At 61.8% G+C, this 56,056-nt stretch carries 55 protein-coding genes and 2 tRNA genes (2 of these 57 only partly in view); 24 read left to right on the plus strand and 33 right to left on the minus strand.

Translation table 11 applies throughout. From position 1 onward, the window contains the following. The 4 genes from BDK88_RS14720 to BDK88_RS14735 form a co-directional block, all read left to right on the plus strand. Window positions 1-94: the 3' portion of a chemotaxis protein CheC gene (locus BDK88_RS14720; RefSeq protein ID WP_130501098.1), read on the plus strand. 1,175 nt of this gene lie to the left of the window's left edge; the window shows 94 of its 1,269 coding nt (coding positions 1,176-1,269); the start codon falls outside the window, past its left edge; the stop codon is at window positions 92-94. After that, complete coding sequence (locus tag BDK88_RS14725) at window positions 91-606, plus strand: chemotaxis protein CheD (protein WP_130501099.1); 516 nt, start codon at window positions 91-93, stop codon at window positions 604-606. The genes BDK88_RS14720 and BDK88_RS14725 overlap by 4 nt, the downstream gene beginning before the upstream one ends. Continuing rightward, entirely contained in the window at window positions 603-1,493 is an 891-nt protein-coding gene (locus tag BDK88_RS14730) for a CheR family methyltransferase (RefSeq protein ID WP_130501100.1), read from the plus strand. The genes BDK88_RS14725 and BDK88_RS14730 overlap by 4 nt, the downstream gene beginning before the upstream one ends. A gap of 77 nt (window positions 1,494-1,570) precedes the next feature. After that, the gene (locus tag BDK88_RS14735) at window positions 1,571-2,824 is read left to right on the plus strand and encodes a hypothetical protein (protein ID WP_130501101.1); all 1,254 of its coding nucleotides are present in this window, start codon (window positions 1,571-1,573) and stop codon (window positions 2,822-2,824) included. A gap of 19 nt (window positions 2,825-2,843) precedes the next feature. Here the strand turns inward: BDK88_RS14735 and BDK88_RS14740 are convergent, their stop codons facing one another. The 9 genes from BDK88_RS14740 to BDK88_RS14780 all read right to left on the minus strand — a co-directional run bounded on the left by BDK88_RS14740 (window position 2,844) and on the right by BDK88_RS14780 (window position 13,075). Continuing rightward, a complete protein-coding gene (locus tag BDK88_RS14740) occupies window positions 2,844-3,671 on the minus strand; it encodes a type IV pilus modification PilV family protein (protein WP_130501102.1) in 828 nt (275 codons plus the stop codon). Continuing rightward, entirely contained in the window at window positions 3,671-4,162 is a 492-nt protein-coding gene (locus BDK88_RS14745; protein ID WP_130501103.1) for a DUF7266 family protein, read from the minus strand. Before BDK88_RS14745 ends, BDK88_RS14740 begins: the two co-directional genes overlap by 1 nt. Further along, window positions 4,159-4,995: a DUF7261 family protein gene (locus tag BDK88_RS14750; protein WP_130501104.1), complete on the minus strand. Its 837-nt coding sequence runs from the start codon at window positions 4,993-4,995 to the stop codon at window positions 4,159-4,161. Before BDK88_RS14750 ends, BDK88_RS14745 begins: the two co-directional genes overlap by 4 nt. After that, on the minus strand, window positions 4,989-5,615 hold the full coding sequence (locus tag BDK88_RS14755; RefSeq protein WP_130501105.1) for a DUF7288 family protein: 627 nt from the start codon (window positions 5,613-5,615) through the stop codon (window positions 4,989-4,991). Before BDK88_RS14755 ends, BDK88_RS14750 begins: the two co-directional genes overlap by 7 nt. Before the next feature lie 4 nt (window positions 5,616-5,619). After that, entirely contained in the window at window positions 5,620-6,141 is a 522-nt protein-coding gene (locus BDK88_RS14760; protein ID WP_130501106.1) for a DUF7287 family protein, read from the minus strand. A gap of 1 nt (window position 6,142) precedes the next feature. Then, complete coding sequence (locus BDK88_RS14765; RefSeq protein ID WP_130501107.1) at window positions 6,143-8,212, minus strand: type II secretion system F family protein; 2,070 nt, start codon at window positions 8,210-8,212, stop codon at window positions 6,143-6,145. Then, on the minus strand, window positions 8,209-12,111 hold the full coding sequence (locus BDK88_RS14770; RefSeq protein WP_130501108.1) for an ATPase, T2SS/T4P/T4SS family: 3,903 nt from the start codon (window positions 12,109-12,111) through the stop codon (window positions 8,209-8,211). Before BDK88_RS14770 ends, BDK88_RS14765 begins: the two co-directional genes overlap by 4 nt. Before the next feature lie 578 nt (window positions 12,112-12,689). After that, window positions 12,690-12,762 (minus strand) — tRNA-Arg (locus BDK88_RS14775). A gap of 16 nt (window positions 12,763-12,778) precedes the next feature. Further along, window positions 12,779-13,075 (minus strand): Sec-independent protein translocase subunit TatA/TatB, encoded by a 297-nt coding sequence (locus tag BDK88_RS14780; protein ID WP_092932967.1) that lies wholly within the window; start codon window positions 13,073-13,075, stop codon window positions 12,779-12,781. A 216-nt stretch (window positions 13,076-13,291) separates the two neighbouring features. On the opposite strand from BDK88_RS14780, the gene BDK88_RS14785 reads away from it, so the two are divergent. The 3 genes from BDK88_RS14785 to BDK88_RS14795 all read left to right on the plus strand — a co-directional run bounded on the left by BDK88_RS14785 (window position 13,292) and on the right by BDK88_RS14795 (window position 14,908). Continuing rightward, window positions 13,292-13,771: a redoxin domain-containing protein gene (locus tag BDK88_RS14785; RefSeq protein WP_130501109.1), complete on the plus strand. Its 480-nt coding sequence runs from the start codon at window positions 13,292-13,294 to the stop codon at window positions 13,769-13,771. Between the two features lie 66 nt (window positions 13,772-13,837). Continuing rightward, the gene (locus BDK88_RS14790) at window positions 13,838-14,650 is read left to right on the plus strand and encodes an HD domain-containing protein (RefSeq protein WP_130501110.1); all 813 of its coding nucleotides are present in this window, start codon (window positions 13,838-13,840) and stop codon (window positions 14,648-14,650) included. A 63-nt stretch (window positions 14,651-14,713) separates the two neighbouring features. Continuing rightward, on the plus strand, window positions 14,714-14,908 hold the full coding sequence (locus tag BDK88_RS14795; protein WP_130501111.1) for a XapX domain-containing protein: 195 nt from the start codon (window positions 14,714-14,716) through the stop codon (window positions 14,906-14,908). A 17-nt stretch (window positions 14,909-14,925) separates the two neighbouring features. Here BDK88_RS14795 and BDK88_RS14800 read toward each other — a convergent pair whose 3' ends face one another. The 6 genes from BDK88_RS14800 to BDK88_RS14825 form a co-directional block, all read right to left on the minus strand. Further along, complete coding sequence (locus BDK88_RS14800) at window positions 14,926-15,117, minus strand: hypothetical protein (RefSeq protein ID WP_092932975.1); 192 nt, start codon at window positions 15,115-15,117, stop codon at window positions 14,926-14,928. Window positions 15,118-15,199: 82 nt separating this feature from the next. Continuing rightward, window positions 15,200-17,038 (minus strand): FAD-binding protein, encoded by a 1,839-nt coding sequence (locus tag BDK88_RS14805; RefSeq protein WP_130501112.1) that lies wholly within the window; start codon window positions 17,036-17,038, stop codon window positions 15,200-15,202. Between the two features lie 2 nt (window positions 17,039-17,040). After that, complete coding sequence (locus tag BDK88_RS14810) at window positions 17,041-17,913, minus strand: succinate dehydrogenase/fumarate reductase iron-sulfur subunit (RefSeq protein WP_130501113.1); 873 nt, start codon at window positions 17,911-17,913, stop codon at window positions 17,041-17,043. 1 nt (window position 17,914) lies between these two features. Further along, on the minus strand, window positions 17,915-18,280 hold the full coding sequence (locus tag BDK88_RS14815; protein WP_130501114.1) for a succinate dehydrogenase hydrophobic membrane anchor subunit: 366 nt from the start codon (window positions 18,278-18,280) through the stop codon (window positions 17,915-17,917). Next, window positions 18,280-18,705: a succinate dehydrogenase, cytochrome b556 subunit gene (sdhC, locus tag BDK88_RS14820; RefSeq protein ID WP_130501115.1), complete on the minus strand. Its 426-nt coding sequence runs from the start codon at window positions 18,703-18,705 to the stop codon at window positions 18,280-18,282. Before sdhC ends, BDK88_RS14815 begins: the two co-directional genes overlap by 1 nt. Before the next feature lie 273 nt (window positions 18,706-18,978). Further along, entirely contained in the window at window positions 18,979-20,061 is a 1,083-nt protein-coding gene (locus BDK88_RS14825) for a succinylglutamate desuccinylase/aspartoacylase family protein (protein WP_130501116.1), read from the minus strand. Between the two features lie 207 nt (window positions 20,062-20,268). Here BDK88_RS14825 and BDK88_RS14830 point away from each other — a divergent pair, with 207 nt between their 5' ends. The 5 genes from BDK88_RS14830 to BDK88_RS14850 all read left to right on the plus strand — a co-directional run bounded on the left by BDK88_RS14830 (window position 20,269) and on the right by BDK88_RS14850 (window position 27,546). Further along, window positions 20,269-21,021: a GNAT family N-acetyltransferase gene (locus BDK88_RS14830; RefSeq protein WP_130501117.1), complete on the plus strand. Its 753-nt coding sequence runs from the start codon at window positions 20,269-20,271 to the stop codon at window positions 21,019-21,021. A gap of 326 nt (window positions 21,022-21,347) precedes the next feature. Continuing rightward, on the plus strand, window positions 21,348-22,817 hold the full coding sequence (locus BDK88_RS14835) for a flippase (RefSeq protein WP_130501118.1): 1,470 nt from the start codon (window positions 21,348-21,350) through the stop codon (window positions 22,815-22,817). An 86-nt stretch (window positions 22,818-22,903) separates the two neighbouring features. Further along, window positions 22,904-24,247 carry a RimK family alpha-L-glutamate ligase gene (locus tag BDK88_RS14840; RefSeq protein ID WP_130501119.1) on the plus strand — a complete coding sequence of 448 codons (1,344 nt, stop codon included), beginning with the start codon at window positions 22,904-22,906 and terminating at the stop codon, window positions 24,245-24,247. Between the two features lie 431 nt (window positions 24,248-24,678). Continuing rightward, a complete protein-coding gene (gene katG, locus BDK88_RS14845; RefSeq protein ID WP_130501120.1) occupies window positions 24,679-26,820 on the plus strand; it encodes a catalase/peroxidase HPI in 2,142 nt (713 codons plus the stop codon). Between the two features lie 132 nt (window positions 26,821-26,952). Next, window positions 26,953-27,546, plus strand: coding sequence for a DNA-3-methyladenine glycosylase family protein (locus BDK88_RS14850; RefSeq protein ID WP_130501121.1), 594 nt, complete (start codon window positions 26,953-26,955; stop codon window positions 27,544-27,546). Window positions 27,547-27,575: 29 nt separating this feature from the next. On the opposite strand, the gene BDK88_RS14855 is transcribed toward BDK88_RS14850, so the two are convergent. Continuing rightward, window positions 27,576-29,441 carry an L-aspartate oxidase gene (locus tag BDK88_RS14855; RefSeq protein ID WP_130501122.1) on the minus strand — a complete coding sequence of 622 codons (1,866 nt, stop codon included), beginning with the start codon at window positions 29,439-29,441 and terminating at the stop codon, window positions 27,576-27,578. A gap of 178 nt (window positions 29,442-29,619) precedes the next feature. Next, window positions 29,620-32,178, minus strand: a complete 2,559-nt coding sequence (locus BDK88_RS14860; RefSeq protein ID WP_130501123.1) for a heavy metal translocating P-type ATPase — start codon at window positions 32,176-32,178, stop codon at window positions 29,620-29,622. 146 nt (window positions 32,179-32,324) lie between these two features. Here BDK88_RS14860 and BDK88_RS14865 point away from each other — a divergent pair, with 146 nt between their 5' ends. Continuing rightward, entirely contained in the window at window positions 32,325-32,696 is a 372-nt protein-coding gene (locus BDK88_RS14865) for a hypothetical protein (RefSeq protein WP_130501124.1), read from the plus strand. Window positions 32,697-32,748: 52 nt separating this feature from the next. On the opposite strand, the gene BDK88_RS14870 is transcribed toward BDK88_RS14865, so the two are convergent. Then, complete coding sequence (locus BDK88_RS14870; RefSeq protein WP_130501125.1) at window positions 32,749-33,501, minus strand: helix-turn-helix domain-containing protein; 753 nt, start codon at window positions 33,499-33,501, stop codon at window positions 32,749-32,751. A gap of 120 nt (window positions 33,502-33,621) precedes the next feature. Continuing rightward, window positions 33,622-34,764: an acyl-CoA dehydrogenase family protein gene (locus BDK88_RS14875; protein ID WP_130501126.1), complete on the minus strand. Its 1,143-nt coding sequence runs from the start codon at window positions 34,762-34,764 to the stop codon at window positions 33,622-33,624. 115 nt (window positions 34,765-34,879) lie between these two features. Here BDK88_RS14875 and BDK88_RS14880 point away from each other — a divergent pair, with 115 nt between their 5' ends. Together BDK88_RS14880 and BDK88_RS14885 are read left to right on the plus strand one after the other, a co-directional pair. Further along, window positions 34,880-36,868, plus strand: coding sequence for a 3-hydroxyacyl-CoA dehydrogenase/enoyl-CoA hydratase family protein (locus BDK88_RS14880; RefSeq protein WP_130501127.1), 1,989 nt, complete (start codon window positions 34,880-34,882; stop codon window positions 36,866-36,868). A gap of 183 nt (window positions 36,869-37,051) precedes the next feature. Next, on the plus strand, window positions 37,052-37,624 hold the full coding sequence (locus BDK88_RS14885) for a HalX domain-containing protein (protein ID WP_130501128.1): 573 nt from the start codon (window positions 37,052-37,054) through the stop codon (window positions 37,622-37,624). Window positions 37,625-37,759: 135 nt separating this feature from the next. Here BDK88_RS14885 and BDK88_RS14890 read toward each other — a convergent pair whose 3' ends face one another. From BDK88_RS14890 to BDK88_RS14905, 4 genes are all read right to left on the minus strand, one after another. Beyond that, window positions 37,760-38,911, minus strand: a complete 1,152-nt coding sequence (locus BDK88_RS14890) for an acyl-CoA dehydrogenase family protein (RefSeq protein WP_130501129.1) — start codon at window positions 38,909-38,911, stop codon at window positions 37,760-37,762. A gap of 75 nt (window positions 38,912-38,986) precedes the next feature. Then, window positions 38,987-39,364, minus strand: a complete 378-nt coding sequence (locus tag BDK88_RS14895) for a cupin domain-containing protein (protein WP_092933011.1) — start codon at window positions 39,362-39,364, stop codon at window positions 38,987-38,989. 131 nt (window positions 39,365-39,495) lie between these two features. After that, complete coding sequence (nikR, locus tag BDK88_RS14900) at window positions 39,496-39,921, minus strand: nickel-responsive transcriptional regulator NikR (protein ID WP_130501130.1); 426 nt, start codon at window positions 39,919-39,921, stop codon at window positions 39,496-39,498. A 62-nt stretch (window positions 39,922-39,983) separates the two neighbouring features. Continuing rightward, the gene (locus BDK88_RS14905; protein WP_130501131.1) at window positions 39,984-40,754 is read right to left on the minus strand and encodes a creatininase family protein; all 771 of its coding nucleotides are present in this window, start codon (window positions 40,752-40,754) and stop codon (window positions 39,984-39,986) included. A 294-nt stretch (window positions 40,755-41,048) separates the two neighbouring features. On the opposite strand from BDK88_RS14905, the gene BDK88_RS14910 reads away from it, so the two are divergent. Beyond that, complete coding sequence (locus BDK88_RS14910) at window positions 41,049-41,498, plus strand: hypothetical protein (RefSeq protein ID WP_130501382.1); 450 nt, start codon at window positions 41,049-41,051, stop codon at window positions 41,496-41,498. Here BDK88_RS14910 and BDK88_RS14915 read toward each other — a convergent pair. Beyond that, complete coding sequence (locus BDK88_RS14915) at window positions 41,483-42,151, minus strand: O-methyltransferase (protein ID WP_130501132.1); 669 nt, start codon at window positions 42,149-42,151, stop codon at window positions 41,483-41,485. The genes BDK88_RS14910 and BDK88_RS14915 overlap by 16 nt on opposite strands. Window positions 42,152-42,315: 164 nt before the next feature. On the opposite strand from BDK88_RS14915, the gene BDK88_RS14920 reads away from it, so the two are divergent. Together BDK88_RS14920 and BDK88_RS14925 are read left to right on the plus strand one after the other, a co-directional pair. After that, window positions 42,316-42,756 carry a dCTP deaminase/dUTPase family protein gene (locus tag BDK88_RS14920; protein WP_130501133.1) on the plus strand — a complete coding sequence of 147 codons (441 nt, stop codon included), beginning with the start codon at window positions 42,316-42,318 and terminating at the stop codon, window positions 42,754-42,756. A 61-nt stretch (window positions 42,757-42,817) separates the two neighbouring features. Next, on the plus strand, window positions 42,818-43,435 hold the full coding sequence (locus tag BDK88_RS14925; protein ID WP_130501134.1) for a universal stress protein: 618 nt from the start codon (window positions 42,818-42,820) through the stop codon (window positions 43,433-43,435). 37 nt (window positions 43,436-43,472) lie between these two features. Here BDK88_RS14925 and BDK88_RS14930 read toward each other — a convergent pair whose 3' ends face one another. Next, window positions 43,473-45,038: an HTTM domain-containing protein gene (locus BDK88_RS14930; RefSeq protein ID WP_130501135.1), complete on the minus strand. Its 1,566-nt coding sequence runs from the start codon at window positions 45,036-45,038 to the stop codon at window positions 43,473-43,475. Window positions 45,039-45,187: 149 nt separating this feature from the next. Between BDK88_RS14930 and BDK88_RS14935 the strand changes: the two genes are divergently transcribed. Beyond that, window positions 45,188-45,601, plus strand: a complete 414-nt coding sequence (locus BDK88_RS14935) for a thiol-disulfide oxidoreductase DCC family protein (protein WP_130501136.1) — start codon at window positions 45,188-45,190, stop codon at window positions 45,599-45,601. A gap of 78 nt (window positions 45,602-45,679) precedes the next feature. On the opposite strand, the gene BDK88_RS14940 is transcribed toward BDK88_RS14935, so the two are convergent. The 6 genes from BDK88_RS14940 to BDK88_RS14965 form a co-directional block, all read right to left on the minus strand. Then, window positions 45,680-45,753 (minus strand) — tRNA-Thr (locus BDK88_RS14940). Window positions 45,754-45,765: 12 nt separating this feature from the next. Then, window positions 45,766-46,281 (minus strand): GNAT family N-acetyltransferase, encoded by a 516-nt coding sequence (locus BDK88_RS14945; protein WP_130501137.1) that lies wholly within the window; start codon window positions 46,279-46,281, stop codon window positions 45,766-45,768. After that, window positions 46,250-47,473 carry a phosphoglycerate kinase gene (locus BDK88_RS14950; protein WP_130501138.1) on the minus strand — a complete coding sequence of 408 codons (1,224 nt, stop codon included), beginning with the start codon at window positions 47,471-47,473 and terminating at the stop codon, window positions 46,250-46,252. The genes BDK88_RS14945 and BDK88_RS14950 overlap by 32 nt, the downstream gene beginning before the upstream one ends. A 101-nt stretch (window positions 47,474-47,574) precedes the next feature. Further along, window positions 47,575-48,183: a CBS domain-containing protein gene (locus BDK88_RS14955; protein ID WP_130501139.1), complete on the minus strand. Its 609-nt coding sequence runs from the start codon at window positions 48,181-48,183 to the stop codon at window positions 47,575-47,577. 84 nt (window positions 48,184-48,267) lie between these two features. Continuing rightward, window positions 48,268-49,038, minus strand: a complete 771-nt coding sequence (locus tag BDK88_RS14960) for a GTP cyclohydrolase III (protein ID WP_130501140.1) — start codon at window positions 49,036-49,038, stop codon at window positions 48,268-48,270. Between the two features lie 75 nt (window positions 49,039-49,113). Beyond that, the gene (locus BDK88_RS14965) at window positions 49,114-49,446 is read right to left on the minus strand and encodes a DUF5785 family protein (protein ID WP_130501141.1); all 333 of its coding nucleotides are present in this window, start codon (window positions 49,444-49,446) and stop codon (window positions 49,114-49,116) included. Between the two features lie 421 nt (window positions 49,447-49,867). On the opposite strand from BDK88_RS14965, the gene BDK88_RS21275 reads away from it, so the two are divergent. Then, on the plus strand, window positions 49,868-50,032 hold the full coding sequence (locus BDK88_RS21275; protein WP_165396975.1) for a hypothetical protein: 165 nt from the start codon (window positions 49,868-49,870) through the stop codon (window positions 50,030-50,032). Window positions 50,033-50,254: 222 nt separating this feature from the next. Here the strand turns inward: BDK88_RS21275 and BDK88_RS21820 are convergent, their stop codons facing one another. Beyond that, window positions 50,255-50,665, minus strand: a complete 411-nt coding sequence (locus BDK88_RS21820; RefSeq protein WP_130501142.1) for a DUF7475 family protein — start codon at window positions 50,663-50,665, stop codon at window positions 50,255-50,257. A 327-nt stretch (window positions 50,666-50,992) separates the two neighbouring features. After that, on the minus strand, window positions 50,993-52,168 hold the full coding sequence (mct, locus tag BDK88_RS14975) for a succinyl-CoA:mesaconate CoA-transferase (protein ID WP_130501143.1): 1,176 nt from the start codon (window positions 52,166-52,168) through the stop codon (window positions 50,993-50,995). 163 nt (window positions 52,169-52,331) lie between these two features. On the opposite strand from mct, the gene glmS reads away from it, so the two are divergent. The 4 genes in view from glmS to mch are tightly spaced (at most 8 nt apart) and all read left to right on the plus strand, a layout consistent with a single transcriptional unit that may run on beyond the window. Continuing rightward, a complete protein-coding gene (glmS, locus tag BDK88_RS14980; RefSeq protein ID WP_092933039.1) occupies window positions 52,332-52,787 on the plus strand; it encodes a methylaspartate mutase subunit S in 456 nt (151 codons plus the stop codon). An 8-nt stretch (window positions 52,788-52,795) separates the two neighbouring features. Next, entirely contained in the window at window positions 52,796-54,229 is a 1,434-nt protein-coding gene (locus BDK88_RS14985; protein WP_130501144.1) for a methylaspartate mutase subunit E, read from the plus strand. Between the two features lie 2 nt (window positions 54,230-54,231). Beyond that, entirely contained in the window at window positions 54,232-55,506 is a 1,275-nt protein-coding gene (locus BDK88_RS14990; protein ID WP_130501145.1) for a methylaspartate ammonia-lyase, read from the plus strand. Beyond that, a protein-coding gene (gene mch, locus BDK88_RS14995) for a 2-methylfumaryl-CoA hydratase (protein ID WP_130501146.1) crosses the window boundary here: on the plus strand, window positions 55,499-56,056 show its 5' portion. It continues 507 nt past the right edge of the window; only the first 558 of its 1,065 coding nucleotides appear in the window; it begins with the start codon at window positions 55,499-55,501; its stop codon lies off the right edge, out of view. Before BDK88_RS14990 ends, mch begins: the two co-directional genes overlap by 8 nt.

Raw genomic sequence — 56,056 nt, forward strand, 5'->3', positions numbered from 1 at the left:
GTCGGACTTAGAGCGGGCACTGAACAACCTCGAGGTCGATCGGATCGAGGAGACGCCGACGACGGCGGAGTTTCAGGAAGTCGATAACACATGAAAACCTACGGCACCGAACCAGGGGCACCGACACCGGTTCAGGTCGGCATCTCCGAACTGGCCATCAGCGACGGCGACGACACGCTCAAATCCTACGGACTGGGATCGTGTCTGGCTATCGCGCTTTACGATCCGAAAACCGGAATCGGTGGCTTAGCCCACGCCATGTTACCCGACGGGGATGCCGCCGAAAACAGCGACCGCAAACCCGGCAAATACGCCGACACGGCGATCCGCGCGCTGCTCCGCCGAATGGTCGAGCAGGGTGCCCACTACACCGACGTCGAGGCGAAGATCGCCGGCGGCAGCGACATGTTCGAGTTCGAGAGCTTCGGCGAGGGCGTCGGCCAGCGAAACGTCGCGGCCGCGAAAGCCGAACTCGAGAAACTCGGCGTCCCGCTCGAGGCCGAAGACGTCGGCGGCGACTACGGCCGAACCGTCGAGTTTACACCCGGGACCGGGACGCTCATCGTCACGTCCTCGAACAGTGACAACGGAGTGACGAAGCTGTGATCGACGGCACAGAAGAGACCGGCTTCGACTCCGATAGCGTCGGTGACGACGGCGCGTTCGATGACGTCCTCACGTTCGTCGAGAACGAACTGGCCTTCGCGACGAGCCACTACAACGACAGTTATCTCGATCGGCGGGTCTCTTCGCGGATGCGTCGCACGCAGTCTGAGACCTACGAAGCGTACTTCGAGAAACTGCGAACCGATCCGAACGAACAGGAGGCACTGCTCGAGGCACTCAGCATCAACGTCACAGGTTTCTTTCGCAACCCTGACGTCTGGTCTGGGCTCCGGACGATCCTCCGGCGGCTCTCCGATCGGACCGACACCGTCCGGGTCTGGAGTGCCGCCTGTGCCGACGGTCGGGAACCGTACTCGCTGTCGATGCTCGCCCACGACGATCCCGAGATCGACGAGTCGTCAGTCGCAATTCTCGGAACCGACATCAGCGAGCCGGCCCTCGAGACGGCTCGGACGGGCGTCTACGAGGAATCTCGAACCGTCGACTTAGATGACCAGCTTTCTTTTCTCGACGACTACGATCGCTACGTCGATGTCGACGGCCGGACCTTCCAGATCAGCGACGCCGTGAAACGAAACGTCCGCTTCCGGCGTCACGACCTGATCAACGACGATCCGAAGTCGGGGTTCGACCTCGTCGTCTGTCGCAACCTGTTTATCTACATCGATAACGCGTACAAGGAGTCGATGCTCGAGACCATCGCGCGCTCGCTGCGACCCGACGGCTATCTCGTCATCGGGAAAGCCGAGACGATTCCTCCGACACTCAAGTCGGCGTTTACCGTCTGTGAGGCCCGATTGCGCATTTATCAGCGAGACGATAAGCCTGACCACGCCGGCTGGCCCGACCATCGCTCGAACTCCTGACGACCCCTGGTGCGGTTTGTTCGGAAACTGGAATCCAACCGACCATTACATGTCTGCTCACGAACTAGGTCCTCCGAATGCCTTCCTTCGACCTTGGCTCGTTCGTTGCCCGCGCCGCGACGCTGGTCGATTCCTCGCCGCCGGCAACCAAACAGGAAACCCGCCGCTGGCTCGTCGAACCGTTTCTCGAGACGCTTGGCTGGACCGTCCGTGCCGACTCGTGTCTGCCCGATCGGGTCGTCGACGAGACGCACCTCGAGTACGTGCTGGCTGTCGAGTCGGTTCCGGCCCTGTTCGTCGCTGTCGAGTCCGCCACTGAGTCGTTGGATGGCACACGAGCGAATGCGATCCAGTCAGCGATGACGTGGTCCGGCGTCGACCGGGCGATCTACACGAACGGCCGCGACTATCTCCTGCTGGCCGGCTCGAGCGAGCTCGACTACTGTGCGCTCGACCTCGCCGAACTCGAGGCCAACGAGTCGGTGATCGCCACCTACTCGCGGGCAGCACTCGGCCAACAGCTCGGGCGACACACACGGGCGCACGTCGCCCGGCAACTCGCCGTCGAACGACCAGCTCTGACTGACGAGATCACCGATCGCCTCACAGACGCCGTCGGTCAGGGCGAGGTCTACGCCGACGAGTTCGCGTCCGCGACCGATCGATTCCTCGAGCAACTGCTCGTCACCTTCGCTGAATACGAGTCGAGCCGCCTCAACGCCGATGGAGACACCGCTGCGGACGTGTCGGTCCAGTTCAGCGAATCGGCGATCACGGACGACAGCCAGTCACCACCGTCCGGATCGGTATCGTCCGCTCGGTCCGACTCGAGCGATCCCGAACAGGACGACGGTGTCGCCGGTGGCAACGCTGAACCAGAGACGCCGACGGACACAAATGCCACCGACACGGACGCCACCGTTTCGGACCACGCGACCGACCACAGCGACACCGACGCGACCGAGACCGACAGCACTGCCGCGACCGACGACGGCGAATACGTTGTCCGCTTTTTCAACGAGCGCGGCTCGATCGGCGCGGTCGGCCACTCGAGCGCGGCCGGTGCGCTCGTCGAAGCCGCCGAGTATCTGCTCGAGCGCGGCCTCGCCGGCGTCGAGGTCCCATGGGCACCGGACGACGCCGGAAAAACGGTGCTGAACGACGCCCCTGTCCGCGCCGACGGATCGCCGATGGACGACCCGACGCCGCTCTCGCGGGGGCTCTACCTCGAGACTGCAGGGGATATTGATGAGCAGGCAGCTCGCGTCGAAGCCTTGACCGAGCGTGCCGGATTACGTGCGATGGTGACTGGCGACTGGGGGCCGAAATAGGTGCAGGACGAGTCACCGATCAGTACTCGATGTCGACCTCGACGAGTGTGACGACGACTTTCCCATTATCTGATTCGAAGTCACATGTTCCCTTGATGCCGTCCTTACGTTCCCAATTGCCATGTCCAAGCGTTCGGTTCCATGCACGCTCATTTGGAGAACCTTGAACGTCTATGGAAACGTCGTCCACGTCAGTGTAGACATTACTGGTTCGACCGGGATTGTCTACCTCGGATATTGTAAATCCGACCTGACCACTGCTTTGTATCGACTGATTGTCCGCTGAGATCGTGACAAGAGAGATTACTGCTGTCTCAGTTGTCTTATTATCACACCGAAGCTGTGGCCGCTTGAGAAAGACGCTGCCGGATTCGTCGCCCCGCACGACCCCGCCGCCTTCGTATGCAATCCGGTCGTTATCGACGGTATACGTGAACGCACCTATGTTTATAGTATTCTCTGTCACGTTTCCGTACTCGGAAAAGTGACTCCCAGATGGAATTACGATCTGGGAACTATCATCTTTGGTCATCGTGATGTTTATTTTCGTCCCACTGTCGCTCGTCGTAACCGTTCCCTCTTGAAGTGACAGTTCGCCACGCCGTGTGTCGATTCCATCGTATCGCATGACGTCGTTGGCGTTCTCCGCGAATGCCTCCATCGCCCGCTCCGCGTTTCGGAGCTGTTCTCCCTCTTGATAATCTTGCATCGCCTGAAAGCCAGTCATCGACAGCAGTGTAACCGACCCGAGAATGATCGCGAAGACGAGAATAAATCCGAGGACTTCCGACACCCCACGGTCGTTGGTTCGCCCATCCGTCCGGAGTGAATCAGTCGTTCGTCTCATTAGTCAGCCCTCTCGATCGTGATCGTTCCGCTTTCTTTGGAAATCTCGAGTGAACCGCCGGAGACTGGTGGCTGCCCATGCTCGAGGTTGTCGATTGCGACTGGAACGTATACTTCCACATCGGCGTTTGATGCTGTCAGGTGGAGGCAGTCGTTCTCAGTCGAATTATCCAGCAACTCTGCATCCCGGCATTTGTCTTTATCCAACAACTCAATACTGTATCTCGAGTTCGCGACCGTCCGCGGATGATCGGCAGTGACGGTTACGGACGCACTGTCTGCTGCCATTCTGTCGACGCTCTCGATTTCGCCGGCGAGGCGTTCACCGATCGTCTCGAGTGACGACTCGGCGGACCGTTCTGTTTCGTTCTCGAGGAGGGTCCCGGCGTTAATTAGCAGAACGGCGATCAACAGCGTGGTGATTCCGATCGTCAGAACATGTGTGATCGTGATCGATGTCCCGCGATCGGTGCGCTGTGAGTTGATTTTCATTTGCTATCACCATAGACCTTAATCGTGGAATTACGTTCATACGAAACCTGATTTGATTCATATGTGATTGTAGTATCGAACTCCCGAACGACCGTGTGTGAATTTGGATCAGTAATCTTTTTTTGTACAACGATATCATATTTCCCGTCTTTGTCACCGCTTTCAAAAACGACCCCAGAATATGACTCGTCACGATCAATAATCGAAAGTTCACTCTCACATGATCCGCTCACATTTGTAGTTCCATCAATAAGATTGAAACGGACTATTTCATGTTTGATATTACCACAGTCGCTATTTTCGTCTTCAACCTCAAATCCATCTCCAGAACTACTGATTTTAACCCAATCACTTTCTGATTGTGGGCTTATGTTAATCTTATCAGTTTTACTTGCATCAAGATAAAGAATTAAATGTTCGATTTTGTTTTTGTTTGATTTAAAGGTGATATTTCCTTCAGTCTCATTTCCAAAGACAGCATACCCATATTCATCCTTACTAATACTCATATTCACGATCGCTGGCCGACTATTCGATGTCGTAGTCCGATACTGCTCAGTGAATCCCTGGTTCGTTATGCTCTCTGCAAAATCTTTCTCAGTCCAGTTCCCGTTTACATTACCTCGATGGGCTGTTTCAACGAGGTTATGTTCAAGCCCATCCATCGTCACGTCCGCGTTTGCTGTACTCTGGCTTGTCGAACTCGAAGAAATCGTCTCTGTGTAGAGGACGCCGTTGAAGACGACGACGATGCCAAGCAGAATGAACGCCAGCGTAATCGCGCCAATGAGGATCACTTGGCCCCGATTGCGGCGAGCGTTTGGAGTTACCATACGATCACCCGCACCTCCACGATGTTGTAGACGAGTTCAGTATCAGTTTCTTGAGGTATTGGATAGTCATCAGCTTCAGAATCAGTGAGTGCGATCTGTTCATTCTTGTATGCTGTCAAAATATTGTTCTCGTATAATGTAACGACATAGCTCGCGGTCACGGCATCTGGCGATGGAGCGCCTTGGTAAACCAAATATGTGGTATTAAATTCACCATCATTTTCGTATATGAGCTCGACGTTGTAACTATAGCCGTTGTCTGCGAACCGCTGTTCCAGTATCCCCCCGAGTCGCGATTGATCCGCGAATGCTGTCGTATTGTAGGTAGAGTTTCCGTCAGGTCCGGGAACGGACGCCTTGTGGAACTTATTGTCGCTGGTGTTCCAGTTGCGAATCGTCTCCGAAAGATTGCCGTCTCGATCACCGACCATGAGCGCATCTTGGGCTTCTTGTTGTAGTTGTGCCTGTACAGAGCGATCGGACAGTCCGCCCGACGTTGGCGTGATCACGACCGACTGCAGCGCGAACAGCACGGCCATCAACACGACCATCGCACTGACGAACCCCTCGAGGGTGTAGGCCTGCCCACGATCATCGTTCGGCGAGTTTTTATCAGACATCGTATCACCAGACCTTCACGATTAGTCTGCAGGCAGGGTCACATTGGTCGCTGCCCTCGATTGTGACGATCCGTGCTGAACTGGCTGCTGACTGATTATTGTAACTGTCACCCGCGGACAGCACATTCTCTTTACTACTGATATTCTTTACAGTCACATTTACCTGATCGATTGCATTATCGTTGCTTGATCGAAGTCCGAGCTCTTCGACCAATCCGCTTTGATATTTGGTGTTGAAGTCACCTTTATCGAGCTCGTTCGGCGTCCCCGTCGACGTATCGTTCACAATCCGATCCGCGATCCGATCGGCCTGTGCCGTCTCAGCGCCGCCGACCGAGGAGTCATACGGCGTCACGAGCGCCGGGAAAAACGAGAAGACGAAGGCGATCGCCAGCAGGAAGACGCCGATCCCCACGACGAAGTCCTGGGTGGTCTGGCCTCGCTCGAGCCACGCCGTCGAAATCGTTCGTGGCCGGCGGGCTCGAGTGCGGTCCTGGTCACGTTGTGATGCCTGTTTCCCACTCATATTAGGCCACCAGCGTCCAGCCAATGAGTGCGACCGACGACAGTCCGATGACGTATTTCAGGCCACTCAGCAGGTCGGCATCCCGCATGTAGCCACAGATAAAGCCCGACATGATCGCCTGAAGCGTCACTGCGTGGAAGAACAACACCGACAGCATATCGACGTCGATGTTCTCGCTCAGGTTCGCCCCGCTCATCGCGCCACCACCGGCACCGCCGGCACTGCTCGCTCCGGAGCCACTCCCCGCACTCAGCCCGGCCATCGTGTCGATGAACTGTGTCTTGAGGATCGCGATCACCGCAAGCACCGTCATGAAGGTCATGATGATGATCACGATCTGCATGCGCGTGCGTGATTTGCGCTCGCGTTCGATGTCGTCGTGGTTCTCGCTTGCGCGGGCGGCCGTCCGGAGCACTGCCGAAATCTGGTTTGACGCCTCCTGTGCTTCGGTAATCAGGCGTGTCGTCCGGGCGAGTCGCGGAATGTGGTATTTGTTGTTGAACTCGATGAGTGCCTCTTTCAGACTCATCCCGAAGTTGACCTTCGTGTGCATCATCTCGAATTCGCGGGCTAACTTGCCGCTCGTGGTGTCGGAGACTGCCTTGAGCGACTCGAGAAGCGTGAGCCCGGTGTCGTTCGAACTCGAGAGTTTGCGAAGGTCCTCGGAGAGTTGATTGAGGACGGCGTTTCTGTGGCGGACGTTCCACTCGCGGAAGATCGCAAGCGGGATAGTGGTGATATACAGCGGCAAGTAGAGGTAGATAACCGTCCCCCAGATCGGCTTTGCCAAGAGCTGTCCCCACGACGTGGGTGCCGACCCGGTTACGATCGCCGTCACGACGATAAGCAAGGCGATCGGAAGGGTCACGACGAGCGTCATCAGCGGATGATCCCGGAAGAAGAGATGGGGGTTTCGCAGCACTTCGATCGTCTCGTGGGTCCCTTCGCGGTTTTTGATCCGATCGAATACGCTGTATTCGCCGGTAAACTGCTCGACGAGGCCGAGACTCAACAGCCCGTCGTTTTGCCCGGTTTCGGTTCGCTGCTCGGTCGATCCCATCGAGAGGTAGCCGTCGCCGGGCTCGTCGTGTTTGACCGTCGAGACGAGGACGAGAAAGCCAGCGCCGATCATCGGAATCAGTGCATAGACGACCATATAGAGCATCTGATCAGTCACGCTGGCGTTTGGAATCATCTTCATCACGACCATGATGATGATGAGCAACAGCGGGAACAGCGACAGCGTCATGTACATCTCGCCGAACAACTCGAGCGTCTCGAGGGTGAGTTCCTGTTCCTGCTTTGCCGTGCGCATGTGCTTTTCTTTCTTGTCCTCGAGGAAGCTCTGCATGTCACCGCCGCTGTTGACGATCGAGAGCATGTCGGTCAGAAACTGTGAGAGATCGTCGCTTGGCGTCTCGAGGGCCTGCTTGCGGATCGCCGTCCGGTAGTCGATATCGAAGTACTCGGTCTCTTTGACGATGCTCTGGAACTCCTTTGCGACCTCGCCGTAGGTGTCGTCTGCCTGGGCCATCGCCTCGATGATCTCGAGTTGGTTCAGGCCGCCGACAGACAGCGCGTACATAAACGAGACGGAGTCGGTCAGCAGCATGTTGATCTCGCGTTTGCGCGATGAGGCACGCGAGTAGGGGATCGCGACCATCGAGCCGAACCCGACCGCGAAGCCGATCGAGCCAAAGAGCAGTCCGCTGAAGAAGACGATGGCCGGCATGCGAAGCATCTCGATGATCGTCAGCACCAGGCCGTTGCCGACCGGCATCCCGATGATTGGCTCGTTCGAGAGGATGCCGATCGCGAAGAGGCCGTATCCAAGAAGCAGCCCGATCAGCCAGAGGCTCAACCCACTGATTGCGCCGATGCCAAGCGACCGCGAGAGGTAGAGTTCGACTGTATCGGTCATCCGCGCCTGGGCGAGTTTCGTCTCCACGTCAGCGACGAACTCGCTGTCGTCGCCGAACAGTCGATCGTACAGCGGATAGAAGCGATCGCCCAGTGCGTCGGAACTGGCCGACATCCCCGAGCCGCCACTGCTGTCGGTTTTCAGGCTCATGCGTCTCCGTCCTCGTCGTTGTCGTCGTCCTCGTTCGTCTCGATCTCGGCCTCGAAGATGCCGGTATTGCTGTCGGCCAGCGCATCACCACTGTCGGTGCTGTCGTCTTTGAAGATCGATCCGTCAGCGCTCGGCTCACTGCTCGAGAGCAGTGAGCCGTCGTCATCGTCATCGCCGGGCGTGTCCGCTCCGTCGTCGCTGAAGACCGAATCATCGTCGTCGTCGAATATCGACGCGTCAGCGTCGGTAGTGTCGTCCGTGTCGATAGCAGTATCAACGGACGCCGGCGCGTCGGCTGACCGATCAGTCTCATCTGCTGCCGTCGATTCGGTCGCGTCGTCCGGGTCATCCGGCGGCTCCGACGTGTCGCCACCGAGATCGATCGTCGGGGGCTCCGGCTTGCCCTCATCGCCTGTCTCGTCTTCTTCCGTCGTTGATCCGCTGTCGATCTCGATCGTCGGCGGCTCCGGTTCAGACTCGTCGCTCGTCTCACTTGCGGTATCCGTTGCTGTCGTCTCGGTGGCAGGCGCCTGTTCACTGGCCGGCGCTGCATCCGCGGCCGATTCGCCGTCGCGTTGTGCGCCGGTGTCACTACTTGAACTGCCGGACGATTCCGGATCGAAGATCGAATCGAGGTCGTCGTCCGGGAACATCGAATCGAATCCGGAATCGTTCTGTTGACCGGCCGCCCCCTCGCTGTCGGTCGCCGGATCGGTGCTCGGCTCGTCGAGTTCGTCGATCGTCTCGCCCATGTCATCGAACAGTCCAACTAGATCCTCGTCGTCTGCGTCGTCAGTGTCGTTGCCGGCACCGTCGCTTTCGGCCGCCCCGTCGTCCGATTCCGCGGACTGACCCGAGTCACTTGAGGCGTCGACTGTCGCCGCTCGGCTCTCGTCTGTCGGCGATTCGGTCCCGGCGTCACGGGCGCTGTCGGTCGACGCGCCATCTGTCTCCGACGATATGGGTAACTCGCTGCTGGAGTCGACAGCGGTATCGGCCGCGTCAGCCGCGTCGGCTGTAGGGGCCGGCTCGAGTGCGCTCGGACTCTCGTCGGCATCGGCTCCAGTATCGACACCGGTCGTCGCAGCGCCAGATTCCGCCTCGGCTGCCGCTGTCTCTTCGTCGGACTCGATGTCGAATCCGGCATCGTTGCTGAGCCACGCCGGCTCGTCGCCGATGTCGTCCCCGGTGGCAAACGCCGTCGAGTCGTCGCCGAGTTCCCACTCGCCTTCGTCGATGTCCTCGTCGACGGCACCGGCGAAGTCGAACTCGTCGGTGTCAGCACGGTCGACATCGATCGGATCCTCCGCTTCGACATCACCGAGTGCGCTTGCGAGGCCACTCGGGACCTGTCCGCGGTACTCCTCGAACACCGACTCCTCGGCCCGCTCTAGGATGTCCATCGAGAGGTTGTACGTCTCGTTTGTCGCCTCGGGCCGTGGCACAAGTTCTTCTTTCTCCTGATCGACGTCGATCAGGACGCTCTCCATCTCACGGAGGTCCTCGAGACTGTCCTCGAGTTGGCCGTTTGCGATCAGTGTGAGGATGGTATCGGGATCGTTGATAAAGGCCTGCACCGTCGCAGCGACCTGTGCGTACGTGTTCAGGCCGTTCTTGATGAGATAGGCGAGGATGACCTCGCGTTTGAACAGCTCCTCCTCGAGTTTCTCTTTGCTCCAGCCGCGGTCGAACTGGATCTCTTCTAAGGTGTTCGAGTCCCCCATCTTGAGGAACTCGTCGGTTTCGGCCTGCCACTGGTAGACGTCCTGAACGTTGATCTCGTCGTGTTCGGCGTCGTAGTGGTTGATCTCGGTCAGCGACTTATTCCGGCGGACCTTCCGGCCTTGCACTCGCGTCTGGGTCTGAATCGAGACCAGATCCAGCGCGGTGAACATCGTCTTCGAGACGTTAATCGGGTCCGTGGTGAACCGTTTGAGGACCTCGTCGACGGAGTCAGCGTGGAACGTCGTATAGGTGGTGTGACCCGTCGACATGACCTGGAACAGCGTCCGGCCTTCCTCACCACGGATCTCACCCATGACGATGTAGTCGGGACGCTGTCGCAGTGCGGCTTCCAGCAGGTCGAACTCGTCGACGTCACCCTGCTCGTCGTCGGCAAACGACGGCCGGGTGACGCTTGCGATCCAGTTGCGCTGGGGGAGTTCGACCTCGCGGGTGTCCTCGATCGAGACGATCTTCGCGCTCGAGGGGATAAACAGCGAGACTGCGTTCAGCGAAGTCGTCTTCCCGGACGCAGTACCACCGGCGAAGATCAGGCTCTTGTGGTTCTCGATGGCGAGCCAGAGAAACGCCATCTCGTCCAAGCTGAAGGTGTTCCAGTTGATGAGGTCGATCGGCGTGAAGGGGACGTCCTTGAACTGCCGGATGGTGTAGTTGGTCCCGTGGTCGGAGACTTCCTTGCCGAGCGTGAGCTGGGCACGCGAGCCGTCCGGCAGGGTCGCGTCGACCTGCGGGAGCCGTTTGCTGATCCCCTTGCCCGACCGCTGGGCGAGTTTGACGACGAAATCGTCGAGTTCGTCCTCGCCGTGATAGATGTTCGAGATGATCTGTTCGTACTCGGAATGGTAGACGAACACCGGCGAGTTGTAGCCGTCACAGGAGATGTCCTCGACGTTGATGTCGTGTTTGATGCCGTCGATGCGCTCGTAGCCGATGAAGTCGCGTTTGAGCAAGTAAAGTAACTTCTCGACCTGATACTCGCTTAGCGTATCCGGATCGTCGTCGAGGACCGCCGGCTCGGGGCGGACCTCCATGCCCTCGAGTTGACTCGGGCCGTCATCGTCGCCGTCGGCCTCGCTGTCCTCGTCGTCGAGGAGTCCCTGGAGCGTCTCGAGAACCCCTTTCGACGTGTCGTCTGCAGTCGCCTCGAAGAGATCGTACCGCTTGAGGAGCCGCCGGGCCTCGTCCTCGATGACTGTCCGACGGCCGTCCTCTGTGGCCTTCTCCTTGATCCCCTCTTCGGCGTACTTGATGGCCGTCCGGAGCTTGCCCGAGAGGAACTCCTGGAGTTCCGCCTCGATCTCGTTCTGGTACGGCTCGATCATGTAGTACTTCTTTTCGTTTTCCTTCTCCGAATGGAAGATGATGACGAAGGCGTAGGGTTTGTTCACCCAGTATCGCTCGACCTCGCGGAAGTGGGTCTTCTTCTCCAGCGAGACGGCCTTCTCGAGGTCGTAGCGGTTGGTGACGGTGGTGTTGCCCGCGGCCGTCGAGAAGAACTCGTCTTCCTCGAGGTCCTCTTGGACGTTGACGGTCCGCTCCTCGACGACGTCGTCGAGTTCCAGCGCGACGTCGTTTGCGGCTGCAAGTCGTTGTTCGATCGTGTCTGGATCGAACCCGAGAGCTCCTTCCGTATCGTGGGGGACGATCTCGCCGTTGCTATCGCGTGGCCGACTGCCGTCATCTTCGTAGTAATATTCCCACTTGTAGTGTTCCCAGGACCAGGTGTCTTTGACGACCGGCGTCGTCTCGGGGTCGACGTACTCGAGGAAGCGTTCCTGAAGCGTCCCCGCGTTGTCGCCGGCGACCGGCACCAGCTGCTCCTCGAGATCGTCGGGATGATAGCCCAGATACGCTTCGGGATCGAACTCGACCTGATCCCAGTCGTCCCCGCTGGGAACGGTCGTCCCGGCACCCGCATCCGTATCGAGGCCGAGTTGTTCGTCCCCGCCGGTGGGGTCGTCCGGATAGAGGTCGGATACCTCGTTGCCGTACCCATACTCGGTCATAAACTCCTCCCACGTGTACTCCCCAACACGGACAGCCGAGTTCGTGCTCGGCTCTGATTCGTGGGATTGCGCTTCTTCCGACGCAGACTCGGACGCCTCCCCCTCAGAAAAGCCCCCGGCATCCGGCTGGTCGGCTTCGTCAATAGCCATTACATTCATACTGAAAGTCATCCCTCAAAAAATTCATCCGCCCATTACCAGTTCTGATAATTTTCTTCGGCCGTTTTCGACTGATCACCACCCACTTGCTGGCGATCTGTTCAATTCATACAGTTGATGTTTCGACACATCACGGGATCGATGCTCGCGGCTGACGGCTGGATGGGACAGTCGCTCACCCAGCCACTCACTACTCGACCAACGGCTCACGAACTAGCGTGGTGCCAACAGTGGAACAGCCCAGTTGGGAGTCGCCCACGTTGGAACGATCGTCTAGCGACAGGGTTCGCTTCGAACCGACGGAATCGAGATGGGTCACAGCTCGAGAAGCAACTGTGATAGTAAGGTTGCTGAGAAAATTCCGGCGTGGCGGGATTCGAACCACGCCCACTTCGCTCACTTCGTTCGGTCATGGTCTATCTCGAATCCCGTTCCGGTTCGTTCGACGGTTCGCGATACTCCCCGCCTCACTGCACGGGCGTGGCGGGATTCGAACCACGGTCGCAGCGAAGCTGCTCCCTGATTCGAACCCCGTGCCCGTTCGCTCCTCGCGTCCGCTCGTCGCAGAACGGGCGTGGCGGGATTCGAACCCACGATCAGAAGGTTAGGAACCTCCTGCCCTCTCCGCTAGGCCACACGCCCCGGCGTGAAAAGAACGTTAGTTGGTTTCCGTTTCGACGTCCGTCTCGTCTTCGTTGGTAACTGGCTCCGTGTCGACGAACTCGTCGTCACCGCCAGCACTGTCGTCGTAGTCCCCGGATTCGCGCATTTCCTCGAGCTCCGATTCGACCTTTTCGCGCCCCTTCTGGAACTCACCCATGGCTTCGCCGGTCGACCGTGCCAGCTTCGGAATCTTGTTGGCCCCGAAGAGCAAGATGGCAAGGAGCAGGATGACGCCTAGCTCCATCGGTCCGAATCCGCCGGGGATGAACAGCGGTGTTAGTTCGGCTTGCATTTCTACGCACAGCTTGTCCACTGGCAATTATAACCTTTTTGGACCACTCAGGTAATCAAGCGGCCACGACAGTCCGTCTACGAACGAGATTCGCCGAAAAATGAAGCGACACAGTTCGACTAACGCTCGTCCCTTCTCTGTTTCCGTCGACTGCCATCCGTCGAAACCCTTCCGCGAACGAAACTGTCTTTCCCGCGTGGACGCAACGGACTGACGATGGTAACGACCGGAGACGCCGCACCCGATTTCACCGCACCGCTTGCGAACGGCGACATCGAGGAATTCACCCTCTCGGAACGGCTGGAAGAGGACGAACCGATCGTTCTGGCCTTCTTCCCCGGCGCGTTCACGAGCGTCTGTACGACTGAAATGTGTACGTTCCAGGACCGACTGGCCACGTTCAACGACCTCGATGCCACCGTCTACGGTGTCAGCCGGGACTCGCCGTTTACGCTCAACGAATTCCGCGCGCAGAACGACCTCGAGTTCGGCCTGCTCAGCGACTACAACAAAGAGCTCATCGACGACTACGACATCGAGATGGATTTCGCCGATCTGGGCGTCTACGGTGTCGCCAAGCGGTCGGTGTTCGTCATCGACGGTGACGGCGACGTTGCCTACTCGTGGGTCAGCGACGACCCCGGTGTCGAACCCGACTACGACGAGGTCGAGGCCGCAGTCGAGGACCTCTCCTAACGACTCCCTGCAGACCAGCCCGACAACCGTCGCAGAATTTTTTTAGTCTGCAGCCGATGGGTCAGTATGAGCGATTCTGCCGCCGAGGATCCCCGCCGTGTTTACTCCCCCGACGACGACCACGCGTTCCCCGACGAGAAGCTAAACCGGGTCCTCGAGTACATCGAGAACGACGACGAGATTGCGGCCTATCTCGAGGCACAAAACATCAACGCGGTCGACCGGATGCGATACAACGATCACGGGACGAAACACATCGAGATCGTCCGTAATCGGGCACTGTGTCTGTACGACCTGCTTAAGACCGGTAACGTCGATTTCAACGGGGCTCGCCAGCAGGGACTGGCCGAGGAAGACGAGTCTGTCATTATCGCCCTTGCGGCGACGCTCCACGACGTCGGCCACGTCGTTCACCGCGATCGTCACGCCTACTACTCGATCCCGCTGGCGGCAGACATCCTTGATCGAGTCCTCCCCGAATTCTACGACATCGCGGAGACCGTCCGAATGAAAGGCGAGGTCCTCCACGCGATTCTCTGTCACCACACCGCCGAGACGCCGCTGACGACTGAAGCCGGCGTCATCCGTGTCGCCGACGCTCTCGATATGGAACACGGCCGCTCCCGGATCCCCTACGAGTCCGGCGGTCGAGGCATCAACACCCTCTCGAGTCAGGCGATCAGCCGCGTCTCGCTCCAGCAGGGCGATACGACGCCAGTCATGGTCGAAATCGAGATGACCAACGCTGCCGGCGTCTATCAGGTCGACAACCTGCTGAAAGCCAAGCTGAGAGACTCCGGCCTCGCAGACCAGATCCGGATCGTCGCCGTCAACACGAACGAAAATCGCGAGCAGCTGGTCGAACGGATCGAGCTGTAACGGACGCGGGGTCGACTCGACGAACCGCTACACTGACTTACAGCCAGTCGTATAGGACACGCAATGTCGACGCAGCTTGCTGTTTTGGCGCTTCTGACCGGGTTAGTGACCGGCGCGCTGTTCCGGTTTCTCAACATTCCGATCCCTGCACCGCCGGAACTCCCCGGCCTCATGGGAATCGTGGGGATCTACCTCGGGTACAAGCTAATCGACTACCTTGGCGTCGGCGTCAATCTCCTCGAGACGATCGGCCTGTAGCGTCAGGTCCCTTCGCCTTATGCTGACCGGATGCCGACCGAGAGCCGCATCGCTGCCCAGATCAACAACAGAATCGCCGCAGGTGCGAATACGGTGGCGACGAACGGGAACAAAGACGATGGGAGGGTGCTGTAGAGGAGGACACCGATACCGACGAGAAGCAAGACGAGAACTACAGGAGCCCGCTGACCGGTTCGATCGTCGTCCATGTGTTGACATGGAACGTCGGAGGTATAAACGGTTCTACTCGAGGCGTCGATCGGGCTGAAAATCGGACCCCAAGTTGCGAGGTTAGTAGCTGCGCTCTTTGGGCTCGTAGGTCTTGTTCTCTCCCTCGAGAATGACCGGGCGATAGAAGATCGAGGGTTTGCCGTCGTCCCAGGAAACGAGCGTGTGTTTGAGCCACTCCTCGTCTTTACGTTCTTGGTGTTCCTTGCGCCAGTGAGCGCCACGGAACTCGTCACGGACGAGCGCGCCGAGCGCGATCGTCTCGGCGACGTCGATCAGGTTCCGCGTTTCGATGGTCTGCTGGAGGTCGGTGTTGAACGTCCGCGACGGGTCGTCGACGTAGACATCCTGATACTCCTGGCGGCACTCGCGGATGATCTCCAGGGCCTTCTTGACGCCGTCCTCGGTCCGGAAGACGTTCACGTAGTCGGTCATCGCCTGCTGGAGTTTCGCGCGAATCTCGGAGTGCTGGACGCCGTCGTTTTTGTCCAACAGCCCGTCGACGCGTTCGCGAGCCGTCTCGACGTGTCGCTCGAGGACGCCTTCGGCGTCGGCCGTGACGCCACCGTCGGCAGCGACGCCGCCGCTCGTCTCGAGTCCGGCTGCGCCAGGGGCGACTGGGAACTCGGTGTCGGTTTCGTCCTCGACGTCGTCGCCGTAGCCGGTCCGGATCTCGGCTTCGCCGAGGTCCCCGCCGGCAGCGTGGTAGCCGGCGCGTCGGCCGAAGACGATCAGTTCCGGCAGGGCGTTGCCGCCCAGTCGGTTGCCGCCGTGGACGGAGACACAGGCACACTCGCCGGCTGCGTAGAGGCCGTCGATGCAGGTCTGGCCGTTCTCGTTGACCTCGATGCCACCCATCGCGTAGTGCTGGCCAGGTTTGACCGGCATCGGTTCGACGAGGCCGTCGACGCCCTCGAAGTCCTCCGCGAGGTGCAGAATGTTCTCGAGGCGGTCCATGATGCGCTCTTCGCCGAGGTGGCGCATGTCGAGGTGGACGTACTCGTCGTCGACGCCACGGCCTTCGTTGACCTCCGTGAGCTCTGCTCGAGCGACGACGTCGCGGCTGGCGAGTTCGCCGGAGTTGTTCGCGTAGCCGTGCTCGAACATGAAGCGTTCACCCTCGTTGTTGTAGAGGATGCCACCTTCACCACGGACACCCTCGGAGATGAGGACACCCGTCGACGGCAGCGACGTCGGGTGGAACTGGATGAACTCCATGTCCTCGAGGGGGACGCCCGCTCGGTAGGCCATGGCCTGTCCGTCGCCGGTACAGGAGACGGCGTTGGTCGTGTGGTCGAACGCCTGGCCGGGGCCGCCGGTCGCGAGGACGACGCCCTCGTTGGCCTTGAAGCCTTCAATCTGGCCGGACTGGACGTCGTAGGCGACGACACCGTGACACTCGCGGTCGTTGGGGTCGTCTTCGTCGGTCGTCGCGAGGTCCATGACGTACCACTCGTCGTAGACCTGAATGCCGCGTTTGACGACCTGTTCGTACATCGTGTGCAGCAGGTGATGGCCGGTCTCGGCACCCGCGTAGGTCGTCCGTGGGTACGAGAGACCACCGAACGGTCGCTGCGAGACGGTACCGTCTTCCTCGCGGGAGAACGGCATCCCCCAGTGCTCGAGATTGATCGTCTCTTCGGGGGCGTCCTGGGCGAGGGTCTCGACCGCCGGCGCGTCGCCGAGGTAGTCCGACCCCTTCATCGTGTCGTAGGCGTGGAGTTCCCAGTCGTCGCCTTCCTGTAAGGCGGCGTTGATGCCACCTTCCGCCGCGCCAGTGTGGCTGCGGACGGGGTGGAGCTTCGTGACCATCGCCACGTCGGCTCCCGCTTCGTGCGCTGCGACCGCGGCTCGGAGGCCGGCACCGCCGGCGCCGACCACGATAACGTCGTGTTCGTACATGGTTACCAGAACTTCAGGTTTTTCTTGACTGCTTCCCGCTTGAGCTCCTGAATGTGCTCGGTGAGCGGAATGTCTTTCGGACACACTTCGGTACAGGAGAACTGGGTCTGGCACCGCCAGACGCCGTGTTCCTGTTCTAAGATGCGGAGTCGGTGCTCTTTGATGTCTTCTTCCTCGCGGTCGTCCATCGCGAACTTGTAGGCCTTGTTGATCGCCGCAGGGCCGAGATACTCGTTATCGCCGGCTGCGATGTTACACGAGGACATACAGGATGCACACCAGATACAGCGCGTAGACATCTTGACCTTCTCGCGGTTTTCACGCGACTGGCGCTGTTCTTCGAGCTTGCTCGCGTCGGGCGTGTCTTCGCTCTTGAAGTACGGTTCGACGGCGTGCATCTGGTCGTAGAAGTGGTCCATATCGACGACCAGGTCCTTGACGACCTCCTGGTGTGGCAGCGGTTCGATGCGGATCGGCTGCTCGAGATCGGAGATCTGTGTCTTACAGCCAAGTCGTTGCTTGCCGTTGACGAAGAAGGCGTCGGAGCCACAGACCGCCTGCCGACAGGAGTGGCGGAAGGTGAGCGACGAATCGTACTCGTCGCGGGCGTACATGACCGAGTCGAGGACGGTCATCCCCTTCTCGAAGGGGACGTGGAAGTCGTCGAACCGAGGTTCCTGCTTTTCTGCGACCTCGGGGTCGTAGCGGAACACCTTGATGTGGACCGTCTCTCCATCGAACTCGGCCTGACTTTCGTCACGCTCGTCGACCATGCCGCCGCCTTTTTGTTTCTCGGCTGCCGGCGATTCCGCGCCTTTCATCGCCGGGTCGTCCGGTGCTTCTTGCGTGTCGGGTTCGGCTTGTTGCGTGCTCATGTTAGATCATTCCCCCCATGACGAGTGCGACGTAGGTCCCCTGTGCGACGAGTGCAACGCCGGCGAGGGTAAGCACCGCCAGGATGACCTTCTTCTGGGTGCCCTTGAGACCCTGATTGACCAGCGCGTTGTAGACGCCGTTGACGCCGTGGAACGCGGCAGTGACCAGGAACAGGACCATCGTCAGGAGGTAGCCGATATTCTCCATTCGGGCCTGCGTTCCCAAGAAGGTTACCTCGTACGCGTGGTTGACGAAGTGCAGAAGGAAGAAGTGGAAGGCGAGAACGACGACGAGAAACGCCGCCGTAATTCGCTGGAAGAACCAGCCGGTCCCGCCAGGCGTAAACGAGGAGTATCGTTCTGCCATTAGATACTCACCCCCGTCAGGAAGGTCGGAACGCTGGCGACGGTGATCGCACCCGTCAGGATCAGCGAGGCGTAGAAACTCTTGTCCTGTGCCTCGAGTCCGACACCCAGATCGACCATCAGCAGGCGGAGGCCGTTTAAGATGTGGAAGACGGCCACCGCAAGCAGGCCGATCTCGAGCAGTCGGATGAGGAACAGACTCTCGAGTCCCTGTAGCGTCGTGGTGTAGACGTCCGTTTCGCTCATGATTGCCGCTTCGTTACCGGCTGCGCCGAGAGAAGTGCTCAGCACGGAAATGTGGGTAAACAGGTAGCCGATCAGGATCCATCCGGTGAACTTGTGGAAGATCCATGCCCACATCCCGGCCGAGAACTCCTTCCAGCGCCCGAAGTCCTCGACGAGACCGCGATTGTAAGACTGACTCATACGCTCATATGGTCCGTTAGACCGCGGGGGTATAGAAGTTACTTTTATCTCGTCACCGTCGCTTTCAGTCCACCCAATATATGATGGGACGATAACAGCTTTCGCCGAGCGCCGAACCCGTTCGGGCCAGTGCGGTCGACTCGCTGCTGGCGCTGTGTGGGATCGCCAACCACAGCGGCCAGCCGTGGTCTCATACGGTCTGCTGTCCCGATGTCCCGGTGGGCCCGCAGTGCGGGTCGCGGGTGCACCGAAACTGACTGACAGGAGTCCGTATCAGAGTTCCGATCGCGAACTTTCAGTCGTCCGCTCGCGCGAGAGCGCGGTGAGCGTATCTGGCGAGAGCCCAACCAGATGGCAAAGCGGGTTCCCCGGGTAGACGACGGGGTTCTCGAGGACGCCGACGATGAGACCGGTAAACGGCGCTTCGACGGTGACGATGTCCTCCTCTTCTTTGAACGGGTTGGTAATGGCACAGATCACTTCGCCTTCCTCGACGAGCGCACCCCGGCCGCGTTTCATGTCGACGATGCCACCGGCGTCGGCACGGAGCCAGGTCTTCTCGTCGTCGGTATCGATGACGGTGCGCCAGCCGGGCCAGTGGACTGACGACTCTCGGTGGAGGCCGAACTCGGCGAACACGCTTGCGACGCCGGTGAGCGCACGATCGATCAGCCGGCGCTGGAAGCGGTGGGCTTCGCCCATCTCGACGGTGATCGTGGGAATGCCGGCTTCGCTGGCTTCGCGGCGCAGCGTTCCGGATGGGCCTTCGCCCGCGATGATAACGTTCGAACTGAACGCGTTGGCGAGTCTGGCGACGTCCGGTCGCTCCATGTTGGCCCGAACGTGGAGCATGTTCGTCCGCCCGCGGGTCGACGTATGGAAGTCGACGCCGAGATCACAGGGTTCGATGAAGTTCGTGAAGATCTGGTGGGCCATCCGTCTGGCGCTGGTCGACCCCTCGCGCCCGGGGAACGACCGGTTCAGGTCCCGGTCGTAAATTGGCAGATACCGTTCCTGTGCGATGAAGCCGGGGACGTTCATCACGGGCAGACAAACCAGCGTCCCATGCAGGATGGAGTGGTCCCAGTCGTGGGCGACCTCCCGGACGACCTCGATCCCGTTGAGTTCGTCGCCGTGGGCCGCCGCCGAGAGAAAGACCGTCGGCCCCGGGTGTTCACCGTTGATCACCGTGACGGGGATCCTGACAGGGTCCCCGAGATACGTTTCGCTGATACCGTACCGAATGTTCGCCGACTCGCCGGGATCGACGCGCCCGCCGTTGTACGTAAACGGCTCGTTCAGCTCGTCGGTTTCGCGTCCGTCGTCGGGCGGTTCGGTCGCCGTGTCGTCGCTCATAGGAGGTTCTCCGGGGGCATCACCGTGAATCTTCCCCCTTCCCTGTCGCTCGAGATGACTGTTCATCGACCCAGAACATCGTCGTTGACCGGTACTCGAGCCGTTTCGTGTCACTTTCGCGGTGAACGCCAGGTTCGTTCGAACAACGGATAGCAGAATCTGGAGTTGTGGGCATACGTTTTGTACCAGGCCATGCTATGGGCACCCATGGAAATTCGAGAGGCGACAGCATCGGATGCTGAGGCGATTCGCACCATCGCACACGACTCACTCAACTCCACGTACACGTCGTTCCTCGCCGAGGAGACGATCGACGATGCGATCGAACAGTGGTACGGTGACTCGTTCATCGACGACCTCGAGGACGACCGTGTGGTCTTTCTGGTCGTCGAGGACGACGGTGAGCTCGTCGCGTTCTCCCAGAGCGAACTGGTCGGCCAACAGATCAACGCCGGCCACCTCCTCTGGTTGCACGTGCATCCCGACCACCGCGACGGCGGCACCGGCGTCCGCCTCCTCGTTCGGACCCGCGAAACGCTGCTCGAGAAGGGAGCCGACGAGATCCAGTGTTTCGTGCTCGAAGACAACGAGGTCGGCAACGAGTTCTACCGGGCCCACGGTTTCGAACAGGCCGACCAGCGCGAGATCGAGATCGGGGCGGAGACGTTCACGGAAAACGTCTACGTCGAAAGTGATCTCGAGGACGACGGCGAGTGGGGCGCGATCGACGTGGTTACGGTCGACGGTGAGACGGTCTACGTGAGCTACGGCGAAGCGGCTCGTGGTTCGAAGGCTCCGTTTTACACCGCCTACCGAACCGAAGATCGGGCGGAACGCTACGCCTGGCTCTGTGGGAACTGTGATTCGATCGATAACGCGATGGATGCGATGGGGCGGATCGAGTGTAACAACTGCGGGAACCGGCGAAAAGCGACCCGGTGGGACTCCGCGCACCTCTAGGCGACTTCAAATTCGTTTTCACCCGTGTGTTGTCCGGTCGGTCACACCGGTCGCGAGCCACTGTAACGAGTGTCTATTCGATGTGTACGGTTGTCTTTCAGCTGTTTGCACCCCGTTACCAGCGGCCACGTTCCCGGGCAGGTCGGAACGCGATCTGCGGCGGATCCCGTGCTGGAAAACCGAGTATCACTGTTCTCGTAACGACTGTGCTCCGTCTGTTGTCTCCGCATTACAATTGGTCGAGCCGTCGCTGCGAGAAGTACGTGGGTCGCTCTCAGCTGCACCGTCGGATGACTGCGGATGTCTCATCGGGGTGAGTACGTCGAATGAACAGGGAAGATCACATCGTTCACGGCTTCAAGGCAACGCTCGTTGCGCGCGCGATCTACATGCTTTCGAGCGCGCTGCTAATGTTCGTGCTGGCGCGGTACCTGCTCGAGCCGAATGAATACGGCACCCTGTACTGGGCGATTGGGGTACTGGCCATTATCCAACTCTTTGCCGATCTCGGCCTTTCGCGGTCCGTCGCCCGGTATCTCTCCGAGTATCGTGAGACGGATCCGGGACAGGTGCCGTATCTCCTCAAGACGACGGTCGCGGCCAAGCTCGTTTTGATCTCGTTTATCGCGTACGTGCTGTTGCTCTATCACGAGTGGATCGCGACCGTCCTCGGTGAACCGGAAGCAGTCCCCTTTCTCGCGGCGGGCGTCCTCTATCTCGTCGCTTTTTCGTTTAGTACCTTCTCGCAGGTGGCGTTTCAGGGATTCAACCACCTCGGCTACAGCGCCATCGTGCAGGCGATCAGCGGCGCGGGGCGGCTGCTATTCGCTGTCGTGTTCGTCCTCGCCGGCCTCGGCGCACTCGGTGCGTTCTTCGGGTACATCGTCGGCTACGCACTCGCCGGCGTCATCGGCATAGGAATCCTCTACTATGGATTCTACAGACGGTACGATGCGGCCGACGAGTACGAAGATGGTCTCTCACGGCGGCTCCTCGAGTACAGCGTGCCGCTGACGGCGACACAAAGCGCGAACGTGATCGACAAGCAGATCGACATCGTCCTGGTCGGCCTCTTCCTCAATCCTGCCGCGGTCGCGTTCTACACCCTCTCAAAACAGATTTCGGATTTCGTCCTCGCACCCGCCGCGTCGCTTGGCTTTACCATCTCACCGAACTTCGGCGAACAGAAGGCCGCAGGCGAACTCGAGAAGGCCAGACGGATCTACGAGACCTCGCTGACGAACGTGCTGTTGCTCTACATTCCGGCTGCAGTCGGCCTCGCGATCGTCGCAGGGCCGTTCCTGACGATGGTCTTCGGGAGCGACTATGCGGCGGCGGTACCGGTGTTGCAGGTGCTTGCGGGGTTCGTCGTGTTACAAGCGATTACGAATCTGACCAGCGACAGTTTGGACTATCTCGGTCGTGCTCGAGCGCGTGCCATCGCCAAAGGCGCAACGGCAATCTCCAATCTCGGGCTGAACATCCTGTTGATTCCGTGGATCGGCGTCGTCGGTGCGGCGATCGCGACGGTCGCGACGCACACGGTGTACGTGGCGGTGAACCTCTACGTCGTCCACACCGAACTCGACCTGAACGTCGTGCGGCTCGCTCGCACGACGGGACTGATTTGTGCGATTACGGGCGTAATGGCGGTCACCGTCTTGCTCGTGACGCCGCTGGTCTCGAGTCTGTTCATGCTGGGTGGTGCGATCGCACTCGGTGCCATCACCTGGGCGCTGCTCGCAGTCGTAAGCGGGCTTGTCGATCCGGGTCAGGTTCGGTCGGTGATCAGTTAACAGTCATGTCTGCCACGATGGCGCGTGGCCCTGTGTGAGTCGCCTGAACTGCCAATACTTATCCGACGGGTGGGTGTCTAGTCCGTATGGCCGGTGCAGATCCCGTGACCGTCGGGGTATTGAGTCTTCATACGAGCAAGGAAACGAAAGCAATTCTCAACGCTGTCGAGGATCTCGGGCACGATACCGAGTGGCTTCGCGCGGAAAATACGTCGATCAGCGTCACCGACGGCACTCCCGTCCTCGAGCCCGAGGTTGACGTGATCGCAAACCGGATGTTGCTCTCGAACACCGAACAGCCCGCCGAGGAACTGGGTCTCGCCAACACGTTCTCTCAGTTGGTTCCGACCCTCAACGAACCGGATTCCGTGTTGACCGCGATCCACAAACTCTCGACGGCGACCGCGCTCGCGGGGAACGACGTCCGGACACCCGATGTCACACTTGCGCTAAGCGGCGATCAATTGAATGCCGCACGGAGTCGGTACGGCGAGGAGGCGGTCTACAAGACGGCGATTGGCACCCACGGCGGCGGGACGTGGAAGGTCGGCCCCGACGATCCGATCAACGCCAAGGTCGGCAACCGGTATGCGTTCCTGCAGGAACTCGTCGATCAGGAAGACGTCCGCCATCGTGACCTGCGCGTCTACGTCGTCGGCGGCGAGGTCGTCGCCGCGATGTATCGCTATGCGCCGGACAACGACTGGCGAACGAACGTCGCCCTCGGCGGCTCCGTCGAAAACGCGACCGACGACCTCCCCGAGGAGGCTGCCGAGATGGCCCGCCGTGCGTCTGACATCGTCGATCTCGATTACGCCGGCGTCGATCTCGTCGAGGGCGACGACGGCTGGTTCGTCCTCGAGGTCAACCCGACGGCTGGCTTCAAGGGACTCTACGAGGCGACACAGGTCAGCCCCGCACCCTACATCGCCAAACTGGCGATCGAGCGTGCCGGCGGCGAGGTCGACGACGACCGCGTGCACGATCTCTCGAACGTTCTCGACGACTCCCGGCCGACGGCCCAGCCGACGGAAGCGATCGCACAGGACACCGAACCGGCTGTGATCGGCTACACCGAGGAGGTCGTCCTCTCTGGCACGAGCGGTTCGAAATCGGTACTGGCCAAATCCGACACCGGCGCGACGCGGACGAGCATCGACACGAGCCTCGCCGCAGATATCGGTGCCGGGCCGATCAAATCCATCACCCGAATTCGATCCGGAAGCAGCAAACAGGCCAAGAGCCGGCCCGTCGTCGACGTCGTCGTCGGCGTCGGCGGCAACCAACACACCGTCACGGCGAGCGTCGAGGACCGCGGTCACATGGACTATCCCGTCCTGCTCGGTCGAGATATCCTCGAGAACTATCAGGTCGACGTCAGCCGCCGGATCGACAGTGACGTTGCCGACACACCCGAAGAAGAGGAATAGCAGTCCGTTCGGTTTTGATTTCTCCTGGTCTTCGACTGGAGTCACGGATTCGATGTCATCAGGCTCATTCCCATGTGTCAGTGATGACAGCTCAACACACGAACGCGAAGACAGGGTACCGTCCACCACCGGGCTCGAGGAGAACGGAGAGGGGCTAACAACCAACGCCGGTAATCTCCAGTTGACGACCCAGAACACCCGTATACCGCCGGAGCAGTTGCCGGTGAGCGACGACTGTGCCCTCGAGAAGGGAGCCCAATGGGATTCGGTGAACAGCTCATTCAGCGACGGTCATTACAGTTATACTAGAGACTCGGTCTGCGTCCGGCAGTGATAAGAATTCACGGTTCGATAAGATCTCTTTTCATCTAACGAAGGTCTCGTTACTGAAGTAGAAAATCTTAATATGCAAAAGTAGTAATCGGGTTATGATGGCTGGATCTGACCACGAGTGGTGGCCGAATACGGTGAACCTGGACATTCTCGATCAGAACGCTCAGGACCTCGAGCCGTACGGCGAGGAGTTCGACTACGGCGAGGAGTTCGAGAAGCTCGACTTCGAGGCCGTAAAGGAAGACATCGAAGCGGTAATGACGACCTCGCAGGAGTGGTGGCCGGCGGACTACGGCCATTATGGCCCGCTTTTCATTCGGATGGCGTGGCACAGCGCCGGCACGTATCGCACTACCGACGGTCGCGGCGGTGCGTCCGGCGGTCGCCAGCGCCTCGCGCCGCTCAACAGCTGGCCCGACAACGCGAACTTAGACAAGGCACGCCGACTGCTCTGGCCGGTCAAGCAGAAGTACGGCTGCAAACTCTCGTGGGCCGACCTGATCGTCCTTGCCGGCAACGTCGCCCTCGAGTCGATGGGCTTCGAGACGTTCGGCTTCGCCGGCGGCCGCGAGGACGACTTCGCGCCCGACGCGGCCGTCGATTGGGGCCCCGAAGACGAGATGGAAGCCTCCGAGCGCTTCGACGACGAGGGTGAACTCGAGGATCCCCTCGGCGCGACCGTGATGGGACTGATCTACGTGAACCCGGAGGGGCCGGACGGCGAGCCGGACCCCGAAGCGTCGGCCGAGAACATCCGAGAGTCGTTTGCCCGGATGGCGATGAACGACGAAGAAACGGTCGCGCTCATCGCTGGCGGCCACACGTTCGGGAAAGTTCACGGTGCCGACGACCCCGACGACCACGTCGGCCCCGAGCCCGAAGCAGCTCCGATCGAAGAGCAGGGACTGGGCTGGGCGAACGAGCACGGCTCTGGGAAGGGAGCCGACACGATCACCAGCGGGATCGAGGGCCCGTGGAACACCACGCCAACGCAGTGGGACATGGGGTACATCACCAACCTCCTCGAGTACAACTGGTGGCCCGAAAAGGGTCCCGGCGGTGCCTGGCAGTGGACCACGCAGAACGGCGAGCTCGACGAGGCCGCACCCGGCGTCGAGGACCCGTCGGAGAAAGAAGACGTGATGATGCTCACGACGGACGTCGCACTGAAACGGGATCCGGACTACCGCGAAATCCTCGAACGGTTCCAGGAGAACCCACGGGAGTTCCAGCAGACCTTCGCGAAGGCGTGGTACAAGCTGATCCACCGCGACATGGGCCCGGCAGAGCGGTTCCTCGGGCCGGAGGTCCCCGACGAAACGATGATCTGGCAGGACCCGCTCCCCGACGCGGACTACGAGTTGATCGGCGAAGACGAGATCGCCGACCTCAAAGCGGAACTCCTCGAGTCGGACCTGTCGATCACCCAGCTGGTCAAAACCGCCTGGGCAGCGGCGTCGACCTACCGCGACAGCGACAAGCGCGGCGGCGCAAACGGGGCCCGGATTCGCCTCGAACCCCAGCGGAGCTGGGAGGTCAACGAGCCTGACGAGCTCGAGACGGTGCTGGAAACCCTCGAAGGGATTCAAGCGGCGTTCAACGACTCACGAGCCGACGGGACGCGGGTCTCGCTCGCCGACCTGATCGTGCTGGGCGGCAACGCAGCGATCGAGCAGGCGGCGGCAGATGCCGGCTACGACGTGGAGATTCCGTTCGAGCCGGGCCGGACCGACGCCACGCAGGAACAGACCGACGTCGAGTCCTTCGAGGCGCTCAAGCCGAAGGCCGACGGGTTCCGGAACTACTGCAGTGACGAGGCCGACCGCAAGGCCGAAGAGTTGCTGGTGGACAAGGCAGATCTGCTGAATCTCTCGGCTGACGAGATGACAGTCCTGCTCGGTGGCATGCGCACGCTTGGTGTAACCTACCAGAACTCGGACCTCGGTGTCTTCACTGACCAGCCGGAGGCGCTGACCAACGACTTCTTCGAGACCGTCCTCGGCATGGACTACGAGTGGGAACCGGTCTCGGACGACAGGGAGGTCTTCGAGCTGCGCGACCGCGAAACGGGCGAGGTCGAATGGAAGGGGTCGCGCGTCGACCTCATCTTCGGGTCGAACTCCCGACTTCGCGCTATTTCGGAGGCCTACGGCGCTGAAGACGGCGAGGAGAAGTTCGTGCAGGACTTCGTGGACACGTGGAGCAAGGTCATGAAGCTCGACCGCTTCGACCTCGAGTAATCGGCCGCTCGCGATAGCACCGACACACGGACCGCACATCGCTTTTCCTGGGTGCACGCGTCACTCGGTCGGCACTCCCGACCGCAAGCGAGCACCGCGTTTTTCATTACTCGGTGCTACCTATCGGCGACGATGGCCGAGCCTGACCCCGAACCCGTCCTTCGTGAAGATCCCGTGCTGGCTGCTGTCATCGATCGCCGCGACCCCCATCCGCTCGAGCCGGTCGAAAACGAGTTCGAACGCCTCTGTGTCTCGATAATCAATCAGCAGCTCTCGACAGCCAGCGCCGCAGCCGTCCGTGAACGCGTCTTCGACATTCTCGACGGGGTCGTCACCCCGAAGTCGGTGCTCGACGCGTCTCGAGACGCACTCCGCGAGGCCGGCCTCTCGCGGACGAAAGTCGACTACGTCGAAAACGCCGCCCGCGCGTTTCGAGAGCGCGATCTTACACGTGGCGGACTCGCCGAGCACACCAACGAGGACGTGATCGCCGAACTCACCGAGATTACGGGGATCGGCGAGTGGACTGCCAACATGTATCTCATTTTCGTCCTCAAGCGGCCGGACGTGCTCCCGCTTGGCGATCTCGCGGTTCGGCGAGGGATCGAGCAGTTGTATAACGACGGCGACGAGCTACCGCGATCCGAAATGCGCGAGATCGCCGAGCCGTGGCGGCCCCACCGGAGTACCGCGACGCGGTACATCTGGGCCGAGTACGAGGCCTGATTCCGTCCGGACTGTTCGTCTCGAGTCGGTCACTCGAGGTGGTGATAGTCGAGTTCGTACCCTTCCGCGAGGGCCTCACGGACTGGCTCGCTCGGTTCGGCGACGCCCCGGCGTTGAAGCGAGAGCCCGCCCTCGTCGGCGGCGACGATGAGGTTCTGTCGCCAGTCCGGATCCGTTTTGGGGTAATCCGTCCGGTAGTGTGCGCCGCGGGACTCGGTTCGCTCGAGAGCCGTCCGGAGCAACACCTCGGCGACGATGAGGCTCATCGAGAGATCGACGGCGTACTCGAACGACCGGGAGGTGCGGTCGCCGTCGACCCGGAGATCGGCCGTTCGGGCGCGCAGGTCCTCGAGTCGGTCCAGTCCCTCGCGCAGGCCCGCCTCGTCGCGGAGGATGCCGGCGTGATTCCACAGCAACTCACCGAGATCCTCGAGCAGCGTCTCGGGCGTGACGTCGCCATCCGAAGCGGCCAGGTCCGCGAGCGCGGCAAACTCGCGTTCGGCCAGCGCTCGCTGGCCGTCGGCGATCGAGGGGGCGCGGTCGTCCGCAGTGACCTGCTCGCTGACGTGCTCGCCCACGAGTTTGCCGATTGCGACGGTTTCGGCCAGCGAGTTGCCGCCGAGGCGGTTTGCCCCGTGGACGCCCGCGACGGCCTCGCCGACGGCGTACAGTCCCTCGACGCCGGTCTCACCCGTTTGGAAGTCGATGTCGACACCACCCATCGTGTAGTGGGCCGTCGGCCCGATCTCCATCGGTGCTTCCGTGATATCGACGCCGAGGTCCCCGAACCGTTCGACCATCGTCGGCAGTCGCTCGCGGATGTACTCGGGATCACGATGGGAGATGTCGAGATAGACACCGCCGTGGTCGGTCCCCCGCCCCTCGCGAACCTCCTGGGCGATCGCTCGTGCGACCACGTCTCGGGCGTCGAGTTCCATCTGGTCCGGCGAGTACCGTTCCATGAAGCGCTCGCCATCGTTGTTGTAGAGTCGGCCACCCTCCCCGCGGACGGCCTCCGTCACGAGGCGACCGTCCCACTCGTCGCCGTAGCGTTCCCCGACCATTCCGGTGGGGTGGAACTGGACGAACTCGGTGTCGAGGAGTCGGGCGCCCGCCTCGAGCGCCAGCGCCTGGGCGTCGCCGTTGTTCTCGTCGTCCCGCGAGGAGTGGCGTCGATAGGCCGCCGAGAAGCCACCCGCCGCTAGCACGACGTGATTCGTCCGGAACAGCAACCCGTCGCCGGTCTCCATATCGAACCCGACTGCGCCGTCGACACGGGTGCCATCCGAGAGCAGTCGCGTGATCATCACGTTCTCGCGGTAGGGGATCTCGAGGGCCTGTGCTCGGTCGATCAGCGTCTCGAGCATGACCTCGCCCGTTCGATCGCCGACGAAACAGGTCCGGCGGTACGACTGCGCGCCGAAGTAGCGCTGGTTGATCTTTCCGTCGTCGGTTCGGGCGAACGACATCCCCCACTCGTCGAGTTCCCGGATCCGGTCTGGCATGTGTTTGGCCGTCAACTCGACAGCTTCGGGATCGTTCAGGTGGTGCCCTTCGTTCAACGTGTCCGCTGCGTGGATCGGCCAGTCGTCCTCGGGATCGAGCGAGCCGAGCGCGGCGTTGATCCCGCCGGCCGCCCACGTCGTGTGAGCGTCGCCGTAGTCTCGTTTGCCGACCACGAGCGGCTCGAGCCCCGATTCGGCCAGTTCGATGGCGACTCGAGCCCCGGCAGCGCCCGCCCCGATGACGAGCACCGGCGTCGTGACGACGTCGTATGTGACCTCGTGGTCACGATCGTCGGCTTCGTCCCCGCCCTGAGTCGGCAGCCGTCCGTCGACGCCACCGGCATCGCCGGCCGTCGATACACTGTGGTCCGCAGGCGGTATTTTTGTCATCAAGATTATGTAAGGGCTGGCCGAACATAGCTCGCTCACCAAACTATGCAAACTGCCGAAAACGAAGGAATCAGGCCACTAATCTCGCGTTTGGGTTTTTGTCCGGGTCAAGACGTACCGGGCGAATGCGGCTAGTCAGATGGTGCCATGGGTCGACGAATCACCGGGCGGTAACGGCTCACTCCTCGAAATGGGGGCGACTGACGTCTTCGGGAAGGTCCGGTTCGACGTTCGCGAGTCGCATCGCGTTGCCGGTCACGCCCAGACTCATCCCCATGTCACCGATGACGACCGCGTGGATCACCGTCACGAGGCCAATAGGCGCGCCAGCGGCCAGCACCGCCTTCACGGCCAGACTCGCCCAGATGTTCTGGCGGATGACGCCGTTTGCCGTCCGTGAGAGCCGGTAGAGATACGGTAGTCGCGTCAGATCGTCGCCCATCAGTGCCACGTCGGCCGTCTCGAGGGCCGTATCCGTCCCTGCCGCCCCCATCGCGATGCCGACGCCAGCAGTCGCGAGCGCGGGCGCGTCGTTGATCCCGTCGCCAATCATGGCGACGTTGCTGCTTGTGTCGTCGTCATTTCCTTCTCCCTCGAGCCGGCGGATCCACTCGAGTTTCTCGTCGGGGAGCAACTCGGCGTGGTACTCATCGATGCCGACTGCTTCGGCGATCGCGCGGGCAGTGCCCTCGTTGTCGCCGGTAAGCATCACGACGCGGACGCCCTGGTCTTGGAGCTGTGAGACGGCCCACGTTGCCTCCGGACGGACGCGGTCCGCAATACCAACGACGCCCAGCGGGCCGTCTTCGGTGCCGACGACCACGACGGTCTTGCCCTCGGCCTCGAGTCGCGGGACGACCTCGCTCAGCACGTCGAGACAGCCCTCGCGATCGCAGTCGGGCCGCGAGTCGACCGCGAGCGCCGTCCCGCCGTCGGTCGTGACGTGGGCGTGCTCCAGATCAGCCAGCCCCTCGAACAGGTCGGGTTTGCCGACGTAGTGCGTTTCCCCGTCGATGTCGGCGCGGATTCCCTTTCCGGTCAGCGCTTCGAATCCCGAGACGGCCGGCTCGTCGGGATCGATCCCTTGCTCGTTTGCGTAGCCGACGATCGCCCGCGCGAGTGGGTGTTCGCTGCGGCGTTCGGCCGCGCTCGCCCGCCGAAGCACGTCTGCCTCGTCGGCCCCCTCGAGCGGGACCACATCCGTTACCGACAGGTCGCCGGTGGTGAGCGTCCCCGTTTTGTCGACCGCGAGCACGTCGCTTTCGGCGACCGACTCGAGGTATCGGCCGCCCTTGATCAGGACGCCGTTGCGCGCGGCGCTGGTGATCCCCGAGACGACGCTGACCGGCGTCGAGATGACGAACGCACAGGGACAGGCGATGACCAGCAGCGTCAGCCCGCGCAGGAACCAGGTGTGCCACGACGCGCCGACGACCAGCGGCGGGCCGACGGCGACCGCGATCGCGAGTGTGACGACGATCGGCGTATAGACGCTCGCGAAACGGTCGACGAACTGCTCGCGTTTGGTCTGTTCGCGTTCGGCGTCCTCGACGAGCCGGACGATCCGAGCGATCGTCGAGTCGCTCGCCGCGTGCTCGACGTCGACCTCGAGGTAGCCCGATTCCGCGATGGTGCCGGCGAAGACTTCGTCGCCTGCCGTCTTGTCTGCAGGGACGCTCTCGCCTGTGATCGGGGACTCGTCGACGGCGCTCTCGCCCTCGAGTACGGTGCCGTCGGCGGGAATCTTCTCGCCTGGTCGGACGACGACGCGATCGCCGACCGCGAGGTCGTCGGCTGGAATCGTCTCCTCGGAGCCGTCCTCGCGTTTGACGGTCGCAGTATCGGGCGAGAGATCCATCAGCTCCCGCAGCGAGTCGCGTGCACGGTCCATCGAGTACGTCTCGAGCAACTCGGCGATGTTGAACAGAACGGCGAGCATGGCCCCCTCGAAGGGGTGATGGGCCGCGACGGCGGCGATGATGCCGACGGTCATCAGGAAGTCGATGTCGAGACTCCGATTGCGTGCGGAGTAGTAGCCGTTCCGGAAGATCGGCGCGCCGGCGACGGCCGCGGTCATAATAAAGAGCAGCGTCGAGAGCTGGTAGCTCCGGCCGGCGACTGCGACCAGGGTCGGATCGAGTCCGGAGAGGACGAACTCGAGGGCCATCCCGACGGCCACGACGATGGCACCAAGACCCGTGATAGCGGCCCGGCGGCTCTTCCAGACGGGCTCGGCGTCGGCCATCGGCTCGCCGTCGCTGTCGAGCGGCGTCGCGTCGTAGCCAGCGGACTCGATCGCGTCGGTGATCGACTTGGGATCGGTCCCCTCGTCGACTCCGACGGTCACGCGACCCGACGTGGGCCGGGTCTCGATCTCGTCGACGCCGTCGGCTCCCTCGAGGGCGGTCTCGACTTTGCTCGCACACGAGGCACAGTCCATGTCGGGAACCGACACGGTCACTTCGTCAGCGCCGCGGCTGCCATCGCCGACGATCTCGTAGCCGGCCGCCCGGACCCGCTCGCGGATCTCGCTATCGCTTGTCTCCGTCGGATCGTATTCGACGACGAGTCGGCCGCTGGTTACGCGTGCATCCAGTTCGTCGATCCCGTCGAGCCGGTCGACGCTGTTGGTCACTTTGCCAGCACACGACGAACAGTCCATCTCCGGGACGCGGAGTTCGAGGGTGCGGGTCGCGTCCGGCCCCTCACCCGCGTCCGGCGGCGAAACGTCACTCATTACTCGCGTCTACTCGCTCGCCACCCATACGGGTTATTCGGCGTGCGCCAACTCGGCACCGGAGGCGGTGGCGTAGCCGCTGTCGCGTGCCCTGTCGTTAGGAATACGGCTCTTTATGCGATGCGTCTGATTAGCGACGGGCACTCATGTTTGCGAATATCGACCTTGGGCCGCAGTGTCCCGTTTGTGAGTCTGCAATGTGGGAGTTCACGACTGCGACGGACTTTATGGGGGCCGACAACGAGCAACTGGCAGCGGATGTGACTGCCGAGGCGGAATGCTTCGATTGTAACTCGTTATTTGCAGTTTCGGTCGTAGTCGACGAAGAGGGCTGTCTACGGACATCCGACGACGAGTCAGTGAGCCCACCACAGGGATTTGGGTGGGGAACCGCTCGGTCGCAGATCGTCGCCACACACGTCCTCCACGTGTGGGGCGATACCAACGATCGCTTCGGCGACCAGTATTGCCAACCGTACGACTTTCAGGACATCCGGATCATCGAAGACAAGTCCTGACCCGCTCGAGGCGCGTTTCTCACGACTGCGCATTTGGTTTGATTCGAAGCGATCACCGACCGACTGCGAGCGTCTCGTCGTACTCGAGCGAGTCGTCGGCGACGAACGCGGTCGCAAGGGTCGCTTCAGCCCGCCGGAGCCGGTAAGAGAGCGTCGAGCGTGGGACGTCCAGTTTCTCGGCGAGTTCCGAGAGGTCGGTCCGCCGTGGAGTCTCGTAGTAGCCGTATTCGACGGCGGCCTGGAGTGCCGCCCGCTGTTCGGCCGGCAGCGATTTGTCCGCGTCGTCGTCTTCGCGATCCGGGTCGAGATCGGTCAGCCGGAGTATCTCCATGCCGGCACACTCCCCGACCTCGTCGCCGAGCGCATCGAAGAAGTCACCGACCGGCGCGTCGCGCCCGAGAACGATCCGCCAGCGGTAGCGCCGACCCTCTCGGTAGGTTTCAAAGAGCAGTCCTTCGCCGAGATACTCGAGTGCGAGGTGGGGGACCGAGGTACAGACATCCGTCCGATCCCAGTAGGTGTAGACGACGAGTTCGTCGCTCGAGCGATCGAGCAGTTGCGTCTCACAGTCGGCCCCGCAGTCGTCTCGGACCAGACAGTCCGCACAGTAGGTCGGCTCGCGGTAGGCCGACTCCAGCGCTTCGATCCCCGCCTGCGAGCCGGTCGCGTGATCGACCCGCCAGAGGCTCTCCGATGTGACGTGACACGCGAGCGACCGCACCGTCGTCTCCGGGTTGGCCTCGAGCACGTCCGCGACCGGGTTCGTGCCTGGATCGTACTCGAGGGCGAAGACGAACTCTCTCATTACGCGACGGTAGGCGGCGACGCGACAAAGGGCTGCTGGCGACGGTCGCTCGAGACGCGTCGAGCACCGATTGGGGCGTGACCGAGAGCGCGACTCGAGCGACGTGGGGCCGGTCCGATTTTAGTCGAGTAGCTCCCGTGCGATGATGTTCTTCTGGATTTCGGTCGTGCCCTCGTAGATCTGGGTGATCTTCGAGTCGCGGTAGAACCGCTCGACGGGGAAGTCGTTGACGTAGCCGGCCCCGCCATGGATCTGGACGGCCTCGTCGGCAACGTCGACGGCGACGCGGGAGGCGTACTCCTTGGCCATCGAGGCGAGCTTGGTGATGTCGTTGCTCTGGTCGACGTTCCAGGCAGCCTTGTAGGTCAGGTTGCGCGCAGCCTCGGTCTTCGTGGCCATGTCGGCGAGTTTGTGCTGGATGGCCTGGAACTCCGAGATCGACTTGCCGAACTGCTCGCGTTCCTGGGCGTACTCGAGGGCGGCCTCGAGCGCGCCCTTCGCAATGCCAAGTCCCTGTGCGGCGACACCGGTACGGGTCTCGTCGAAGAAGTACATCTGTTGCATGAACGCGGCGTCGCGGGTGCCGATGAGGTTTGCCTCGGGGACACGGACATCGTCGAGGACGAGTTCGGCGGTATCGGAGGCCCGGATGCCCATCTTGCCGGTGATCTTGTCGGCAGAAAAGCCGTCACGGTCAGCCTCGACGACGAGCTGGCTGAAACCGTTATAGCGTCCCTCGGCGTCGGGATCGGTCTCACAGAGAACGACGAAGAAGTCACCGACAGAGCCGTTCGTGATCCACATCTTGGTGCCGTTGATCACCCACTCGTCGCCGTCTTTTTCAGCGCGGGTCGACACTGAGGAGACGTCCGAGCCGGTGTCGGGTTCCGAAATCGCCGCGCCGGAGATCTTCTCGCCGGCCGCGACCGGCTCCAAAAAGCGTTCCTTCTGATCTTCGGTCCCGAACTCGCGGATTGCTTCGGTCCCAAACGAACAGGCCATGATCGAGAGCGCGATGCCCGGATCGTGCGAGAACAGTTCCTCGGCGATGATGACCGACTCGAGCGTCGAGTAGCCGGCCCCGCCGTAGTCGATGGGAATCGAGGCACCAACCAGCCCCATCTCGGCGGCCTCGTCGACGATGTCGTGTGGAAACGTCTCCGAAGTGTCGTACTCCTCGGCGTTAGGAACAATCTCGTTTTCGGCGAACCGGCGGACTTCGTCGCGGATCTGCTGGTGTTCCTCAGTGAGCCCGAATTCCATGGGATACTGTTACATGCCACCCGATAAAGGGTTTTGTAACCCGAAGTAAACTGAATAAGAGTTTCTAATTCTGACGGGGGAAACGTTGAAACGACTTCACATAGGACTACTGATCATGGAGCTCGAGGATATCAACACCATCGCAGTTCTGGGAGCAGGCAACATGGGTCACGGCATCGCGGAGGTCGCCGCCATCGCGGGCTACGACGTACGGATGCGCGATATCAAAGACGAGTTCGTCCAGAACGGCTACGAGCAGATCGAGTGGTCGCTGGGCAAGTTCGCCGAAAACGACCAACTCACCGACGAAGCGGCCGACGCAGCCTTAGAACGCGTCACGCCGCTGGTCGACATGGAGGAAGCTGTCGCCGATGCCGACGTCGTCATCGAGGCCGTCCCCGAACAGATGGAGATCAAAAAAGAGGTCTACACCGACCTCGAGGCGGTCGCTCCTGACCGGGCGATCTTCGCGACCAATACCTCGAGTCTCTCGATTACGGATCTCTCGGAGGTTACCGACCGGCCCGAACGGTTCTGTGGGATGCACTTTTTCAACCCGCCGATCCGGATGGACCTCGTCGAGGTCATCTCCGGGGCACACACCGCAGACGAGACGCTCGATGTCGTCGAGGACTTCGCAGACGACCTCGGAAAGACGCCGGTACGCGTCCGCAAGGACGTCCCCGGATTCATCGCCAACCGCATCCTCGTTCCGCTGATGAACGAGGCCGCGTGGCTCGTCGAGGACGACATCGCCACGATCGAGGAGGTCGACGCGACGACGAAATTCGATATCGGGCTGCCGATGGGAAGTTTCGAACTCGCGGACTACGTCGGCATCGACGTCGGCTACCACGTCCTCGAGTACATGCACGAGGTCGCGGGCGAGCGCTACGAGCCGTGCCCGCTGCTGGAATCCAAGGTCGAAAGCGAGGAGTTCGGCCAGAAGTCCGGGAAAGGCTTCTACGACTACGAGGACGGCGACGGTGCGGACATCTCGATGGACGAGGAGCTGTTCAGCGAGACCGTCAAGGAGCGCCTGCTCGCCGTGGTCGCGAACGAAGTCGCCTACCTCGTCGGTGATGACGTCGCATCGCCCACAGAGATCGACACCGCGGTCAAACTCGGCGGCCGCTGGCCGAACGGACCCGCGAAGTTCGCCGACGAGTACGGCGTCGACGCGCTCGCCGACGCACTCGAGGACGCCTACGCGGAAACAGACCATCCCCGGTACGAGCCGTTCGACTATCTCGCCACCGTCGCCGAAGAAGGTGGCTTCTACGACGACGCAAGCGCGGGCGAAACGGACGGAATGCCGGAGTTCGAGACGATCGGGCTGACCTACCCCAGAGACGGGGTTGCACAGATCGAACTCGACCGGCCCCAGCAGATGAACTCCATCAGCATCACGCTCGTCGAGGAACTCGGAACCGCACTCGACCGTGTCGATGACGACGACAGCGTTCGCGCACTCCTGCTGACAGGGGCCGGCTCGAAGGCGTTCTCCGCGGGTGCAGACTTCATGAGTATCGCCGGCAGCGGTGCCGACCCCTACGAGGCGATCGAACTCTCGAAGGACGGCCAGGAGACGTTTGGCCGCCTCGAGGAACTCGAGTTGCCGGTCGTCGCCGCCATCGACGGCTACTGTCTCGGCGGCGGAATGGAGCTCGCGATGTGTGCCGACATCCGGCTCGCGACCACGCGCTCGGAGTTCGGGCAACCCGAGTTCGATCTCGGCTTGCTCCCGGGCTGGGGTGGCACCCAGCGTCTGCAGCGCATCGTCGGCATGGGCCGTGCAAAGGAAATCATCTTCACCGCAGAGCGGTTCCCTGCCGAGGAAATGGCCGAGTTCGGCTTTGTCAACGAGGTCGTCGAACCCGACGAGTTCGAGACGGCCGCACACGACTACGCCGAGAAACTTGCCGGTGGCCCGCCACTTGCGATGCGCTATACGAAACGGGCGATGCACAAAGGCTGGGACAACCACGAAGCCGGACTCGAGATCGAATCGCTGGGCTTTGGCCACGTCGTCAACTCCGAGGACGTTCACGAGGGCATCAACGCCTTCTTCGGTGACGACGAACCCGAGTTCGAAGGACGATAATCTCGGCCTCGCTGCCGGCTGCGAGTCGACCAACACCGGTGACACCCGCCGTAGATCAGCGTGGCTATCGAGGAAGCGGTCGGACTGTCCGCTCGGCAGTGAAATGGTCGCGAGATTTATCACCCAGAGGTACCATTGGTGACGCGTGGCTGTAACCGATGATGAGAACGGAGGGGTTACTTCATGACTGACGGGATCGAGGTGCTCGTCGTCGACGATGAGGCCCGGCTCGCCGACCTGTTTGCTGCCTGGCTCCAGAGCGACTGGACGGTCGAGACGGCCTACGATGGCGAGGAAGCGCTCGCAGCGATGACCGACTCCGTCGAGGTCGTCCTGCTCGACCGGCGGATGCCAGGACTCTCCGGCGACGACGTCCTCGAGCGAATCCGCGAGCAGGGATACGATTCGCGGGTCGTCATGGTAACGGCGGTCGACCCGGACTTCGATATCATCGAGTTGGGCTTCGACGACTACCTCGTCAAGCCGGTCGCAAAGGACGACCTCCTCGAGATGGTCGACGACGTCGTCGCCCGCTCGGAGTACGAGGCGGATATTCAGGAGTACTACGCACTCGTGTCGAAGAAAGCGCTGCTGGAGGCGGAGAAAACCGACCGCGAACTCGCGACCAACGAGGAGTACCAAGACCTCCGTGACCGCGTCGACGAACTCGAGGCGCGCGTCGACGAAACGGTCGCCGAGATGACCACACACGACGAGTTCGTCGGTGCGTTTCAGGACCTGCCGTCCGATGAATAGCCGTCAATTTCGAACTCGAACGGGCCCCTCCATCCTCGCGTTCTGCTGCGGTGCCTGCTGCTCTCTCTTCCGGTAGCGACGTCGGTGATCGGAGCGGACGAAGACGGCTTCGCTATGGCCGCGGACGGACAGACATCAAGGTGCCTGCCGATAGATCAGATTGCGCTGGATTTCGTTTGCGCCCTCGTAGATGACCGGGACCCGCGCGTCGCGGTAGACGCGGGCGATCCGGCGTTCGTCCAGGATGGATCGCCCGCCGTGGAACTGCATAGCCTGCTCGGCGATGTCGACGGCTGTTTCGGTCGCTTTCGTCTTCGCCATTGCTGCCCAGTAGCCCGCGCGGTCCCGGTTTGCGACGTGCTCGCAGGCACGCCATGTGAGCGTCCGGGCGCTCTCGAACTCGAGGAGCATCTCCGCGAGGCCGTGCTGGACCGACTGGAAGTCGCTGATCGTCCGGCCGAACTCCTCGCGGTCGCGAGTAAACTCCCAGGCTTCCTCGATGGCGGCCGCAGCGAGACCGAGACCGTGGCCGGCGACGGCGATGCGGCCGTGATTGAAAAAGTCCGCGAGCAGCATGAAGCCGGCCCCCTCCGCGCCGATCAGGTTCGCTGCGGGAATCCGGCAGTCGTCGAACTCGATGTGGGCCTGCTTGGAGGCACGCATCGCCATCTTTTCGGGAATGTGCTCGGCGTCGTAACCATCCGTGTCGGTCGGGACGATGAACAGCGAGTGGTTCCCGTAGGGATTGTCCTCATCATCGCCGGTACGGGCATAGACGGTAATCCAGTCTGCTTCGACGCCGTTGCCGACCCAGTACTTCTCGCCGTTGATGACGTACTCGTCGCCGTCCCGTTCAGCCCGGGTCTGCATCCCTGCGAGATCACTCCCGGTGTCGGGCTCCGAGACCGCAAGTCCGGAGCGCTGTTCACCCTCCGCGACCGGTCGAAGGTACGTCTCGCATTGCTCGTCAGTGCCGTGCTCGGCGGTGATCTCACAGCCGAAACTCGCCAACTGTAACGTCAGCGCGATTCCCGCGTCGGCCCGGTAGAACTCCTCCGTGAGTGCGAGCAACTGCGCGAGATCGAATCCGCGCCCGCCCCACTCCTCGGGAATGTCCTGTGCCACGAGACCGGCGTCCCGCCCCGCCTCGAGGATCTCCTCGGGATACTCGCCGGCCTGGAAGTACTCCCGGGCGTTCGGTTCGATGTGGTCGCGTGCGAACGCGCGGGCTTCGGCTTTGATCTCGCGTGCGTGGTCCGGAACGAGCTGCTCGTCGAGTAGGTCCATGCCATGTTGAACGCCCCCATGGTGAAAATAACCAAGGGCGAACAGTGCAATTCGTACTGGGGACCGTCGGGAGCGCTAGCCGGCGAATCCGGACAGCAACCACTCGTTGTCGTCACCTTCCTCGTCCACGATACTCGGGGCGCTGACGAGCACGAACGCGCTCTCGTCGTCACCGTTGCGGATCTGGCGCGTCGATTCGGGCGGGATCCAGAGTGCGTCGCCAGCCTCCATGTCGACCGGCTCGTCGTCGACGACGACCGTCGCCTCCCCCTCGATAAGCACGTAGACTTCTTCGTGGTCGTTGGCCGTGTGATCGTGGGGTTTGCTCTTCCAGTCCGGATCACAGCGAGCGATCGTTACCCCGACCTGCTCGGTCTCGAGTGGATCGCTGAGAAAATGCATCGCACTCGAGACCTGCTCGACGTCCTCGTAGTTGACCTTCCGGTATGTCATATTTCCTCATTCGCGGGGGTGACAGTAAAACTATACTGTTGGCCACCACGGCTCACACACAGATCGCACTCGAGTCGGGATCAGGTGTTCACGGGCTGGTGGCCAACAGTATACGCGTTCATTGCGCGGCGCTAGTCCTGTGCGATCGGATCGAAGCTGTCGACCGGGATGACCGAGTAGTCGACGGTCAGCGCGTCTTTGGTCGCCCGGATCTTCCCGACGAACGTCGAAATATCCTCGAGTTCACCTTCGAGAACGAACAGTTCCATGCAGTAGTGATCGCCGACGTGGCTGTGGAAATTCGACGCGACGAGGTCTTCGTGTTCGTGACGCAGGTGCATCATCCGTTCTTCGACCTTCGTCGTTTCGTAATCGAACAAGACCGTAACGATGCCCATCAGATCGCGTTCCTCGAGTCGGGTGTCCTCGAACTCGCCCAGCAGGTTCCGCGAGGCTTCCCTGACGACTTCGCTCCGGCCGGTGTAGCCGTGCTCGTCGGCGAACTGATCGAGTCGCTCCAAGAGTTCGTCCGGCATCGAGACGCTGACGACTGCCATATAATAAACCAACCGCTATGAACTATTAAGGATTATCATCACAACTCGAGCCGACGATCGGCCTACACGTGATCTGCAGGGAGCAGATCATCGAACGCCTGTTCTGCAAGCCACTCACAGAGCTGTACGAGCTGGTCGCTGGCTGCCTCGAACAGCTGAGCGCCTTTTTCGGCCGTCGCGTCCGTTTGGTCGCCGAACACGCCGTTGTCGCTGTTGTCGATCGCGTCGTAGTACGTTCGCGAGCCGTGTTTGACCGTTCCGGCATCCTCAACGGTTGGGATACCGGTATCCCGGGCCTCCTCGAGACGCTCGTCGTGGACCAGCTCCGGCTCGAGGTACTTGATCATCGCCGTCTCTTTCGGCCCGCCGTGTGGTCCGTTCTGAGCGAAGAGATCGTCGACCAGTTCCGGAATCGACTCGTCCCACATCCATTCGATCGCGTAGGCGACTTCCGCTTGCCGAAGACGGGCACCGACTTCCCGGAGATGCTGGACGTTGCCGCCGTGGGCGTTGACGTAGATCACGCGGTCGATCCCGTGGGCGGTCAGATTCCGCGTCAGCGACTCCATGTACTGGCGAAACGCCGGCGGCTCGACCCACATCGTTCCGTGGAACTGTCGATGATGGCCGCTGACGCCGACGTTGATCGTCGGCGTACAGAGATAGCCGGTCCGGTCGGCGGCTTCCCGAGCTAACGCCTCCGCGATCAGGTGGTCGGTCGCCTCCGGCAAGTGCGGGCCGTGCTGTTCCGTCGAGCCGAGTGGCACAAGCGCGAGCGATTCCGAGTCGAAGTAGGTCTCGAGGTCCGGCCATGCTTCGTCGGCGAGGTACATACGTACTCTCTCGTGTGGATCATCAATAGCGTAGTGGGAAACCCCGGCACACGAATGTCCACCGTCCGGAGACGAGAACGCGTGCCAACGCGACATCGAGACGATCGCTGGTCGGTCTGGTCGGCCACGAAGGAGTCACACGTAGAACAGTGCTACTGATGGGCTGCCGTCGGAAAACACGGCAGCGACCCGACGCTGTCCACTGCCGGTCTGATCTCTCGTGCGTGGTCGACTCGTATGAGTGTAGTCAGCCAACAGCTATATATTCCGGCACCGACTCAACCCGGCAAAGCGGTGCACGACGTGATTCCGACACTACCCGATTCGGATCGAACCCTGCTCGCCGCCTCGCTCACCTGTTTCGCCATCACCGGCGTCGCGAACGCCGCCGTCGACGGGGTCGAATTAACGCTCGGAGCGACCGCGCTCGCCATCATCGGCGTCTACGGCGTCGCTCGCTATGCCCAGTCGGTCACACGGCGTACGCTCGCGCAGACGGCGCTTGGCCTGTGGCTGTCGTTTCTCGGAGTCGCCAGCACGCACGCTGTCGGCCTCGAGACGGTCGGTGCCGCCGTGCCGGGGCCCGCTGCGGTGACGGTCGTCGCCCTCACTGCAATCACGTGGGCAACGCTGCTTGCAGCCGCCGGCGCGACGCTCTTTCTCGGCTTCCGCGAGTACGGCTCGCCGGCCCCGGCTGACGAACAGGTCATCGACGGCGAGACCTCCGATTACTCGACGCGGTAACTCACCGCGATTCCTTCGCCAAGCGGGAGCACTCCCGTCTCGAAGGCCGGGTCGGCACGGACCGTCTCGAGGTAGTCGATGATTCCTTGCGTGTGGTCGTTCGTCTCGTCCACCGGGCTGTCCTCGGCCCACGCGAGGAGGTCGTCGAAGTCGATGATGCCGGCCGTGATCGCGTTGTCGGCGATGACGACGCCGCCGACAGGGATCTTCGAGCGGACAGCCTCGAACGCGTCCGCGTACCGATCCTTTTCGTGATCGATCAGGACGACGTCGAACGGCCCATCGTAGCGGTCGATCGTCGCCATCGCGTCACCGTGTTCGTATCGTGCGATCCCGTCGTAGCCACCCGCAGCCATGTACTCGCGGGCGAGCTCGAGTTCGTCTTCGTCGACTTCGGTGAGGACGATCTCGCCGTCGTCTGGGAGGGCATCCGCGAACCAGTAGGCGGAGTAGCCATACCCCGAGCCGAACTCGAAGATCCGTTCAGCGCCGTTCAATCGGGCGACGAACCGGAGAAACGCGCCGACCTCGGGGCCAACGTGGGGAAACCCCTCCGCGGTGGCGTACTCGTCCATCTCGAGCAGCGTCTCGTCGGGGTCCGGACCGACCGCACGCACGAAGCGGGCGATGTCGTCGGTAAGAACGTCGGTCATACGAGGGCATACGGTCGCGAACACAAATACTGTCGGCCATCGCTGAGCGGCTCCGGCACGGACTATCCGGCGGGCCGCCACACTGTTTGCCAGCCTGCCCGGCGCTCGCACCCACGCGAGCGACAGTATCCTTTTTGCCACTCGGAACCATCCTTTCGACCGACATGTCTGCTGATCACACCCTCGCTGAGTACGTCGATAATCTGGTGTACGAACCCGTACAGGTCCACGAGCACGGCATCGACCTGACGGTCGCCGCTGTCTACGAGGTCGCCGCCCCCGGCAGCATCGACTTCGGCGGCGACGAACTCGCAGACGCCAACCTCGAGCCGGTGCCGACCGAACTCGAAGCACCCGACGACGAGTACGGCTGGTGGCACCTCGAGGGCGGCCAGTACGTGATCCAGCACAACGAGTTCCTGACCGGCCTCGAGAACGCAGCACAGCTTCAGCCGCGCAACGAACTGCTGGCCCGTGGCGGCTCACATCCCTCGATGCTGGTGCGCGATCATCTGCCGTTGATGCCGCTTTCTGTCGCCGACGGCGGCCTCCGGCTCAAGGAAAACGCGCGGGTATCGACGATTACAGCGTTCGGTGACGGTTAGCCGCCGAATATCGCCGTCCAACAGTGTATTTACCGTCTGGCTCCCTAGCCCCGCGGTAGTGATGTATCAGCACATCCTCGTTCCGACGGACGGGAGTGACGGGACCCGTCAGTCGCTCACGCACGGACTCACACTCGCGGAGCGATTCGACGCGACGATCCACGCGCTGTCGGTTGTCCCCGAGGGACCACTGGGGACGCTCCAGTCCGACGAGGGACACCCCGCTGCGGAGCGAGCAGTCGAGCGCGTCGAGGTCGAAGCGACGCGTGAAGGCGTCGACGTCGTGACGGCGGTCGAACAGGGCGTCCCACACGAGGAAATCATCGCGTATGCCGACGACCATGACATCGACATGATCGTCATGGGAACACAGGGTCGAACCGGCCTCGACCGAGTGCTCGTTGGCAGCGTCACCGAACGGATCGTCCGGATGGCCGACATTCCAGTCGTCACCGTCCGTCTGAACGACGAGATTCGGATCGAAGATGCCGACGAGGCCGCCCGAATCGCGCGTAAAGCCGCCGATGCGGAGGGGTACGACGACATCACTGTCAGCGATGATCCACACCGAACCAGCGCTTCCTGGATCGTCCCCCTCGAGACGGGATCAGGGCCGCTCCACGTCCACGTCGACGCCGTGACGAGCGAGGCTCGAGTCGCGAAAGGACCGAAGCAGTAGCGTCTATAGCAGACTGCAGCGAACGCTTCGAGCGGGCTCAGTCCTGGATGAACTCGCCGTCGCAGCGGTATTCCTGTAGCTTGGTGCTGTCTACTGGTTCGGTTTCATTGTACGGTTCCGAAGGCTGTGCCATGTAGTAGAGGTCGACCTGCTCAATGTCGGTCTCGTGATTGCCGTTCCAACGTTCACAGAGGTGGTTCGCCAGATACGACCGGTGGTTTTCGTTGTCGCCTCCCCAGACGTTCGCGAGGTACTTCCGCCAACGAGAGGTTGGATACACGTCCTCGTGGCTCGATGGTGGGTCCCAGCTGACCTCGGACCGATGGAGCGCATCGATCTCGGAGCCGTTCTCGAGTTCGGCTGGTGCGATGAACCAGCCATCGGTTCCGAGTGGTTCTGGTGCAAACATCTGCCAGTTTTGATCGGTTTCGGTCGCCTCAAGTGCTTCTTCACCGGGTTCGGGAACCTGGGTGTAGCCGACCGCTTGCGCATTCGAGAGGATCACGAGGACGAGAAAGAGCCAGGGAAGCACCGTCGAAAACAGCGTGCGCCCGTGAGCGACCCCAGCGGTGAGAAGTCGCTGTGGCGCTGGCAGAGTGGTCGGGAGACCGCTGATCGTCGGCCCCCTGGGAAGAGTAGCACGGAGTCGAGACATCGCGGCGCACAGCGGTCTTGCGAGGCCGGCGCGGGTAGCCAGCACGACCAGACCGTCCCAGACGAACGGCGGGTAAAACGGGACGAGCGCCGTGACGACGACCAGCGGGAAAATCCCAATCCGCATCGTCACGAGCATTCCGAGGTGCATGCCGGCAAACGCCGTTGCAAGCACCGCTCGCGGACGGCCGGTGAGCAAGAGTAATAACGGCGAACTGAGCAGTAGCCCAGTCCACAGGTATGTCATCATACGCAGCAACTCGGGATACTCAGCGAGGACATCGCCGAGCAAAAACGTGAATTTATAATCCAGGCTGAAGACGTAGACGACCGCCTCGCCGTTGAACCACATCTCACCCCGACTCTTGTGGATCGCGTTCACGACGTACATGGACGTGACCTGAAGCAACAGCGCCATCGTCGCCACGTTCGAGACGGTTGCTCGAGGCTCGTCAGTACGGCGAGCATCGACGGCCCACCGCTTGCCCAACGGCAAGAACATCGCCCAGAACAGCAAGATCCGAAGAAACGTGTCCCCACCGTTGAGGACCATCGGGTTCCGGGCGTGCAGTGAGAGTAGCAATAGCCACGAGCAGACCGTTGCCAGCCGGGTTCGGTACCCAATAGTCATCGCGACGGCGAAGACGGCGGCGACGACGAACAACAGCCCAATCGCCCACGGCTCACCCGACATTGCGTGTAGTGAGTAGACGTTCGAATAGTCCGAGAACAGGGCCGCTCGTGGGAGAACGCCAGCGTCTGTGTAAAACGCTTCGAGGTCCCGCGAGCGGAGTGCGAGATCAGTAAGCAACAGGAGGCCGAGCGCGATCCGGAACGCGGCTAGCGCTCGCGTATCGATCGCAAACCGGTTCGCGATCCCGGCCGAGAGCCGATCAGCGACAGCCGAAAGACGGTGGCGTCCATCAGTAGAGGTGTGTCGTTCTTGCATCGTCTGAACTAGATATCCGGGTATCCCGAGCAGACCAGCATAAGCTTGGTGTATAGTGAAACACATTTTTGAACTACCCAGCCGTCTTCGCGCTGCTGGGTGGCGATTGGAACCCTGAACGACAATCACTCCGGACAGGACGCCGGTCGATGAGTCCCGAGATCCCGGACGAGAAACCGATCGTCCTCTTCGATGGGGTCTGTAACCGCTGTAACGGCTTCCTCCAGTTTATCCTGCCCCGAGATACGGACGGAAAGATCCAGTTCGCATCCCTCCAGTCCGACATCGGCCAAGAACTGCTCGAGGCACACGACCTCCCGACGGACACCCTCGAGTCGATCGTGCTGATCGAAGGCGATGACTGCTACGGCAAGTCAGGTGCTGTGGCACGGATCGCCGCGCACTTGGGCGGGGGATCTGCGCACGCGCCATCGTTCCGATACCTTCCGCGACCAGTTCGCGACCGTGCGTATGACTTCGTCGCCGGTCGCTATCGGTGGTTCGAGCAGCAAGACCCGTGTCTGATGTCAACTGGTGACGTTCGATCCCGGGTTCTCGAGTAAGTCTGGGCCGATTTCGCCGTTCTGACAGTGGTGTTCCGACGGTCTCGAGTTTGGGTACCAACCGTCCGCGCGAAGAAAAGCCAGGGCGGGGATTTGAACCCCGGAAGTCTCGATTACAAGTCGAGTGCATGAACCGCCCATGCTCCCCTGGCGCTGGCTGTTGATTAGCCGTCCTCCTTTGAATGTGTATCGTTTTCGTCCCGGTTTTCGAGCGACCGTGACATCGTCACCCGGAACTCGTCGTACCCCTCGCGCTGATAAAAGCGACGGGCGGCTTCGTTGTCGGCCATCACTTCGAGCAACACCTCGTCGGCACCGCGCTCGGCGGCTGCCTCCTCGGCGGCTGTGAGCAACGCAGCCCCGATCCCGCGGTCGCGGAAGGCTGGTTCGACGTAGATATTCGAGAGCAGGCCGCGGGTGCTGTCGAGTTCGAGGGAGCCGCGTTCGATCGTGACCGAGGCGAAGCCGACGATCTCACCCGCGAGCCGGGCAACGAGGAGGCCGTCGGCGACCTGATAGGCCGCGAGCGTCTCGCGAATTGTCTCGCGGTTCGGGTCGGCACGGACAGCTGAGTCATGCTGGCGCTGATCGCGCGCGAGGCGCACCCACAGGTCGGTGACCGTCTCGAGGTCGTCCCGCGTAGCGGGCTCAATCGTCGGCTGCGGGTTGTTCGGGGGCATTCTCGAGTGCGGTCACGGCGGGCAGCGGTTCGGCGGTGAGCATCCGGAGGGCAGCGCCGCCGCCGGTGCTGACGTGGGAAAAGCCCTCGACGCCGAGTTGCCGCAGTGCGGAGGCGGTGTCGCCGCCGCCGACGATACTCATGGGCCGTTCCGTGGCGGCACCGAACAGCTGTCTGGTTCCCGTCTCGAAGCACTCGTCCTCGAAGACGCCGGCAGGGCCGTTGAGGATCACCGTCTCCGCGTCCGCGAGGATGCGCTTGTAGTACTCGAGCGTCGACGAGCCGATGTCCATGGCGGCCTCGCCGTCGCCTGGCGGTAAGGCGTTAATGCCGAGTTCGTGGCGGTCGCCGTCGCGGGCGACCGCGACGTCGCGTGGAAGCGCGATTCGATCGCCGTAGGCATCGAGTAGATCGGCGGCGCGGTCGATCTCGTCCCAGTAGCCCTGGTCGTAGATGAAATCCGAACTGGCGTCGCCCAGATCGACGCCGTCGGCGATGAGGAAGACGTTGCCGACGACGCCCGCAGTGAGAACGTGATCGGCCAGTCCCTTCTCGAGGATGGACCAGGCGACATCGATCGAATCGGGGACTTTCGCCCCGCCGAGGACGTAGACGCGGGGTTCGGGAGTTTCCTCGATCGACCCGAGCACGTCGAGTTCGGACTCCATGACGCGGCCGGCATAGCCCGGGAGAACGGTCGGGAGGCCGACCAACGAGGGTTGTGAACGGTGGGCCGCGGCGAAGGCGTCGTTGACGTAAGCGTCGAGGACTGGCTCGAGACCCTGCACGAGGTGTGTCTGGGCGGCCCGTTCGGGCTCGAATTCCATGTACTCCTCGCTGTAGAAACGGGTGTTCTCGAGGACAATACAGTCGCCATCGTCGAGGTTCCTGACGGCCTCGCGAGCGGCGTCAGTAAACGTTGCATCCACGTAGTCGACGGGCTGGCCGAGCAGTTCCGAGAGGCGATCGGCGTGGGGCTCGAGCGTGACGAACTCGTCGCCGCCGGGTCGACCCTGATGGGCGAGAACGGCGACCCGACCGCCACGTGCGACGAGTTCCGAGAGCGTATCGACGTGAGCGCGCAGTCGAGCGTCGTCTGCGAGCGTGCCATCGTCGTCGATCGGACTATTGACGTCGACGCGAACACCGACGGTAGTCCCTTCGACGTCCAGGTCGTCGAGGGTCGCGATCATTATCGACCCCTCCACCGCGGCCACCGAAAGGTCTTTCTATCGGAGAGATTGGGGCGATATATGCTGGCACTACACACGACACGATCGGAGCGCCGCCAGCCTCACACCGATCGACAGTCCGCACAGACCAGCTGCCCGTTGGCGTCCCACAGCGACTCTGCGAGCGAGCCACAGACCTCGCAGACACCCTGGGTGGTGTACTCGTCGCCACCGTTGGGGAGCAACTGGGTTTCGCCCTCCGCGGTCGGCGACGTCGCAGCAGGTGCAGCCGACTGCCGGTCGCGGTCGATCGGCGGCTGGCTCGAGCGCGGGGGCGTCATCGTCGCCTGGAACGAACTCGCGGCGGCGATGACGTCGCGCTGGGTGACGACCCCGGCGACCCCGTCGTCGCCCTCGACGACGACGTTGCGGATGTTCTGGCGAGCCATCGTCGTCGCAACGTCGGTGAGCGATCGGTCGAGTCCCACCGTAATGACTGGCGTCGTCATCGCGTCTTCGACGGTTTGTTCGGCTGGATCGTGCTCGTCCGCGACGAACTCGAGGACGTCCCACTCGGTCACGATGCCGACCGGCTCCGGACCGCGAACGACTAGCGCGCAACTCGTCTGCTCGTCGCGCATGAGCCCCACGACATCGAGGACGGTGTCGGACTCACTGACGCCGACGTAGTCGGTCGTCAGCACGTCTCTGACGGACAGTTCCGATTCCATATGCGAATAATTCGCACGAACGGGCTAAAAGCTACCTCCGGCACACTTAAGCAACACGGCACCGAAGTTCGGTAATTCCGGTTCTCAGGCCGTCTGCCACTCGAGTTCGACCCGGGTCCCGTCTGCCCGACACGTCTCGAGGGCGTGTTTCGCGGCGAAGCCAGCCTCGTGGGCACTTTTGCCGCGGCCGACGCCGACCTGCATCTCGACGTCGACGGCCTCCTCGACGTGGGCAAGGGCCTCCTCGTAGTCAGCGGCCTCGAGGTCGGGACAGACGACAATGACGTTGTCGCCGCCGACGAAAAACGAGAGACTGTCGTGGGCATACCGCATGTGACGCATGAGTTCGGCATACCCCTGCTCGATTTCGATGAAGGTATCGAAGGCGTTGAGCTCGTCCGTGTAGTTGCCGGTGGCGTTGATCACGTCGAAGTGAGCGATCTGGATGTCGTCGTCGGCCCGGTATGGCTCGTCGATGACCCGCCCCTCGAGACACTCACGGCGGTGTTTGTCCTGTGCGCTGCCGGCCTCCTGGAGGCGTGCAGTCGCGTCGGCCAGCGCTTGGACGGGGTTCGTGCCGGTCGCGACGCCGAGACTGAGCGTCACGGGATAGCGATTGCCGACCGACTCCTGTAAGAGCGCGTGATCCTCAAGATCGAGGCCGTTCGTGACGGCGATCATGTTGTCGAAGCGAGTGAAAAAGGTGTAGCCGCCGCGGTTGCCGACGAACTGGGAGATGTCCGCGTACAGCCGGGACTGCATAGTCTGGAGGTCGGCCTCCCGGCGCGGTTCAGGGGTCACCGTCCACGGCCCGTAGTTGTCGATCTGGACGAGCGTTACCTGCGTGTTAGTCACTGTAGGCAATTCTTTCGAACGGCGTCGTATAAGTGATACGCAATCCAGTTCCGTGATGCGATACGAGAAACGGCGTTATGCAGGAACCTTTTCGGGGTCTTTGCCCTGCGGGTGGTACTTCCAGAAATTGCCGGCGCGCATGGCCTTGCCGACGGCTTTGTGCATGTCGAGGATCGTCTCGAACTCGGTCACGTCGTCGTCGATGTAATCGAAAATCTCGCTCATCGCGACGATCGTCTCGTGGTTGACCCGGATCGGGTAGTCGCCGTACTCGCCGACGAACTCGTCGCGGTCGAGCGGGAAGTCCTCCTGCTCGTCGACTTTGTCCGCGATGACCCGCATGTCGAACTTGCGCATCCCCTCGCTGCCTTCCTCTCCGTCGGGATCGACTGGCCAATCGTTGCTCATACCCGGACGTGTGCAGGGGACCCGCAAAAGGATTACTCCTTGGCGCTGTCATCTCGTCGGTGGTGGACACGCTCGAGCGCGGCCAGTTCGAACCGGATGCCGCCATCGATGCCATCCCCGACGCCGTTTCCCGTCGGTATCGGCTGGCATCGCGTGGGCTCGAGTGTGTCATTTTCACGTCGATAACCGTAGATATAAGTTACAATAGGTCAACAGTTAGTACGGAAGTCGAACTCGAGAATCAGGGGCGTATCGAAATGTCCCGGGTGCTGGTACCACCCGAGATGTGGCTTCCAAATCCCACGCCGAGATTCAGTTGCCATGATTGCGTTGCTTCTACCGGGATATAAACAGCCCGCACGACGGCAGAATCGCAGGATGGAAGCAGGATCGACCCAGTCGCGACAGACCGGAGGTCGCGATGGATAGCGAGCAGACCGCAAGCGGCGACAGCTCGGCGCTGCCCGACTGTCCCCGTTGTGGCAAGCCGGTCGCGTTCTCGGCGGCCACCGGTCCCTACACCGGTTCAGTCAGTCCCTGTGGCTGTTCGGTCCCGCCGGATCTGCTTGCAGACCTCTGGGACTGATCGGCTCGAGGGCTCGAGCCCTGTCGATCAGCCGGCCGATCGGAGATGGAAGTCGAACCGATCACTGTGACACAGCACCATCTCGTTGACAGCCGACTCCAGTCGGTCGGCTCGGAATCAGGGTCCGAATGCCCACTCTGCACACTCTTGCTGGTCACAACGTGGTGCGTTACCAGAAATGGGGACAACAAATATCAGCCAGTCCCGTGTGTCAGTCTCGTCTTACGACTCGGTCGAGTACAGATACACCGCACCGATGGCGACGATTGCTTCGGTGACTTTCGTGATGACGGCCATCGGGTTAAGACTCCCTTGCATGTAGAACGCGTCGATGCTGAACCCTTGGAAGACGAACAGGGCGATGATCGTGGCGATCGAATAGGCCGCCGCGACGAGATAGAGCGTCTGGTTCCAGTAGGGAGTCAGATAGAGGACGACGCCACCAAGGAAGCCAAGCCCGTTCAAGATGAACAGGATTCCCATCATCTGATTGAATCCCATGGCCCGGGGGGCGAGTACCAGATGAAGGATTCCGGTCACGACGGCTGCGAGTATGACCAGATACCCAACCGGGTTCGATGGGGTACTGATCAGCGAGTCGGTCCGTCCTGTCGTCGTTGATTGCGCAGACATTGTCCGACTTATGAGGCCAGCACTTGATGGGTCGTACTTCGATTCCAATATTGTGGGAACGATAGCTATCTTCTATACGGATTTCATTCTATCGGCGGTATTGGTGGACAGGACGAACGCTTTCGGATAAATACCGGCAGTATTGTTACAGAGTGTGTGTTCCATGACTGTGTATTCGACCGATAAACGCACACTCGGCGAGCTGATTCGACACGAAACAGGAGAAAACGACGGCAAACCAACGGGGCATCGTCCCACCGGGTATCATCACCGACGACACACCCGCGAGCCTTTCTCGGTGTGGCGAGACGCAGGCCCAACCAGTTACTAGTCGTCGGCCGTTTCTGTGTCCGCTTTCTCACCCAGCACTTCCTCGCGGTGTTCGTCGAGCAGCGGCGCACGACCACGGGGCTTGGGGTTCGTCTCGGTCATCTTGATCGGGTTGCCCGCGATTTCGACGTCCGTGTCGGCACCGGGCTGTTCGACCGGCACGAGCATGTCCCGCGTGTGGACGTGCGGGTCGTCGAAGATCTCCTCGGTGGTCTGGACCGGCGCGGCTGGCACACGCCCCTCGAGTTTGTCGACGAGCTCGTCGTTGGTCTGTGCGCGGGTCCACTCGGCGATTTCCTCGCGCAGCGCGTCGCGGTGCTCGAGACGCTCGGGCGTCGTGGGGTAGTCCTCGGCGAGATCTTCGCGGTCCATCACGTCGCACAGTTCCGCCCAGTGGTTGTTGTTGAACGCGGCGATGACGGCGTAGCCGTCGTCGGTCTCGAAGGCGTTGTAGGGGAACAGCGTCGGGTGGGAGTTGCCCCGGCGGGTGGGGGCGTCGCCGGTGTAGGACTGCTGGTAGATGGCGCGCTCGGTGAAGCTGATCATCGAGTCGTACATGCCGGTGTCGACGTACTGGCCCTCACCGGTCTGTTCGCGGTGGTTGACCGCAGCCAGAATGCCGATACAGTTCAGCGTGGCGGTAAAGAGGTCGCCGACGCCGGGGCCGGTCTTCGTCGGCGGGCCGTCGGGCTGGCCGGTGGTCTCCATGACGCCACCGAGTGCCTGCGCGATGAGGTCGAAGGAGGGTTGGCCCTGTCGGTCAGTTTCGCCCGTGCGCGGGTCGCCAAAGCCACGGATCGAGGAGTAGATGATGTCCTCGTTGTACTCTGTGAGCGTTTCGTAGCCCAGCCCGTACTTCTCCATCGTGCCCGAGCGGTAGTTCTCGACGACGATGTCGGCTTCCTCGACGAGCGAGAGGAAATCTTCGCGGTCTTCTTCCTCGCGGAAGTTCAGCTCGATGCTCTTCTTGCCGCGGTTAACACTCTGGAAGTAGCCACCGTAGGCTTCCTCCTCGGGATCGTCGACGAACGGCGGGTTCGACCGGATCATATCACCGCCCGGCCGCTCGATCTTGACGACGTCCGCACCGAGGTCCGCGAGTAACATCGTGCAGTACGGCCCAGCCAGCACCTGGGTCAGATCTAGCACGCGAAGGTTGGAAAGTGCTCCCATATCTGTACGCCTTCCTTACGAAACCATCCCCAAAACCCTTACCATCGATCATGAAGTTGGTCCGCTGTACCGCGGTTAGTGGGAACACTCACCATTTGGACACTCATAGGATGTTTAAAGAATATTATCATGGAAGATCATTAAGTTTATACCCACGTTCCTCATGGTTCTGCATACGATGTCCCAAACGGTCGTCCTCGGCGTGATTGGCTCCGATGCCCACGTCGTTGGCATCACAATCTTAGAGCAAGCCTTCAGTGCAGCCGGCTTCGATGTCGTGAACCTCGGCGTCCAAACCTCCCAAGAGGAGTTCGCCGAAGCCGCGGTAGCCCACGACGCACAGGCTGTACTGGTCTCCTCGCTCTACGGCCACGCCGAGCAGGACTGCCAGGGATTCCATGACGTCCTCGAAGCGGCGGGTGTCGACGCCGTCAGCTACATCGGCGGCAACCTCGCTGTCGGACAGGACGACTTCGAGCAAACTCGGAAGACGTTCCGGGAGCTCGGCTTCGATCGCGTCTTCGACTCTGAAACCGACCCCGAAGACGCGATCGCTGCGCTGCGTGAAGACCTCGAGATCACTCCGACCGAGTCGGAACGCGCAACTATTAGTTCTTAGATGTCTAGATGATACGAGACGAACGCATACCATCCGACGAGCTACAGCGTATCGACGAAGAGATCCGGTCGAACTGGCCGACGGGAGCCGATGTCGACTTCGAAGAAGCGATCGAGTACCACGAATCGCTGCCCGAACACAAGCGATTCGCCGACGTGCTCGAGTCGGCGGACAAACCGCTGCTCCAGCCACGAGCCGGTGTGCCTCGGCTCGACGACCAGATCGAACTGCTGGAGTATCTCCACCAGGAGGGGCAGGCCGATCTGCTGCCGACCACCATCGACTCGTACACGCGTGACAACGAGTACGAAAAGGCCCAGCAGGGCTTAGAGAAGGCCCGCGAGACCGGCGACGACACCCTGAACGGCTTCCCGGCCGTCAACCACGGTGTCGAGGGCTGCCGGAAACTGATCGACGCGATCGACGCGCCGATCGAGGTCCGTCACGGCACGCCGGACGCCCGGCTGCTGGCGGCGATCACCTTCGCCGGCGGCTTCCAGAGCTTCGAGGGTGGCCCGATCTCCTACAACATTCCGTACACCAAACGCCACGGCCTCGAGGAGACGATCAAGCGCTGGCAGTTCGTCGACCGGCTGGCCGGTGCCTACACCGAACGCGGCATTCGGATCAACCGCGAGCCGTTCGGCCCACTGACCGGCACGCTGGTGCCGCCATCGATCGCGATCGCGATCATGCTGGTCGAGGGCAAGCTGGCCGCGACCCAGGGCGTGCGGTCGCTCACGCTGGGCTACGGACAGGTCGGCAACGTCGTCCAAGACGTCGCCGCCCTGAACGCGCTCAAGAAGCTCGGCAACGAGTACCTGCCCGATGATGTCGTCGTCACCACTGTCTTCCACGAGTGGATGGGCGGGTTCCCGCCGGACGAGGCCCGTGCCAACGGCGTCATCAGCCTCGGCGGCATGACCGCTGCCATCGCTCAGCCGGACAAGGTCATCACCAAGTCGCCCCAGGAGTTCCAGGGGGTTCCGACCAAGGAGGCAAACGCCTCGGGCCTGCGCACGACGCGTCAGGTCATCGACATGGCCATCGAACAGAAGATCGACATCGACGGCATCGCGGAGGAACAGGATCTCATCGAGCGCGAGACCCGCTGTCTGATGGATACGATCTTCGAACACGGCGACGGCGACGTCGTTCAGGGCACGCTCAAGGCCTTCGACTCCGGTGCGCTCGACGTGCCGTTTGCACCCAGTGACAGCGCGAAGGGGGCTGTCCTCCCAGCGCGGGACGACGACGGTCGCGTCCGCATCTTCGAGTGGGCCGACCTCGCGATGGACGACGATATCAAGGAGATTCACAAGGCTCGACTCTCGCAACGCGCCACGACCGAGGGCCGCGACCAGTCGTTCCGGATGGTCGCGGACGACGTCGACGCGATTAGTGACGGAAAGCTCATCGGCCGCCCACAGGGGGACGTCTAACAATGGAAATTACAGGAATTTACGCCACGCCCGGCTACTCCGGGTTCTTCTTCGACGACCAGCGCGCGATCAAGCAGGGAGCAGAACACGACGGCTTCACCTACGAGGGTGAACCGGTCACCGACGGCTTCGACGAGATTCGCCAGGCCGGCGAGTCGATCGTCGTCGACGTCGAACTCGCAGACGGGACCGTCGCCCGCGGCGACTGTGCCGCGGTCCAGTACTCCGGTGCCGGCGGGCGTGACCCGCTCTTTAAAGCCGAGGAGTACGCCCCCGTCATCGAGGGTCCCGTTGCCGACGAACTCGAGGGCCGTGACGCCACCGACTTCCTCGACAACGCCGAGTTGCTCGAGGAAATGGAAGTCGACGGCGACCGCCTGCACACGGCGATCCGCTACGGCGTCTCACAGGCGCTACTCGGCGCGGCAGCCGAAGCCGAGAACACGACGAAGACGGACGTCATGGCCGACGCGCTGGGTACCGAACCCGCGACGGAGCCGGTCCCCGTCTTCGGCCAGTCCGGCGACGACCGCTATACCAACACCGAGAAGATGTTCATCAAGGGTGTGCCGGTCCTGCCCCACGCGCTCATCAATAGCGTCGAGAAGATCGGCGAGAACGGCGAGACCTTACTCGAGTACGTCGAGTGGCTCGTCGAGCGCTCGCAGGAGCTCGGTCCCAAGGACTACGATCCGCGCTTCCACATCGACGTCTACGGAATGATCGGCGAGATCTTCGGCGCGCCGTACGACCGCGACGAAGTGGTGGACTACTTCGCCGCGCTCGAGGAAGCCGCCGCACCGTACCCGATTCAGATCGAGGGGCCGATGGACGTCGGCAACCGCGAAGACCAGATCGCGGCGATGGTCGAGCTCCGCGAAGGGCTTGCCGAGGCCGATGTCGACGTCGACATCGTCGCCGACGAGTGGTGTAACACCTTCGAGGACGTGCAGGCGTTCGTCGACGCTGGCGCGGCCGACCTCGTGCAGGTGAAGACGCCCGACCTCGGTGGCATCCACCGCAGCGGACAGGCGGTTCGCTACTGTGAGGGCACCGACACGCGGGCCTACCTCGGTGGGACCTGCAACGAGACGGAAACCTCCGCGCGTGCCTGCGCTCACGTCGCACTCGCGACCAACGCCGCGCAGGTGCTCGCAAAGCCCGGCATGGGCTTCGACGAGGGGTACATGATCGTCGAAAACGAGATGCGACGAACGATCGCGCGACGAGCACGCAACCAGCCACAACAGACTGACGAGGTGACTGCAGATGACTGATTGGACAGATCCCGATACGTTCGCACAGGCACTCGAGCAAGTCGAAACCAAAGAGAAGGGGAACTGCTTCGAGGACTTCGAAGAGGGGGACATCATCGAGCACGATCCCGGCCTGACGCTCACCCAGTTCGGCAACGAACAGTGGATGGGCCAGACGCTCAACCACGATCCTGCCTACTGGCGCACCGACGCCGCCGAAGCACGGGGCTTCGAGGAGCCGCCGGTCCACCCCGACTATCTGACCGCCGCGACGCTTGGCATCACCGTCGAAGACCTGAGTGAGAAGGGTGGGTACTTTCTCGGTCGCACCGACGTTCGCTTCCCTGGCACGCCGGTCTATACGGGCACCGAACTCCACGTCGAAAGCGAGGTCGTCAACCGCGCTACCTCGAGTTCCCGACCCGAGTACGGCATCGTTTCGTGGCGCACCCGCGGGAAAGACGCCGAAACCGGCGAGGTGCTGTGTTCCTACGAGCGCACCAACATGATCCCGCGTCGCGAGCCCGTTGCGACCGACGGGAGTGGAGCCGCCGCTGCCGAGGAGGAAGAC

This window comes from Natrinema hispanicum (genome assembly GCF_004217335.1).
Lineage (GTDB): Archaea > Halobacteriota > Halobacteria > Halobacteriales > Natrialbaceae > Natrinema > Natrinema hispanicum.

Excerpts from the sequence above, each read along its gene's own strand:
- BDK88_RS14725 (WP_130501099.1), top strand. The coding sequence starts at position 91 with ATGAAAACCTACGGCACCGAACCAGGGGCACCGACACCGGTTCAGGTC.
- BDK88_RS14735 (WP_130501101.1), top strand. The coding sequence starts at position 1,571 with ATGCCTTCCTTCGACCTTGGCTCGTTCGTTGCCCGCGCCGCGACGCTG.
- BDK88_RS14740 (WP_130501102.1), bottom strand. The coding sequence starts at position 3,671 with ATGAGACGAACGACTGATTCACTCCGGACGGATGGGCGAACCAACGAC.
- BDK88_RS14745 (WP_130501103.1), bottom strand. The coding sequence starts at position 4,162 with ATGAAAATCAACTCACAGCGCACCGATCGCGGGACATCGATCACGATC.
- BDK88_RS14750 (WP_130501104.1), bottom strand. The coding sequence starts at position 4,995 with ATGGTAACTCCAAACGCTCGCCGCAATCGGGGCCAAGTGATCCTCATT.
- BDK88_RS14755 (WP_130501105.1), bottom strand. The coding sequence starts at position 5,615 with ATGTCTGATAAAAACTCGCCGAACGATGATCGTGGGCAGGCCTACACC.
- BDK88_RS14760 (WP_130501106.1), bottom strand. The coding sequence starts at position 6,141 with ATGAGTGGGAAACAGGCATCACAACGTGACCAGGACCGCACTCGAGCC.
- BDK88_RS14765 (WP_130501107.1), bottom strand. The coding sequence starts at position 8,212 with ATGAGCCTGAAAACCGACAGCAGTGGCGGCTCGGGGATGTCGGCCAGT.
- BDK88_RS14770 (WP_130501108.1), bottom strand. The coding sequence starts at position 12,111 with ATGGCTATTGACGAAGCCGACCAGCCGGATGCCGGGGGCTTTTCTGAG.
- BDK88_RS14780 (WP_092932967.1), bottom strand. The coding sequence starts at position 13,075 with ATGCAAGCCGAACTAACACCGCTGTTCATCCCCGGCGGATTCGGACCG.
- BDK88_RS14785 (WP_130501109.1), top strand. The coding sequence starts at position 13,292 with ATGGTAACGACCGGAGACGCCGCACCCGATTTCACCGCACCGCTTGCG.
- BDK88_RS14790 (WP_130501110.1), top strand. The coding sequence starts at position 13,838 with ATGAGCGATTCTGCCGCCGAGGATCCCCGCCGTGTTTACTCCCCCGAC.
- BDK88_RS14795 (WP_130501111.1), top strand. The coding sequence starts at position 14,714 with ATGTCGACGCAGCTTGCTGTTTTGGCGCTTCTGACCGGGTTAGTGACC.
- BDK88_RS14800 (WP_092932975.1), bottom strand. The coding sequence starts at position 15,117 with ATGGACGACGATCGAACCGGTCAGCGGGCTCCTGTAGTTCTCGTCTTG.
- BDK88_RS14805 (WP_130501112.1), bottom strand. The coding sequence starts at position 17,038 with ATGTACGAACACGACGTTATCGTGGTCGGCGCCGGCGGTGCCGGCCTC.
- BDK88_RS14810 (WP_130501113.1), bottom strand. The coding sequence starts at position 17,913 with ATGAGCACGCAACAAGCCGAACCCGACACGCAAGAAGCACCGGACGAC.
- BDK88_RS14815 (WP_130501114.1), bottom strand. The coding sequence starts at position 18,280 with ATGGCAGAACGATACTCCTCGTTTACGCCTGGCGGGACCGGCTGGTTC.
- sdhC (WP_130501115.1), bottom strand. The coding sequence starts at position 18,705 with ATGAGTCAGTCTTACAATCGCGGTCTCGTCGAGGACTTCGGGCGCTGG.
- BDK88_RS14825 (WP_130501116.1), bottom strand. The coding sequence starts at position 20,061 with ATGAGCGACGACACGGCGACCGAACCGCCCGACGACGGACGCGAAACC.
- BDK88_RS14830 (WP_130501117.1), top strand. The coding sequence starts at position 20,269 with ATGGAAATTCGAGAGGCGACAGCATCGGATGCTGAGGCGATTCGCACC.
- BDK88_RS14835 (WP_130501118.1), top strand. The coding sequence starts at position 21,348 with ATGAACAGGGAAGATCACATCGTTCACGGCTTCAAGGCAACGCTCGTT.
- BDK88_RS14840 (WP_130501119.1), top strand. The coding sequence starts at position 22,904 with ATGGCCGGTGCAGATCCCGTGACCGTCGGGGTATTGAGTCTTCATACG.
- katG (WP_130501120.1), top strand. The coding sequence starts at position 24,679 with ATGGCTGGATCTGACCACGAGTGGTGGCCGAATACGGTGAACCTGGAC.
- BDK88_RS14850 (WP_130501121.1), top strand. The coding sequence starts at position 26,953 with ATGGCCGAGCCTGACCCCGAACCCGTCCTTCGTGAAGATCCCGTGCTG.
- BDK88_RS14855 (WP_130501122.1), bottom strand. The coding sequence starts at position 29,441 with ATGACAAAAATACCGCCTGCGGACCACAGTGTATCGACGGCCGGCGAT.
- BDK88_RS14860 (WP_130501123.1), bottom strand. The coding sequence starts at position 32,178 with ATGAGTGACGTTTCGCCGCCGGACGCGGGTGAGGGGCCGGACGCGACC.
- BDK88_RS14865 (WP_130501124.1), top strand. The coding sequence starts at position 32,325 with ATGTTTGCGAATATCGACCTTGGGCCGCAGTGTCCCGTTTGTGAGTCT.
- BDK88_RS14870 (WP_130501125.1), bottom strand. The coding sequence starts at position 33,501 with ATGAGAGAGTTCGTCTTCGCCCTCGAGTACGATCCAGGCACGAACCCG.
- BDK88_RS14875 (WP_130501126.1), bottom strand. The coding sequence starts at position 34,764 with ATGGAATTCGGGCTCACTGAGGAACACCAGCAGATCCGCGACGAAGTC.
- BDK88_RS14880 (WP_130501127.1), top strand. The coding sequence starts at position 34,880 with ATGGAGCTCGAGGATATCAACACCATCGCAGTTCTGGGAGCAGGCAAC.
- BDK88_RS14885 (WP_130501128.1), top strand. The coding sequence starts at position 37,052 with ATGACTGACGGGATCGAGGTGCTCGTCGTCGACGATGAGGCCCGGCTC.
- BDK88_RS14890 (WP_130501129.1), bottom strand. The coding sequence starts at position 38,911 with ATGGACCTACTCGACGAGCAGCTCGTTCCGGACCACGCACGCGAGATC.
- BDK88_RS14895 (WP_092933011.1), bottom strand. The coding sequence starts at position 39,364 with ATGACATACCGGAAGGTCAACTACGAGGACGTCGAGCAGGTCTCGAGT.
- nikR (WP_130501130.1), bottom strand. The coding sequence starts at position 39,921 with ATGGCAGTCGTCAGCGTCTCGATGCCGGACGAACTCTTGGAGCGACTC.
- BDK88_RS14905 (WP_130501131.1), bottom strand. The coding sequence starts at position 40,754 with ATGTACCTCGCCGACGAAGCATGGCCGGACCTCGAGACCTACTTCGAC.
- BDK88_RS14915 (WP_130501132.1), bottom strand. The coding sequence starts at position 42,151 with ATGACCGACGTTCTTACCGACGACATCGCCCGCTTCGTGCGTGCGGTC.
- BDK88_RS14920 (WP_130501133.1), top strand. The coding sequence starts at position 42,316 with ATGTCTGCTGATCACACCCTCGCTGAGTACGTCGATAATCTGGTGTAC.
- BDK88_RS14925 (WP_130501134.1), top strand. The coding sequence starts at position 42,818 with ATGTATCAGCACATCCTCGTTCCGACGGACGGGAGTGACGGGACCCGT.
- BDK88_RS14930 (WP_130501135.1), bottom strand. The coding sequence starts at position 45,038 with ATGCAAGAACGACACACCTCTACTGATGGACGCCACCGTCTTTCGGCT.
- BDK88_RS14935 (WP_130501136.1), top strand. The coding sequence starts at position 45,188 with ATGAGTCCCGAGATCCCGGACGAGAAACCGATCGTCCTCTTCGATGGG.
- BDK88_RS14945 (WP_130501137.1), bottom strand. The coding sequence starts at position 46,281 with ATGCCCCCGAACAACCCGCAGCCGACGATTGAGCCCGCTACGCGGGAC.
- BDK88_RS14950 (WP_130501138.1), bottom strand. The coding sequence starts at position 47,473 with ATGATCGCGACCCTCGACGACCTGGACGTCGAAGGGACTACCGTCGGT.
- BDK88_RS14955 (WP_130501139.1), bottom strand. The coding sequence starts at position 48,183 with ATGGAATCGGAACTGTCCGTCAGAGACGTGCTGACGACCGACTACGTC.
- BDK88_RS14965 (WP_130501141.1), bottom strand. The coding sequence starts at position 49,446 with ATGAGCAACGATTGGCCAGTCGATCCCGACGGAGAGGAAGGCAGCGAG.
- BDK88_RS21275 (WP_165396975.1), top strand. The coding sequence starts at position 49,868 with ATGGATAGCGAGCAGACCGCAAGCGGCGACAGCTCGGCGCTGCCCGAC.
- BDK88_RS21820 (WP_130501142.1), bottom strand. The coding sequence starts at position 50,665 with ATGTCTGCGCAATCAACGACGACAGGACGGACCGACTCGCTGATCAGT.
- mct (WP_130501143.1), bottom strand. The coding sequence starts at position 52,168 with ATGGGAGCACTTTCCAACCTTCGCGTGCTAGATCTGACCCAGGTGCTG.
- glmS (WP_092933039.1), top strand. The coding sequence starts at position 52,332 with ATGGTTCTGCATACGATGTCCCAAACGGTCGTCCTCGGCGTGATTGGC.
- BDK88_RS14985 (WP_130501144.1), top strand. The coding sequence starts at position 52,796 with ATGATACGAGACGAACGCATACCATCCGACGAGCTACAGCGTATCGAC.
- BDK88_RS14990 (WP_130501145.1), top strand. The coding sequence starts at position 54,232 with ATGGAAATTACAGGAATTTACGCCACGCCCGGCTACTCCGGGTTCTTC.